The following is a 54671-nucleotide window of genomic DNA, read 5'->3' as shown; positions in this document are numbered from 1 at the left end:
GTCGCAGGTCTCGCCGAAGCCCGGTGACTGGAACAGGTCGCGCAGGTAAGGAAACAGCGCCGGATACTCCGCGATCTGCCGCAGGTTGCATTTGAAGTGGCCGTGATACACCGCATCGAAGCGCACGAGCGTCGTGAAGAGCCGGATATCCGCCTCGGTCAGCCGCTCCCCCATCAGGTAGCGCTGGGAGGACAAGCGCGCGTCCAGGCGGTCCAGCGTCTCGAACAGCGGGCGCACGGCGTCCTCGTAGGCCTCCTGCGCCGTCGCGAAGCCGGCCTTGTACACGCCATTGTTCAGGGTGTCGTAGATCGTGGCGTTCAGTTCATCGATCCCGGCGCGCAGTGCCTCCGGATAATGGTCGCCGGGTCCTTCGAAGGCGTGGTCCAGCATCCGGATGATCTCGGCGGATTCGTTGTTCACGATCCGGCCGCGCCGCTTGTCCCACAGCACGGGCACCGTCACCCGCCCCGTGTAGCGCGGCTCGGCGGCGGTGTAGACCTGATGCAGGAACTCCGCGCCGTTGACGCTGTCCGGGATGACGCCCGGCCCCTCCTCGAAGGTCCAGCCCTTGTCGCCCATGTGCCAGTGGACCACCGACAGTCCGATCGCGTCCTGCAATCCCTTGCGCGCGCGCATGATCAGCGCGCGGTGCGCCCAGGGGCAGGCGAGCGAGACATAAAGGTGGTAGCGGCCCGGCTCCGCCGCGAAGCCACCCTCGCCGGTCGGGCCAGGGCTGCCATCCGGCGTCACCCAGTTGCGGAAGGCGCTGTCCTTGCGGACAAAGCGACCGCCGCTGGCCTTGGTGTCGTACCAGCGGTCCTGCCACTGGCCGTCCACGAGCAATCCCATCGGGCGCGTCCTTTCCTCAGCCGGCGCGGTAGGCGGCCAGGATCGCCCGTCCTTCCTCCCCCGCGCGGGCGGACCAATCCGCCAGCACCGGCGCGGCGGCGGCCGTCAGCGCGGCACGCAGCGGCGCACCGCTGGCCAGGATAACGCCGTTGGCGCGCATCCGTGCCTCGTTCTCCGCCAGGCGCGTGGCGATGGCCTGGAACTGGCGCGCCTCCGTATCCCGCCCCGCACGTGCCACGGCCTCCCGCACCGCCTCCGGCAGGGACCGAAGGGCGGCCGTGTTGCAGAAGGCAAGGCTCAGGGGCGAGGCGTAGTCGAGCGCCGTGAAGTGGGGCAGCACCTCCCACAACCGCGCTCCGGCCCCTCCATCCCCGGAGGACAGCACGGCGTCCAGCTCCCCCGACCGAAGCCGCGGCATGGCGTCGGCGAAGGAAATCTGGGCGGGCGCCGCCCCGGCCTCGCGCATCACCGCGGTGCTCGCCGCATCATAGGTGCGTATCTTCAGGCCACGCAGCCCCTCAGGCCCCGGAACGGGATTGCGGGACCAAAGGCCGGTGGCCGGCCAGGGCGTGGCGTAGAGCAGCGTCACGCCGCGCGCCTCCAGGGCGGCAGCATAGGCGGGGCGCGCGGCGCGCAGCAGGCGCGCGGTGTCCTCGCCCGAGGCGGTGAGAAAGGGCAGCGCGGAAAGCTGGAAGATCGCGCCCTCCGCGGCCAGTGCCCCCGTGAAGGCGTCCGAGGCCTCCACCCGGCCATCCCTGGCGGCGCGGATCATGGCGGCGGAGCGCAGGCCGTCCGGCGCGTCGAAGGCCGGCGAGACCACCAGCCCGCCGGCCGCGAGGCGCGTCGCGCCCGCGGCGAAATGGGCGATGCCCTCACCGGGCATGGCGCTGGCCGGGTATTCGGTGGCGATGCGCCATTCAACCGCGGCGCGGACCGTGCGGGCCGTGAGCACGGCCAGGGACAGGGCGAGAAGGGAGCGGCGCGGAGGCATCGGCGGGTTCCCCGAAGAAGGCGGCCGCAGTATCCGGCCGCTCCGGCCCCTGCCGCAACCCGGGGCCGGCCGTGCTAACCCTGCGCGGCAAGGAGAGAGGCCCGAGGGATGGTGACGCCGGACTGGGTGACGCTGCGCATCCTGCTGGCCGCCGCCGAGCTTGGCTCCATCACCCGCGCCGCCGCCCGCTGCGGCATCGCCACCTCGGCCGCCGCCAAGCGGCTCCAGGCGCTGGAGGCCGAGTGCGGCCTGCCGTTGATCGAGCGCGGCCCGCGCGGCGTTCGCCTGACCGAGGCCGGGGAGCTTTTGGCCCGGCACGGCCACGCGGCCTTCGGCTCGCTGGCGCGGCTGACCGACGACCTGCGGGCCCTGGCGGCGGGGGGGCTCGGCCGGGTGCGTCTGCACGCCACCGCCTCCTGCATCGCCGGCCACCCCCTGCCGGAAGCCCTGGCGGAGTTCGCGCGCGCCAGGCCCGGCATCCGGGTGGAGCTGGGCGAGGAAACCAGCCTCCGCATCCTCCAGGACCTGATGCAAGGCCGGGCCGACCTCGGCATCGTCACCAGCGAGGGCCCGTTGCCCGCGGGGCTGGAAGGGCATCCCTGGCGCCACGACCGCCTGCTGGTGGTGCTGCCCGCCGGGCATCCGCTGGCCGGTGCGGCCCCGCTGCGCTTCGACGCGGTGCTGGACCACCCCATGATCGGCGCGGTGGAGAGCGGCGCCCTGGCCCTGCTCCTGGAGGAGCAGGCGCAGCGGCGTGGCCGCCCCCTGCCCTACCGCTTCCGCGTCGCAGGCACGGATACCAGCCGGCGCCTGGTGGCCGCCGGACACGGCCTGGCCATCATGCCCGAGGGTGTGGCGCGGCCCTACGAGACGGCACTCGGCCTGTTCTGCGTTCCCCTGGCGGAATCCTGGGCCCGGCGCCGCCTGCGGCTGGTGGCCCGCCCGGCCGGGCTCCTCCCCGCCCCCGCCCGGCTTCTCGCCGCCCACCTGCTGCACGACACGGAAAAGGAGCGTTCGCCGCATACGGACGCTGCCCGCGCGGAATAGCGATTCTCCCGCCGTTCCGGCGAACGCTAGAGACGTGCCAGGGAAGCGTCACAGGATCAGCTCATGCTCACCGTGCGAGAGGTGGGCCCGCGCGACGGGCTCCAGATGGCCAGGGCCGTCATGCCGACGGCGGCCAAGCTCCGATGGATCGCCGCCATGGTGGCGGCGGGCGTGCGGGAGATGGAGGTGGCGAGCTTCGTGCCGCCCGCCGCCATGCCCCAGATGGCCGATGCGGCGGAGGTGGTGCGGGCGGTGCGCGCCGCCCATCCCGCGCTGCGCGTGGTGGCGCTGGCCCCCAACCTCCGGGGGGCGCAGAACGCCGCCGCGGCCGGGGCGCAGTCCATCGTCATCCCCGTCTCCGCCTCCGAGGCGCATAGCCGCGCCAATGTCCGCCGCGCCCGCGCCGAGCAGGTCGCCGAGGTGGCGCGCGCGGTGGAATGGGCCCGCGGCCTCGGCGGCGCGCGCCCCCGCATCGAGGCGGGCATCTCCACCGCCTTCGGCTGCTCCCTCCAGGGCGAGGTGCCGGAAGGCGAGGTGGTGGCGCTGGCCGCGGCGCTGGCAAGGGCGGGGGCGGATTCGGTGGCCCTGGCGGATACGCTGGGCTACGCCACCCCGTCCCAGGTCCGGCGCCTCGTGCGCGCGGTGCGGGCGGAGGTGGGGGCGGAGCGCTTCGGCAACCTGCACCTGCACGACACCCTCGGCACGGCGCTGGCCAACGCGCTCGCCGCGCTGGAGGACGGGGTGCGCGGCTTCGACGCGGCGCTGGGCGGCCTCGGCGGCTGCCCCTTCGCGCCGGGCTCGGTGGGCAATGCCTGCACCGAGGACCTCGTCCACATGCTGGAATCCGAGGGGCACGACACCGGCATCGACCTGCCCGCCCTGATCGCGGCGCGCGCGGCCCTGCGGGAAGGTCTGCCGGACGAGCCGCTCCACGGGCGCATCGCCGCCGCGGGGGTGCCGCGCACCTTCCGCCCGGCCAGGGCGGCGAAACCCGCCGCCACCACCACCCCGCACCCGCTGCCGCTCGCGGGTCTGCGGGTGATCGAGTTCAGCCACATGGTCATGGGCCCGACCGCCGGCATGGTGCTGGCCGATCTCGGCGCCGACGTGATCAAGATCGAGCCCGCCCCCGGCGGCGACAACACGCGCCGCCTGACCGGCGCCGCCATCGGCTTCTTTCCCACCTTCAACCGCAACAAGCGCTCCCTCTGCCTGGACCTGAAGAAGCCCGCGGGCCTGGCGCTGGTGAAGCGCCTGGCTGCCGGGGCAGACGTGGTGCTGGAGAACTTCCGCCCGGGCGCCATGGACAAGCTCGGCCTGGGTTACGAGGCGCTGTCCGCGGGCAACCCGCGCCTTGTCCATCTTTCCTGCAAGGGCTTCCTGCCCGGCCCCTACGAGAACCGCGCGGCGCTGGACGAGGTCGTGCAGATGATGGGGGGGCTGGCCTACATGACGGGCCCGCCCGGCCAGCCGCTGCGCGCGGGCACCTCGATCAACGACATCCTGGGCGGCGTCTTTGGCGCCGTCGCCGTGCTGGCCGCCCTGCGGGAGCGCGAGGCCACCGGGCGCGGCGGCCCCGTGCAGTCCGGCCTGTTCGAGACGAACATGATGCTGGTGGCCCAGCACATGGCCGGCGCCGCCATCACCGGGCGCGACCCCGTCCCGTTCGGCGACAAGTCGATGCCCAAGCCCTGGCCGCTCTACGACGTGTTCGACAGCGCCGAGCCCGGGCGGCAGGTCTTCGTCGGCGCGGTGACCACCACGCAGTGGCAGGGCTTCTGCCGGGAGTTCGGGCTGGACGACATGCTGGCCGATCCGGCCCTCGCCAGCATGACGGCGCTCGCCGCCGCGCGGCCGCGGATCGGCGCGCGGGTGGCCGCGGTTTTCCGCGCCATTCCCCCGGCCGAGCTGATGGCGCGCTGCGAGGCGCTGGGCCTTCCCTTCGCGCCCATCGCCAAGCCCGCCGACCTGTTCGAGGACCCGCACCTGCTGGCCTCGGGCGGGCTGATGCCGGTGGAGATGGCCGGCGCCGCGGCCGCGACCCCCGCCATGCCCGTGGCCGGCATCCCCGCCCTGCCCGTGCTGATGGGCGGCGCCCGCACCGCGCTGCGCCGCCAGCCGCCGCGCCCCGGCGAGCACGGGCTGGAGATCGCGCGCGAGGCGGGTCTGGGCGAGGCCGAGATCGCCGCGCTGCTGGCCGACGGCACGCTGCACGCCGAGGCCGCGCCAGCGATGGCCGCCGAGTGAGGCGGGCGAGAAGGAACCGGAGGAACCAAGAATGACCACCCTGTCCCGCCGCGCCGCGGCGAAGCTGATCCTGGCCATGGCGCCCTTCGCGGCATCCCGCGCGCGGGCGCAATCCTTTCCGTCCCGCCCCATCCGCATCATCGTGCCCTTCCCGCCGGGGCAGGCGAACGACATCTTCTGCCGCCTGCTGGCGGACCGGGTTTCCGAGGGGCGCTTCCGCGCCAACCGCGTGGTGACGGAGAACCGCGCCGGCGCCGGGGGCACCATCGGAATGCAGGCCGTCGCCCGCGCCGTGCCGGACGGCTACACGCTGGGCTTCGGCAGCCTGGCCACCCTGGCCATCAATCCGGCGATCATGCGGAACATGCCCTATGACGCCGAGCGCGACTTCCTGCCCGTCATCCGCATCTTCGAGGGGCCGCTGATGCTCGTCGTGCCGCCCGACGGCCCGCGCGACGTGGCGGCGCTGGTGCGCCGGCTGAAGGCCGGTGGCGTCAGCTTCGGCTCCAGCGGTCCCGGCTCCACCCAGCACATGGCGGCGGAACTGTTCCTGCAGGGCGTCGGCGCCACGGCGCAGCACGTTCCCTATCGCGGCGCGGGGCCGGCGCTGGCCGACCTGATGGGGGGCTCGCTGGGCTTCGTCATGGAAAGCTTCGCCTCCGCCCTGCCGCTGGTGCGGGACGGCAAGCTCCGCGTGCTGGCCGTCAGTTCCCCCGCGCGCTCGGCGCAGGTGCCGGATGCGCCCACCGTGGCCGAGGCGGCGGGGATCGCGGGCTACGCGGTTTTCGGCTCCGGCGGCATCCTGGCCCCCGCTGGAACGCCGGCGCCGATCGTGCAGGCGCTGCACGAGGGTTTCGCCGAGGGCATGGCGGACCCCGCCCTGCGCGCGCGCTTCTCGGACCAGGGCATGACGCCCGTCGCGGATGGACCGGAGGCCTTCGCCGCCTTCATCCGCGATGAGCAGGCGAAGTGGAAGCGCGTGGCCGAGCGCGCCAGCATCCTCATCGAGTGAACCGCTTTCGCGGGGTGGCAGGGTCCACCCCGCGAAAGGCCGCCGGCGCTACTCCGCCGCCTGCGCGCCCGAGAGCACGCCGCGCCGCACCTGGTCCTCCTCGATGCTCTCGAACAGGGCGCGGAAGTTGCCCTCGCCGAAGCCGTCGTCGCCCTTGCGCTCGATGAACTCGAAGAACACCGGGCCGATGACGTTGCCGGAGAAGATCTGCAGCAGCAGCCGCGCCTTGCGGTCCTCCACCACGCCCTCGCCATCCACCAGGATGCCGTTCCGCTTCAGGCGCACCAGGTCCTCGCCGTGGCCGGGCAGGCGGCTATCCACCTTCTCGTAATAGGTGGGGGGCGGCGCCGGCATGAAGGACAGCCCGGCCTCGCGCAGCCCTTCGATGGTGCCGTAGATGTCGTCGCAGCCGCAGGCGATGTGCTGGATGCCCTCGCCCTTGTAGGCGCGCAGGTATTCCTCGATCTGGCTCTCGTCGTCCGCGCTCTCGTTCAGCGGGATGCGGATGCGCCCGTCCGGGCTGGTCAGCGCGCGGGAGAACAGGCCCGTGTACTCGCCCTTGATGTCGAAGTAGCGGATCTGGCGGAAGTTGAAGATGCGCCCATAGAAGTCGTACCAGTGGTCCATGCGGCCGCGGAACACGTTGTGCGTCAGGTGGTCGATGTAATAGAGGCCCGCGCCCACCGGCCAGGGGTCGCGCGCGCCCAGCCACTCGAACTCGGCATCATAGGCCGAGCGCCCCTCGCCGTACTGGTCGATGAAGTAGAGCAAGCTGCCGCCGATGCCCTTGATGGCCGGGACGTCCAGGGTCCTGCCCGCCGTCGCCGGCTCCGCGCCCCGGGCGATCGCGTGCTCGTAGGCGTGCCGGGCATCCACCACGCGGAAGGCCATGGAGGGCACGCAGGGACCATGCTCGGCCGCGAAGGCCGCCGCGTGCGAGCCGGGCTCCTCGGTCAGCAGGTAGTTGATGTCGCCCTGGCGGTAGAGGGTGCTCTTCTTGCGGCGGTGCCGGGCCACGGCGGTGAAGCCCATCTGCCGGAACAGGGCATGGAGCTTCTCGGGCTCCGGATGGGCGTATTCGACAAAGCCGAAGCCGTCGGTGCCGGCCGGGTTGTGCTCGGTGATGGCGGCGCGGGGGGCGTCGTGCGGGAAGGGGCCCATGGAAGTCTCCTCGGTTCTTTGACTTGACGCCGATGCTAGTGCGCCTGCCGCGCGCGATGCGTGCGAAGGCGCGGCCTCTTCCCGGCTTTCCGCACGAAGCGTGCGTGCCATAGTGGTTTCATGCACGATGCGCTCGATCTCGATGCGACCGACCTCCGCCTCCTCGCCGCCTTGCAGGAGGATGGCCGCCTGACCAACCAGCAGATCGGGGAGCGGATCGGCCTTTCCCCCTCCCAGTGCTCGCGCCGGCGCCTGGCGCTGGAGGCGGCCGGTGCCATCCGGGGCTACCGCGCGGAGCTGGCGGCGGGACCGCTCGGGCTGCGGCTGCTGGTGTTCGTCACGGTCACGCTGTCCACCCACAGCCGCGACAACGCCCAGCGGTTCCGGGAACTGGTGAGCCGCATGGACGAGGTGCAGGAGGCCTATGCCCTGACCGGCGACGCCGACTACCTGCTCAAGGCCGTTGTGCCGGAGCTGAAGGACCTTTCGGCGCTGGTGAACGACGTGCTGCTGCCGCATGAAAGCGTGGCGCGCGTGCGGTCTGCCATCGTGCTGGACCGGCTTAAGGAGTCCGGGCGGCTGCCCTTGGCCGCCCTGCGGCGCGGCTGAATGGCGCGGGGCTTGCTGGGCGCCCGCCCCCTTCCCGTCAACAGCGCCAACCCCGCACCGGAGGCCCCATGAGCGGCACGGCAACCAGGATCCAGGCCCTTCCCACCCGCCCGGCGACGCCCGCCGCCATCGCCCCCTACGGCACGCTGATCGAGCCAGGCGAGGACGGCATGCCCTTCGGCGCGGCGGATGCCGTGCTGGACCTCGGGCGCGGCACGCCGCGGCTCTACATCATGCGCCTCGCCGCCCGGCCGATGCGCGTCGCCGCCATCACGCGCCACGCCGCCGTGACGCAGTGCCTGGCCTCCACCCGGGGAGAGGACTGGTTCATCGCCCTCGCCTCCCCCGGCGATGCCGGCGACGCGGCGGCGGTGCCCGACCCGGCGGGGATCGAGGCCTTCCGCATCCCCGGCGGCACGGCGCTGGCCCTGCACCGCGGCACCTGGCATGCGGGGCCCTTCTTCACCGCACCCTCCATGGATTTCCTGAACCTGGAGCTGGCGGACACCAACACCGCCGACCACCGCACCGTCCGGCTGGACCGGGCCTTCGCCCTCGCCTTCGACATCGTCCCCTGATGCCGCCGGCGGCCCGGGGCTGCCTCGCCCGCCCGGAGGGGGCAGGATGTGCCCCCGAATGGCAGGCCTCATCGCTGCCCATGCTCGTCCCATCCACAACACCGAGGAGCGCCCCCGCGTGACCGATGCCCTGAACGCCTTCACCCCCGGCCCGCAGCCCCGTGTCGAGGGAGCGCCGGGCGGGCCGCTCTCGGGCATCACCTTCGCCGCCAAGGACCTGTTCGACGTCGCGGGCTTCCCGACCGCCGCGGGCAACCCGGACTGGGCCCGCACCCACCCCGTGCCCACGCGCCACGCCGATGCCGTGGCCACGCTGCTGGCCGCCGGCGCCACGCTCTCGGGCAAGACGCACACGGACGAGCTGGCCTTCTCGCTCAACGGGGAGAACGCCCATTACGGCACGCCCGCCAATCCGCGCGCGCCCGGGCGCATCCCCGGCGGCTCCTCCTCCGGCTCGGCCTCGGCGGTCGCGGGCGGGGCGGTGGACACGGCCCTGGGCACCGATACCGGGGGCTCGGTGCGGGTCCCGGCTTCCTATTGCGGGCTCTTCGGCATCCGCACCACCCATGGCGCCGTGCCGGTCGGCGGGCTGGTGCCGCTGGCGCCGCGCTTCGACGTGGTCGGCTGGTTCGCGCGGGAGGCCGGGCTGCTCGCCCGGATCGGCCGCGCCCTGCTGCCGGCCGGGCAGGCCGCGCCGATCACCCGCCTGCTCCGGCTGGAGGACGCCTTCGCCCTGGCCGGCGAGGCGGTGACGCAGGCCCTGGCGCCGGCCGTCGCGCAGCTCGCCGGGCGCTTGCCGGTGGAATCCACCCGGCTGGCGCCGGAGCCGGAGGGACTGTCCGGCTGGTTCGGCCATTTCCGCGTCCTCCAGGGCCGCGACGCCTGGCGCACGCACGGCGAATGGGTGGCGGCGGTGGAGCCCGCCTTCGGCCCGGGCATCCGCGACCGCTTCGCCTGGGCCGCGAGCCTGACCGGGGAGATGGGAGAGGCCGCCGAGGCCGGGCGTCAGGCAGCGCTGCGGGCGCTGGACGCGGCCCTGACGCCCGGCACCGCGCTTCTCCTGCCCACCGCCCCCGGGATCGCCCCCCGCCTCGCCACCCCCGCGGCGGAGCTGGACGCCTTCCGCACGCGCGCGATGACGCTGACCTGCATCGCCGGGCTGGGCGGGCTGCCGCAGGTTTCCATGCCGGTGGGCCTGCTGGACGGGTGCCCGGTCGGCCTCTCGGTTATCGGCCCGCGCGGGGCGGACCTGGCGCTGATGGAGGCGGTGGAGGGCTGGGCGCTGCCGCTGGCCTAGGGCGCACCGTCCTCCGTCCGGGGAAGGCGCCTCCTCACCCGCCGCCCGCGGGCGGGGCGCGCCAGCCGCAGGCGCCCTCCTCGATCTTGCGCCGGGCGATCGGGCGCACCAGCGCCAGCAGCCCCTGCACCACCACAGCCGGCAGGGTGCGCCGCATCGCCAGCGCCAGCGTCCGGTGGATCGGCGGGGCCACGACGCGGCGGGCGCCCATCAGCCCGGCCGCGATCTCCTCCATGAACAGGCCGTAGGGCACCAGGGTGCAGTGGCCGCGGCGCATGATCAGGGCGCGCTTCACCTCGGCCGGCTCCACGTCCAGCCCCACGTCCAGCCGGGCACCGATGGAGCGGGCGGCCTCCTCGATGATGCGCCGGGCCCCGTGGGGGCGCTGCTCCAGCATCAGGGGCAGGCGCGCCACCTCCGCCAGCGGGATCGGGCCGAGGGCACGGTCCACCAGCCCGGGCGCGCCGACCAGAAACAGGTCCTCCTCATAGAGCGGGTGGATCAGCAGCGCCTCGTGCGGCTCGGGGTCGTAGCAGAAGGCGGCGTCGAGGTCGGAGGCGGCGAGCAGCCCGCGCCGGTGGTCGTCCGAAAGGCCCGCGCGAAGCTGGAGCCGCAATTCGGGCAGGCGCTGCGCGGCCTCCGTCAGCAGGTCCGGCACCAGGGTGCGGCCGGAGGTGGGGGTGAAGCCCAGCACAACGGGCATCTCCCTGCGGCCGGCGAAGGGCGCCACGGCGGCGCGCGCGCGTTCCACCGCGGCCAGCACGGCCTTCGCTTCCACCAGGAAGGCCCGCCCGGCCGGCGTCAGGGCGATGCCGCGCGAGTGCCGCTCCAGCAGCCGCACGCCCAGCGACGCCTCCAGATTCTTGGCCTGCGCGCCGAGGGCGGGCTGGGAGAGGTTCAGCGCCCGGGCCGCCGTGGTGAAGCTGCCGGCCTCGGTGACCGCGACGAAAAGGCGGATCTGCTGGAACAGCATGAGCGGCGGCGCAAGCCCTTCCCTGGCGGAGGCGGACGCTAGGCGGCCGGGGAACAGGGGGCAAGCGACCGTCTATCCCGGGCGATCCCGCCCTTTCGCCGCCCGGCCTGGCGCGTTACCCACCCTATGCCCGGGCGCCCTGGGCCGTGCGCCGCTCCACGCCCTTCGCGGTGGACCGGCGCTTCCGGGTGATGCAGCTCCTCTCCTCCTGCCTGTTCAGCCTGGGCCATGGCGGCAACGACGCGCAGAAGACCATGGGGCTGATCGCGGTGCTGCTTTACTCCCAGGGAATGCTGGGGGCGGAGTTCCACGTGCCCTTCTGGGTGGTGATCAGCTGCCACGCGGCCATGGCGCTGGGCACGCTGATGGGCGGCTGGCGCATCGTGCGCACCATGGGCTCGCGCATCACGGAACTGCGGCCGATCCAGGGCTTCTGCGCCGAATCCGGCGGCGCGCTGGCGCTGTTCGGGGCCACCTGGCTGGGCATCCCCGCGTCCACCACCCACACGATCACCGGCTCCATCGTGGGCGTGGGCGCGGCGCGGCGCGCCTCCGCCGTGCGCTGGGGCGTGGCGCGGCGGAGCGTCTGGGCCTGGGTGATCACCCTGCCCGCCGCGGCGGCGGTGGGGGCGGCGGGCTACTGGATGGCGCGGCTGCTCCTCGCCTGAGCGGTGGGCCTCAATCCACGATGAACAGCCGAACGCCGGTTTTCGTCGAGGACCGGTGCGCCGCGTCGCCGAAATCCGACACCTGGTAACTCATGCCCGGTTTCAGCGTGAAGCGCCGGCCATCCCGCAACTCGGTCTCCAACTCCCCTTCCAGCACCGTCAGCACGTGGCCGCGGTCGCACCAGTGGTCGGCCAGGTAGCCCGGCGTGTATTCCACCATCCGCACCCGCAGGTCGCCCACGGTGAAGCTTCGCCACAGCGCCTCGCCCGTTTCGCCGGCGTGCCGCGTCGCGGGCACGGCGGACCAGTCCGTGACGGTGAAGGCAAGGTCGGGAATCTTCACGGGGCGTTCTCCGGTCGGCAGGCGCGATCATGGCCCGGCCGGCGCCGCGCTCCTATCCCGCGATCCGCCCGAGGAGTTGCAGCGCATCGCCGGTGGCCTCTCCGAGGGCGGTGTTGTCGAAGATGCACCAGGCCTCACGCCCGCCTTCCTCCTCCATCTCCCGCGCCGTGGCCGCGATGAGGCCGGGGCCGTAGGCGGAGCGGTACATCTCGGGGGACCCGTGCAGGCGGCGATAGGACAGGCCCGTCCAGCCGCCCGGCGCCGCCGCCCGCGGCACCACCGCCGGATCGGCCGCCACCCGCGCGACCCGGAAGCTGGCGAGCCGCGCCTCCGCCGCGTCCGTGAACCAGCTCGGGTGGCGCGGCTCGCAGGCCAGGAGGCCGTCGAACCGGCCGCGCAGAAGCGACAGGAAACCCTCCACCAGCGCCGCGTCGTAGCGCAGGCTGGGCGGCAGCTGGATCAGCAAGGGCCCCAGCCGGTCCCCCAGCGACTCCACCTCGCCCAAAAAGCGCGCGAGCGGTTCGGCGGCCCCGTCCAGCCGCCGATCATGGGTGATCGCGCGCGGCAGCTTGGCCGCGAAGCGGAAGCTGGGCGGCACGCTGGCGGCCCAGCGCGCATAGGTCGAGGGGCGGTGCGGACGGTAGAAGGAGGAGTTGATCTCCACCGCGGGCAGCACGCGGGCGTAGCGCTCCAGGTGGCTTCCCCCGGCCGGAAAGGCGGCCGCGTGCTGGCCCGGGATGCTCCACCCGGCGGTTCCCACCCGGACATTTCCGGCCATGCTTTTCCCCTGCTTCCCCGGCCAGCGCCCGCGTCCCTGCCTCAGTCCGCCTTGATGCCGGCCTCCCGGATCACCTTGGCCCAGTGGCGGAGGTCGGACAGGATGCCCTGGCGGAAGAACTCCGGCGTGCCGCCATCGCCCACCAGGCCCTGGGCACGCAGCCGCTCCTTGGTTTCGGGCTGGGCCAGCCAGGCGTTCACCTCGGCGTTGATGCGGGCGACCAGGACGGGCGGCATGTTGGGCGGGCCGAACAGCCCGAACCAGAGGGTGGCATTGGTCATGGGGAAGCCCGCCTCGGCCATGGTGGGCACCTCCGGCGCCTCCGGCAGGCGGCGGTCGGCACCGAGCGCGAGGATGCGGACCTGCTCCTCCCGCGCCAGCGGCAGGGCGACATGGACAGGCAGCATCATGGCGTCGATCCGCTGCCCGATCAGGTCCTGCACGGCCTGGGAGGCGCCGCGATAGGGCACATGCGCGACGTCCAGGCCGTTGGTGACCTTGAACAGCTCCATGATCATGTGATGCGGCGTGCCGTTGCCGGGGGAGGCGTAGTTGAGCTGCCCCGGCCTGGCCCGCGCCATTTCCACGAACCCCCGCAGGTCCCGGATGGAGGAGTCGGTCTTGACCGCCAGCACCACGAAGGCGCTGGCCAGGCGGATCAGGAAGGTGAACCCGCTTTCGGGATCATAGGGCAGGTTCTTGGTCAGGCTGGGGCTGGTGACGAAGGGATCGCCCAGCACCAGCAGGGTCCGCCCGTCCGGCGCCGCGCGGCTCACGGCCTGGGCGGCGATGATGCCGCTGGCCCCCGTGCGGTTCTCCACCACGATGGGCTGGCCCAGGCGCTGCTGCAGGAAGGGCTGCATGAGGCGCGCGAGGATGTCGTTGCCGGTGCCGGGCGTGGAGCCGACGATGATGTTCACCGGCCCATCCGGCAGGCGTGTGGCCGGCGCCGCGCCCCCCTGGGCCACCCCTTGGGCCATCCCTTGGGCCATCCCTTGGGCCATCCCTTGGGCCATCCCTTGGGCCATGGCCGCACCGGGAGCCGCGAGCGCGGCAAGGCCGGCGGCCGCGGCCTGTCTGCGGGTGAGCATGCTGGACCTCCCTTGCTCTCGTGGCGCGCCGTTGAACCGGCGTCGCGTTCCTTGTTCCGCGCCGGGCGGCCGGGGCACCCCGCCCCGCTGCCCGGCCGTGCTCAGCGCGGGGCGAGGCCGAAGAAGGCCTCGGCGTTGCGGTGATTGATCTTCAGCCGCTGCTCCTCGGGCATGTCGATGCTTTCCAGCACCTTGATCGTCTCGCGGATGTAGCCGGGCCCGCGCTCGGGATCGAAGGGGCAGTCGGAGGCGAAGAGCACCTTGTCGGCACCGTAGAACTCCAGCCCGCAGACGGTGGCCGCGCGCGAGCCGAACACGGCGCTGTCGGCATACATGTCCTTGAAGTACTCCAGCGGCCGCCGCTTGAGCCCGGACAGCACGCCCGACAGGTCCTCGTCCGTGGTGCGCTTGCCCAGCTGGTCCCAGCCGGGCCCGACGCGCCCCTCGAAATAGGGCACCATGGCGCCGAGATGGTGGGCCAGGATCTTGAGCTCGGGCAGGCGGTCCATCACGCCGCCGAAGACCAGCCGCGCCATGGCGGCCGAGGTCTCGTAGGGCCAGCCGAAGGTCCACCAGATCTCGTACCTGGACTTCTCCTCGGTGACGTAGTCCGTCACCTCGTTGCCGCGCGAAGGATGAAGACAGACGGGCTTGCCGTGCTTCGCCGCCGTCTCGAAGATCGGAAAGAAGCGCTCCTCGTCGAGCGGCGCGCCGCCGACGTTGCTGTGGATCTGCACGGCATTGGCGCCGAGGTCGCGAAAGGCGCGCTCGGCCTCGCGGACGGCCGCGTCCGGGTCGTTCATGGGAAGGGCGGCGGCATAGCCCGCGAAGCGGTCGGGATGCTTCCGCACGAGCTCCGCAAGCCCGTCATTGGCGAGCTTCGCCAGATCCACCGAAACGGCGGGCGTGCCCAGCTTCTCCAGTGGCGGCATGCCCAGCGAGATCACCTGGCTGTAGTCGTGCTGGCTGAACTGATCCATCACCCGGAAGCGCTCCTCCAGGTCGTAGATCGCGGGAATGCCGCGCATGCGGGCCCCGATGCCGGCGCCGGCCCCCTCCAGCGTCAGGATCCGGTCCCACAGCGCCTTGGGAAAGAAGTGGCAGAAGGCATCCACGTAGCGCACGGCGTTTCCTTTCTTGCTTGGCGGCGGGAAGGATGGGCCGCGCCGGCGCCCGACGCCATTCCGCATGGCTTCGGTCAGCCATAGGCCCGGGCTATGGCGGGGTCAGGCCAGCACCACCAGCCCGTCCAGCGCCCGCACCCCCTGCCCTTCCGGCAGCACCACCAGCGGGTTGATCTCGGCCTCCAGCAGCCGCTCCCCCGTGGCCTCGGCCATGGCGGCGAAGGCAAGGATGGCGTCCACCAGGGCAGCCCGGTCGGCGGGCGGGGCGCCGCGGAAGCCGGTCAGCAGGGGCAGGGTCCGAAGCTCGGCGATCATGCCCTCCGCATCCCCGCGGGTGAGCGGGGGCAGACGGAGCACGGTGTCCTGCAGCAGTTCCGCCGTGATGCCGCCCATCCCCAGCAGGAAGACCGGGCCGATCTGCGGGTCGCGGTGGAAGCCGAGGATCATTTCCACCCCGCCGCCCACCATCTCCTGCACCAGGAAACCCTCGGGCGCCGGGGCGCCCGCGCGGGAGAGGGAGTCGAGCATGGCCTCCGCGGCCGCGGGCAGCGCCTCCGCGGCGAGCCCCACCTTCACCCCGCCCAGGTCGCTCTTGTGCAGGATCTCGCGGGACAGGACCTTGAGCACCACCCGCTCGCCCAGGCCATCCGCGGCGTTGAGGGTGCCGGCGGGGTCGGGGGCAACCACCTCCCGCGTCACGGGCATGCCGAAATGCGCGAAGAGCACCTTGCTCTGCGCCTCGTTCAGCGGGCCGGAAGGCATGGAGGCCAGGAGCCGGTGCGGAACGGCGGCAGGCGCGGGCGCCGCCAGGACCGGCACGGGGCGCGGCTGAAGGGCGGCGAGCACCGAGGCGCAGCTTTCCGGCGCCGTGAAGGCGGGAATGCCCTGGCCGTTCAGCAGCCGCGTGATGGCGGGCGCGTGGGGGCTGACATAGCAGAGCAGCGGCTTGGCGCTGCGCCCCTGGCATTCCACCACCGCATCCGCCACCAGGCTGGGCTGCGCCAGGGCCGAGGAGCCGACGATCACCACCGCCGCGTCGTAGGACGGGCTTTCCAGCAGGGCGTCGATGGCGCCGCGGAACAGGTCCGGGCGCAGCCCGGCCAGGGTCACGTCCACGGGGTTCCGCATGGCCGCGGGGTCGCCCTCCTGAAGCGCGGCGAGGCGCGCGGCGGTCGCGGCATCGGGCTCGGGCAGGTCGAAGCCGGCAACGCCCAGGCTGTCCGCCAACAGCGTCCCGGCCCCGCCGGAGGAGGTGAGCACGGCCACCCGCCGCCCCGCAGCCCGCCGCCCGGCCACCAGCGCGGCCGGGATGTCGATCAGGTCGCCGAAGGTCTCGGCCCGGATCACGCCGCACTGGCGGAACAGCGCGTCATAGACCCGGTCCGCACCGGCCAGCGCGCCCGTGTGGGAGCTGGCGGATCGCGCGCCGGATTCCGAGCGGCCGACCTTGAACACCACGATGGACTTGCCCGCGGCGGCGGCCCGCAGGGCCGCGGCGCGAAAGGCATCCGGCCGGCGCAGCCCTTCCATGTAGAGGACGATGACGGCGGTGGCCTCGTCCTCCACCAGGTGGTCCAGCAGGTCGGTGCTGTCGATGTCGGCCTCGTTCCCGGTGGAGGCCAGCTTGGCGAAGCCGATGCCGCGGTCCGCCGCGCGGGAAAGAAGCGAGCCCAGGATGCCCCCGCTCTGGGAAACGACCGAGATGCGCCCGGCCGGCAGCTGCCCCACCTCCAGCGCCCCCGAGGCCGAAAGGGTGATCCGGTCGGTCAGGTTCACCAGCCCGATCGTGTTGGGGCCAAGGAGCCGCATGGCGCCGGCCGCCTCCACCAGAGCCTGCTGCCGCCGGATGCCTCCCTCGCCGGTTTCGGCATAGCCGCCGGCGAACACCACGGCGGCGGCGGTGCCGCGCTCGGCGAGCGCGCGGATCGCGGGCTCCGCGCGCTCGGGGCCGAGCAGCACGATGGCGGCGTCGGGCGCTTCCGGCAGCGCTGCGACATCCGGGTAGCAGCGCAGCCCCGCGATCTCCGCCGCGCGCGGGTTCACGGGATAGATGGCGCCGGCGAAGCCGTGGCGGAGCAGGTAGTTCACCGGCCGCCCCGTCATCTTGGAGGCATCCGCCGAGGCGCCGACCACGGCGACGCTGCGCGGGCTGAGAAGGCGGGCGATGGCCGTCACGACGCGCCGCCCCTGCGGGCCGCGCTGCGGGCGAGGAAGGCCGCGACGGAATCCAGGTGGTCCTTGGACGAATAGCAGATCGCCTGCGCCTGGCTGCCGAGGGAGAAGACCTGCTCCGCCGTCAACTCGAAGCTCTGGTCCAGGATGGTCTTGCTCAGCGCGATGGCGCCCGGCGCGGCCAGGGAAAGCTCGGCCGCCCAGGCCCGCGCATCGGCCAGCAGCGTATCGGCCGGGGAAACGCGGTCGATCATCCCCAGGCGCAGCGCTTCGTCGGGCCGGACCGTGCGGCCGGAGAAGATCAGCTCCTTCGCCCGCGCCAGGCCGACGCGGCGCGGAAGGAAGTACATCCCACCCCCATCGGGCACCAGGCCGCGCAGGACGTAGCTCATGGCAAGCGTCGCCGTGTCCGCGGCCACGACGAAGTCGCAGCACAGGGCGAGGTCGCAGCCCAGCCCCGCCGCAGCGCCGTTCACGGCGGCGATGGTGGGCTTGGGCAGGGTGTGCAGCGCCGAGACCATGTGGTGCGTGCGGTGCTGCCGCCGCCAGCCGTTCATCGCGACCTCCCCGGGCGGGACGCTCAGCCGGGCCTGCATCCCCTTCACGTCGCCACCGGAGCAGAAGCCCTTGCCGGCGCCGGTGATCACCAGGGCGTGGATCGCGTCGTCGCGCGCGACCCGGTCCAGGGCGGACAGGATCTCGCCGCGCATCGCGTCGTCGATGGCGTTGCGGACCTCCGGGCGGTTGAGCGTCAGCGTCGCGACGGAACCATCCGTCGTCAGGGTGATGGCGTCGAAGGGAGCGTCTGGCTGCAAGGTCGGGTCCTTCACGGGGTTGCCAGGGGGCGCGGCAGGGAAACGCCCGCGTTCCAGGCACGCAGGGCTTCCACGGCGCCCTCGAAGTAAAGCCGGTGGTTCTCGGCCGTGGCATAGCCGAGATGCGGGGTGAGGATGGTGCGCGGGGCCGACAGAAGCGGATGGCCGGGCGGCATGGGCTCGGGGTCGTGCACGTCGATGGCGGCGCCGCCCAGATGGCCGGAGCGGAGGGCGGCCAGCAGCGCCTCCTGGTCCACCAGCCCGGCGCGGGCGGTGTTCACCAGCAGGGCGCCGGGCTTCATGGCGGCCAGCTCCGCCGCCCCCACCACGCCGCGGGAGCGCGGCCCGAGCACGAGGTGAAGCGTCACCACGTCGGCGGCGCGGAACAGCGCCTCCTTCTCCACGCGGCGCGCACCGGCCTCGGCCGCGCCCTCCGCCGTCAGGTTCGGGCTCCAGGCGATCACCTCCATGCCGAAGGCGCGGCCGAGTGCGGCGACCTGCCGGCCGAGCTTGCCCAGGCCCAGCACCCCCAGCACCGCGCCCGAGAGGCTGCGCCCGGTGCCCGTGTGCCACCGGCCCTCGCGCAGCGCCGCGTCCTCCCAGGGCACGCGGCGGGCGAGCGACAGGATCAGCGCCCAGGTCATCTCCACGGTCGGCGTCGGGAGGGAGGCCGTGCCCAGCACGGGGATGCCGCGCGCGGCGCAGGCCTCCATGTCCAGGGTGCGGTTGCTCATGCCGGTGGTCACCACCAGGCGCAGGGCCGGCAGGCGCTCGATCAGCCTGCGCGGCAGGGCCGTGCGCTCGCGGATCAGCACCAGCGCGTCGAACCCCGCCAGCCGTTCGGCCAGGGCGTCCTCGCCGGACAGGTGGTCGCGGAAGACCGTGACGGGCAGGCCGGACCAGTCCGCCGAGGCGCGGGCGGCAGCGGCGAAATCGTCCAGCACCGCGACGGCGGCGAGAGGCGGGCGCCCGGGCAAGCGGCGCGCCCTATTCGCTGCGCATGTTGGCGCGGCGCACGACCTCGGCCCAGCGCTCGCGGTCCTCGGCCAGGAAACGGCCATAGGCCTCGGGCGATTCGCTGGGCTCCACCTCCACGCCCTCGTCCAGCAGGCGCTTGCGGGTGGCTTCCTCCGCCAGCACGGCGTTCAGCGCGGCGTGCAGGGCCGCGACCCGGTCCGCCGGCAGCCCCTTGGGCCCGACCAGCCCGTACCAGGTCGAGGAAACGATGCCGGGATAGCCCTGCTCCGCCGTGGTGGGGATATCGGGCATGACGGCGGACCGCGCCGGGGCGGCAACGGCGATCGCGCGCAGCCCGCCGGATTCGATGTGCGGCTTCAGGGGCGCCAGGGCATTGGTGATCATGCTCAGCCGGCCCGCCAGCACGTCGGTCAGCGCGGGCCCGGTGCCGCGATAGGGCACGTGCTCCAGCTCCACCCCGAGCGTCAGCGCGATCATGGCGGGCAGGGCATGGCCCGTGGTGCCGACACCCGGGGAACCATAGGTGAGCGGCGGCTTGGCGCGCAGCGCCGCCTCGCGCAGCTCCGCCAGGGTGCGCGCGGGCACGGAAGGGTTCACCGTGATGACGTTGGGCGCCTGCCCGACGAAGCCCACCGGGGTGAAATCGGCCAGCACGTCATAGGGCACGCGCGGCTGGACCAGGCTGCTGATCAGGAAGCTGCCGCTGCCCGCCAGCAGCAGCGTGTAGGCATCCGGCCGCGACTTCGCGACAAGGTCGTTGCCGAGGATGCCGCCGGCGCCGCCGCGGTTCTCCACAACAACCGTCTGGCCGAGGCGGGCGCCCATGCCCTCCGCGATCAGGCGGCCCACCACGTCGTTGCTGCCGCCGGTGGCGAAGGGGATCACGAGGCGCAGCGCGCGGTCGGGAAAGCGCTCCTGCGCCAGGGCGGGCCGGGAAAGGACGGAACAGGCCAGGGCCGGCAGGGAAAGCGCGGAAAGACGGATCGCGGTACGGCGCTGCATGGCGGCATTCCTCCTCGCCCGGGCCTGATCGCCGCCACGGTGCGTCTCGATCCCCCCAGGATGCGCCGGGCGGCGCCCTCCGGCCAGGGGTAGGACCGGCAACGGGGTTTCAGCCGGTGCCGGTGCCCTCCGGCAGCCAGGCCCAGGGGCGGCGGGCCTGGTCCACCCTGGCGAAGCCCTCGATCGCGGCGGCGTGGCTCATCGTCAGGTCCACGTCGCTCCAGCCGTTCAGCAGCTTGGTCCGCCAGACCGGGTCCACCGCGAAAGGCCAGCGCTGCTCCCCGGCCGAAACGGTGCAGGCCTCCAGGTCCACCACCACCTCCAGCCCGCCCGCCTCCAGCCAGCCGAGCAGCGCCTCCGCCGCCGTCTCCTCCAGCCGCGCGGGCAGGAGGCCGTTGTTCACGGCGTTGCTGCTGAAGATGTCGCCGAAGCTGGGCGCCAGGACGCAGCGGAAACCCCCATCCACCAGCGCATAGGCCGCGGCCTCGCGGGACGACCCGCTGCCGAAGTTGCGGCGCGCGACCAGGATGCCCGCCCCCGCGCGCTCCGGCCGGTTCAGCGGGAAATCGGGCAGCGGCGCGCCGTCCGGCCCCGCGCGCAGGTCGTGCAGCAGGAAGTCGCCATAGCCCGCGCTGCGCGGCCGGCTCATGAAGCGGGCGGGAATGAGCTGGTCCGTGTCCACGTTCGCCATGGGCAGCGGGCAGGCGGTGGCGGCGAGAACGCGAAAGGGCTGCATCAGGCGCGCCCCTCCAGCAGTGGGCGCACATCCGTCAGGTGCCCGGTGACGGCGGCTGCGGCGACCATGGCGGGCGACATGAGGTGCGTGCGCGAGCCCTTGCCCTGCCGCCCCTTGAAGTTGCGGTTGGTTGTGGAGGCGCAGCGTTCCCCCGCGGCCAGCAGGTCGCCGTTCATGCCGACGCACATGGAGCAGCCGGATTCCACCCATTCCAGCCCGGCGTCGCGGAAGATGCGGTCCAGCCCCTCCTCCTCGGCCTGGCGCTTCACCGGGGTGGAGCCGGGGGAAACCAGGCCGGGCACGCGGGCGCGGCGCCCGGCGAGCACGGCCGCCGCCGCGCGCAGGTCCTCGATCCGGCTGTTGGTGCAGGAGCCGATGAAGACGCGGTCGATCGCGATGTCCGACACGCGCTGCCCGGCATGCAGGCCCATGTAGTCCAGCCCGTCGCGGATCTGCTCGGCGCGCGCGGGATCGGCGGCGCGGTCGGGGTCGGGCAAGGTCGCGTCCACCGGCAGCGCGTCCTCCGGCGTCACGCCCCAGGTGACGACCGGCACGATCTGCGAGGCGTCCAGCGCGACCTCCCGGTCGAAGGCGGCGCCGGGGTCGCTGGGCAGGGCCATCCAGGCCTCGGCCGCGCGTTCGAAATCCGCCGGGGCGAAGGGGCGGCCGCGCAGAAAGGCGAGGGTGGTGGCATCGGGCGCCACCATGCCGCAGCGCGCGCCGCACTCGATGGACAGGTTGCACAGGGTGAGCCGCCCTTCCATCGAAAGCCCCCGGATGGTGGATCCCGCATATTCCAGCGCATGCCCCTGCCCTCCATCCGCGCCCAGCCGGGCGATAACCGAGAGCGCGACGTCCTTGGCCCCGATGCCCGGGCCCAACTTCCCCTCCACCGTCACGCGCATCCGCTTCGGCCGGCGCTGCCACAGGGTTTGCGTCATCAGCACATGCGCGACCTCGGACGCCCCGATGCCAAAGGCGAGCGCCCCGAAAGCCCCGTGGGTGGAGGTGTGGCTGTCGCCGCAGACGATCGTCAGGCCAGGCAGGGTCAGCCCCTGCTCGGGCCCCACCACATGCACGATGCCCTGGCCGGGATTGTCCAGGCCAAACAGCCTGAGGCCGTGATGCGCCGCGTTGGCCGAAAGCTGCTCCACCATGTGGCGCACGCTGCTGTCGGCGATGAAACCGCCGCGGCCACGCGTGGGCACGTAATGGTCGGCCACCCCGATGTTCAGCGCCGGCCGTGCCACCTCCGCGCCGCGCGCCTTCAACTGGTTGAAGCCGTGATGCGAGCCTTCGTGAAAGAAGTGCCGGTCGATCCACAACAGCGCCTGCCCATCCTCGCGCGAAAGGATGGCATGGGCGTCCCAGACCTTGTCGAACAGCGTGCGCGGGGCGTGTTCCGCCATGCGTCGTTTCCCCGTTTTCTGCCGGGCGAGACTAAGCGCCGGAAAAGGCTTGATGCAATCCTCCTGTTCTGTAACCTAGACAGCCTGCGGTCTTGATTACAGGACAGGGAGGGAACAATCGGTTGAGCGCGGCGGTTGAACCCTTCAAGGCGCGCCGGATCTATCTGGTGCTGCGCGACCGGATCGCGAGCGGGCTGCTGCCCGCCGGCACGCGCCTCCCGGGCGAGCCCGACCTGGCCGCCGAGCACGGCGTCGCCCGCGTGACCATGCGCCGCGCGCTGGACCAGCTGGCGCGCGACGGGCTGGTGGAGCGCCGGCCGGGGGTCGGCACCTTCGTGCGCGGCGGCACGGCCATGCCCCCCACCGCGGTGGATTTCTCCGACGTCTTCTCGCACCTCAAGGAAATGGGGCGCCGCACCGAGGTTCGCCTTCTCTCCTTCGGCTACATCATGCCCCCGCCCGATGTCGCAACGGCGCTGGACCTTCCTCCGGGAGAGGCCGCGCAGCGCGCCGTCCGGGTGCGGCGCATGGCGGAGGGCCCCTTCTCCCACCTGACCACGCATGTCCCGGGGCGCATCGGCCGCACCTATTCCGAGGCGGAGCTGGGAAGCCAGCCGCTGCTGGCCCTGCTGGAGCGGTCCGGCACCGGCATCGGCCACGCGCGGCAGAGCATCGGCGCGACACTGGCCGGGCCGGAGGTGGCGGGCGCGCTGGAGGTCGAGATCGGCGCCCCGCTGATCGCCCTCACCCGCCTGGTGCAGGACGAGGAAGGGCGGCCCGTCGAGCACCTGCGGGCACTCTACCGTCCCGATCGCTTCTCCTTCGAAATGCAGCTCCAGCGCACGGGGGCGGAGGGCGCCCGCCGTTGGAGCCCGGTGGCCCCGCCCACCACCCAGGACCCGGACGACACTCCCACAAGCGGGCACCCGGCCCGCGGCACCGCGAGAGGATAGCGCCACCATGACGAATCCCCACCTCCCCCGCCGCGCGCTGCTCGGCGCCGGCGCCGGCCTGCTGGCCATGCCGGCGGTGCTGCGCGCCCAACCCGCCGCCGTGAGGATCGGCGTCCTCCAGCCCCTGACCGGCGCCCTGGCCCAGGATGGCGAACTCGGCCGCTTCGGCGCGGAACAGGCGGCGGCCTTCATCAACGCCAATGGCGGCCTGTCCGCGCTGGGCGGCGCCAAGGTCGAGCTGGTGGTGGCCGATGCCCGCTCCAACCCCGAGGCCGGCGCGCAGGAGGTGGAGAAGCTGCAGGGCGAGGGCGTGGTCGCCATCGTCGGCGGCTTCGCGAGCCCCATCTGCCTCGCGGCCAGCCAGGCCGCCGCCCGCTACGACCTGCCCTATGTCGTCGATGTCGGCGTCGCCGACCAGATCACCGCCCGGGGCCTTGCCAACACCTTCCGCTTCGCGCCGGGCTTCGCCGCCGTCACCTCGGCGGCGGTGGAAAACCTGGTCCGCCTGAACGACGGCGCCGGCAAGCCCTGCAAGACGGTGGTGCTGGTGCACGAGGACGGCCTCTTCGGCTCGGGCCTCGCCCGCCTCATGGCCACCGAGCTGCCGAGGCACGGCTTCGAGGTGCTGGAGACCATCCCGCACCCCACCCCCGCGCGCGACATGAACAACATCGCGCTCCGCCTCCGCTCGCTCCGCCCCGACCTGCTGATCCCGTCGAGCTACTACGGCGAGTTCGTGCTGCTGGCCCGCACCATGCGCCAGCAGCGCATCCGGCCGAAGGGCATCTACGCCGTCCTCAACGGCGCCGCCTCGAACTACCGCTTCGTCAAGGAATTCCCGGACGCGGCGCTGGGCGTGATGGACTGCAACCACTGGCAGGACCCGAAGAACGCGGAGGCGATCGCGCTGAAGGCGGCGGCCGACACCGCCGGCAAGTTCTGGGGCTACAACATCCCGCTGAACTATTCCTGCGTGAAGCTGGTGGCCGATGCCGTGAACCGCGCCGGTGCCGCCGACCGTGGCCGCGTGACGCAGGCGCTCGCCGCCTCCGACTATTCCGGCCACATCATGCCCTATGGCCCCACCCGCTTCGTCAACGGCCAGAACCAGGGCGCACGCCCCGTCAACACCCAGGTGCAGGACGGAGACATCAAGGTGATCTTCCCCGCCGAGGTCGCGAACGCCCGACCCGTTTTCCCGATCCAGGGCTGATGTTCCCGCCCGCCCTGATCGCGGAAGCGGCGGTCAACGGCCTGCTGGCGGGCGCGGCCTACGCGCTGGTCGCGCTCGGCCTCACCCTCGTCTACGGCGTGCTGCACATCGTGAACTTCGCGCACGGCGCCCTGCTGACCTGCGCGATGTTCGCGGCCTGGGGGCTGCACGCCGCCTTCGGCCTCGACCCCTACCTCTCCATCCCGCCGCTCGCCCTGGCCTTCTTCGCCTTCGGCTACGCGTTGCAGCGCTGGGTGATCGGCCCCTCCAGCCATGGCGACGACGGCAACACGCTGCTGGTCACGCTCGGCCTCTCCATCGTGCTGGAGAACGCCCTGCTCGCCCTCTTCCGCTCCGACACCCGAACGCTCGGCGGCGATGCCGGCTTCGACGTGGTGGAGGTCGGCCCCATGCTGCTCTCCCGCCCGCGCCTGATCGGCTTCGGCGTCGCGCTGCTGACGGCCGCCCTGCTCTGGGCGCTTCTCTCGGCCACCGACACCGGCCGCGCCATCCGCGCGGTGGCGAAGGAGAAGCTCGGCGCGCAGCTCGTCGGCATCGATCCGCGCCACGTTTATGCCGTCACCTTCGGCCTCGGCTGCGCCTGCCTGGCCGTCGCCGCCTGCCTCCTGTTGCCGACCTTCTACGTGAACCCGCGCGTCGGCAACGCCTTCGTGCTGGTGGCCTTCACCATCGTCGTGCTGGGCGGCATGGGCTCCATCCCCGGAGCGCTGCTGGGCGGCCTCTTCGTCGGGCTGGTGGAGAGCCTGGGCGGCCTCTTCCTCGGCGACAGCCTCGGGCAGCTCGGCATCTTCGTTATCTTCATCCTGGTGCTGCTGTTCCGCCCGACCGGGCTGTTCGGAGCAAAGGCATGAAGGCCCGCGACATCCTCCCTGGCCTGCTCGTGCTGGCCCTGCTGGCCCTCGCACCGCTCGTCGCGTCCAACGCGGCGCTGAACTTCCTTCTCTCGTCCCTCATCGTGGCCCTCGCCGCGCAGGGCTGGAACCTGCTCGGCGGCTATGCCGGGCAGCTCTCCTTCGGCCACGCGGCCTTCTTCGGCACGGGGGCCTACGCCACGGCCATCCTGCAGCTTCGCTACGGGGTGAATGCCTGGGCGGGGCTGGCCATCGGCGTCGCGCTCGGGGCGCTGGTGGGCTGGATGATCGGCTTCCTTTCCTTCCGCGCGCGGCTGCGCGGCTCCTATTTCGCGCTGGTCACCCTCGCCTTCGCGGAGGTGCTGCGCATCCTCGCCAACGCCTTCGACCTCACGGGCGGCGCGGCGGGCCTGCTGATCCGCATGGCGCCCGGCGCCGCCAACCTGCAGTTCCCCTCCCGCGCCACCTTCCTCTGGCTGGTGCTCGCCATCGTCGCCGCCGTGCTGCTGCTGACTGCATGGATCGCCGGTGGCCGCATGGGCGCCCGCCTCGTCGCCGTCCGGGAGAACGAGGATGCCGCCCGGGCGCTCGGCGTCGATGCGCTGCGCGTGAAGCTCGGCGCCATCGCCCTGTCCGGCGGCATCACCGCCGCGGCGGGATGCCTCTATGCCCAGAACTTCCTCTACCTCGACGCCAACATCGCCTATGGCACCTGGATCTCGGTGGAGGTGCTGATCGCCTGCATCCTCGGCGGCAGCGGCACCGTGCTCGGTCCCGTCATCGGCGCCCTCGCCCTCCACGGCGCGGGAGAAGCCGCGAAGATCGCGCTGAACGGCATCGCGGGACCGGTGCCCGGCATCGACCTGATGCTCTTCGGCGCGCTCCTGATCCTGGCGGTGGCCTTCCTGCCGCAGGGCGTCATGGGCGGGCTGCGCCGGGCAGCACGGGGGTTGGCACGATGAGCCTTCTGGTGGCCGAGGGCCTCTCCCGCCGCTTCGGCGGGCTGCTGGCCGTGGACAACGCCTCCCTGACCGTGCCCGAGGGTGGGCTGGTCGGGCTGATCGGCCCCAACGGCGCGGGCAAGACCACGCTGTTCTCCCTTCTCTCCGGCTTCCTTCCCCCGAGCGCCGGCCGCGTCACCTTCGCCGGCACGGACGTGACAGCCGAAGTCCCGCACCGCCGTGCGGCGCTCGGCATGGCCCGCACCTTCCAGATCGTGCAGCCCTTCGCCGGCCTCACCGTGCGCGAGAACATCGCCGTCGGCGCCTATCTCCGCCACGCCGCCCGCAGCGAGGCCACCCGCCTCGCCGAGGCCGTGGCGGCCGAGGTCGGCCTCGCCCCCATGCTGGATGCCCAGGCCTCCTCCCTGACCGTCGCCGGCCGCAAGCGCCTCGAACTCGCCCGCGCGCTCGCCACCGAACCCCGCCTGCTGCTGCTGGACGAGGTGCTGGCCGGCCTCAACCCGTCGGAGGTGCGCGACATCATCCCGGTGATCCGCGCCATCCGTGGCCGCGGCGTCGCCATCCTGATGATCGAGCACGTCATGCAGGCCGTGATGAACCTCTGCGACCACGTCCACGTGCTGGCAGGCGGCCGCATGATCGCCGCGGGACCACCACGCGAGGTCTGCGCCGACCCGATGGTCGTCGAGGCTTACCTGGGCCACGGCGCTGCGGCCCGCATCGCCGCGGGCGGCACCCATGCTTGAGGTGAAGGGCCTCAGAGCGGGCTACGGCGCCGTGGAGGTCCTGCGCGGCCTCGACATGGCCGTGTCGGACGGCGAGATCGTCGCCGTCCTCGGCGCCAACGGCGTGGGCAAGACGACGCTGAACAAGGTTCTCTCCGGCGTGCTGCCCGCGCGGCAGGGCGAGATCCGTTTCGGCGGCATGCGCCTGGATGGAGCCACCCCCGCCGCGATCGTGGAAGCCGGGCTGATCCACGTGCCCGAGGGCCGCCGCATCTTCCCGAACATGAACGTGCGCGAGAACCTGGAGCTCGGCTCCTACCGCCGCGGCCGCCCGCAGCGCGCCGCCAACCTCGAGCGCGTCTTCGAGACCTTCCCCCGCCTCCGCGAGCGCGCGCGCCAGTTCGCCGGCACCCTCTCGGGCGGGGAGCAGCAGATGCTCGCCATCGGCCGCGGCATGATGGCCGAACCCCGGCTGCTGATCCTCGACGAACCCTCCCTCGGCCTCTCTCCCCTCCTGGTGGAGGAGATGTTCACCCTGATCCGCCGCCTCAACGCCGACGGCCTGCCCATCCTTCTGGTGGAACAGAACGTCGTCCAATCCCTCGAGATCGCGACGCGCGGCTTCATCCTGGAGAACGGCACCTTCGCCATGAGCGGCCCCGCCGCCACCCTCCGCGACGATCCCGAGCTGCGCCGCATCTACCTTGGCCTGTGAGTTGAAGATGACCCCCACCTCCCTACGCCAGCGCCTCGCCGAACCGCGCCCCGTCACGGCCCCCGGCATCTACGACGCGCTCACCGCCTGCATCGCCGCCGCGGCCGGGTTCGAGGCGCTCTACGTCTCCGGCGCCGCCATCGCCTACACGCGCCTGGGCCGCCCCGACATCGGCCTCGTCTCCATGACCGAGGTGGCGGAAACCATCGCCCTCATCCGCGACCGCGTGGACCTGCCGCTGGTGGTGGATGCCGACAACGGCCATGGCAACGCGCTGAACGTCCAGCGCACCGTCCGCATGTACGAGCGCGCCGGCGCCAACGCGCTGCAGATCGAGGACCAGACGCTTCCCAAGCGCTGCGGCCACCTGCAGGGCAAGTCGCTGATCCCGGCGAACGAGATGGCCGGCAAGATCCGCGCCGCGGTGGACGCGCGCGCCAGCGAGGAAACGCTCATCATCGCGCGCACCGACGCCATCGCGACCGACGGCCTCGACGCCGCGCTCGACCGCGCCGCCCTCTACGCCGAATCCGGCGCCGACATCCTCTTCGTCGAGGCACCGCGCGACCGCGGGCAGATGGCCGCGGTCGTGCAGCGGCTCGGCGCCACCCGCCCGCTGATGGCGAACATGGTGGAAGGCGGCGACACCCCCATCTCCACCGCCGCCGAACTCGGCGAGGCCGGCTTCCGCCTCGTCATCTTCCCCGGCGGCATCGTGCGCGCCCTGGCCCGCACCGCGCAGGACTACTACGGGTCCCTCGCCGCGAACGGATCCAACCGGCCGTTCGCCAGCCGCATGCACGACTTCGGCGGCCTCAACGCCCTGATCGGCACGCCGGAAATGCTGGAACTCGGCCGCCGCTACGAGGAACCCTCGGCATGACCCCCGATCCCGTCACCCTGGCGATCCTGAAGGGCCGGCTCGAAGGCATCGCCGACGAGATGGACGCGACCCTCTTCCGCTCCGCCTTCAACCCGATCATCGCCGAGGCCAAGGACGCCTGCCACGGCCTCTACCATGCCGAGACCGGCGAAACCCTGGTTCAGGGCACCAGCGGCCTGCCGATCTTCGTCGGCGCCATGGCCTTCGCCGTGAAGGCCGTGATCGACAAGGTCGCCCGCGACGGCGACCTGCGCCCGGGCGATACCTTCCTGTTCAACGACCCCTACCAGGGCGGCACCCACCTCAACGACTTCCGCCTGGTGCGCCCGATCCACCGCCAGGGCAGGCTCTTCTGCTGGATGGCCTCGGTCGGCCACTGGCTCGACGTCGGCGGCAACGTCCCCGGCGGCTACAACCCCAAGGCCATCGAAAGCTTCCAGGAAGGCTTCCGCATTCCCCCGGTGCGCCTGATCCGCGACGGCGTGATGAACCAGGACCTCGTCGACATCCTCGCCGCCAATTCCCGCGTCCCCACCTCCAACTGGGGCGACCTCAACGGCCAGCTCAACGCCCTCGACCTCGGGGAGCGCCGCCTCGCCGCCCTGATCGACGAGCACGGCGAGGAACTGGTGCAGGGCGCCTTCGCCGCCTTCTCCGCCCGCGCGGAAGCCCTGATGCGCGGCGCCATCGCCGGCCTGCCCGACGGCACCTACGCCTTCGAGGACGTGCTCGACAACGACGGCATCACCGACGAAACCCTCACCATCGCCCTCGACCTGACGATCGCGGGGGAGGAGATGGTGCTCGACTTCTCCCGCTCCTCCCCGCCCGCCCAGGGCCCGGTCAGCATCAGCCGCGCCACCACCATCGCCGGCTGCTACGTGGCGCTGAAGCACGTCTTCACGGAGGTGCCGGCCAATGCCGGTTGCCTCCGACCCATCCGCTTCGTCGTGCCCGATGCCACGCTGCTCGGCGCGGGCGCGCCCCACCCCATGGCCGGCTACACCGAAACCGTGCTGCGCCTCGTCGGCGTCATCTTCGGGGCGCTGGCCAAGGCCGATCCCGCCCGTGCCACGGCAGCGCCCTTCGGCACCATCAACGCCCTCTCCATGGCCGGCCACCGGGCGGACGGCTCGCGCTGGGTGATGTTCTCCTTCTTCGGCGGCGGCCTCGGCGGCAACCCGGAATCGGATGGGCTGAACCACGCCAACAACCCGATCTCCACCGCCACCATCCCGCCGGTGGAGATCCTGGAGGCCGCCTATCCCGTGATGTTCACCCAATGGGCGCTCCGCCCCGATTCCGCCGGCCCCGGCGCGCATCGCGGCGGCCTCGGCGCCGTCTACGAGATCGAGGCCCTGGTCCCCGCCAGCGTCTCCCTCCTCGGCGAACGCGGCAAGGTCGCGCCCTTCGGGGTCGGCGGCGGCGGCCCCGCCGCGCGCAACCGCTTTTCCTGGGAAACGTCCGAAGGCCGCCAGTCGCCGCCCATGGTCTCCAAGGTCACCGACATCCGCCTCGAAGTCGGCAGGCGCCTCCGCCTCGAAACCCCCGGGGGAGGCGGCTGGGGCGACCCCGCTGCGCGCGACCCGGCCGCCGCCGCGCGCGACGCGCGCCTCGGCTACGTCACGGGCGCCTCGGCCGGATGAGCGCCGCCACAAAGGTCGTCGGCGTCGATGTCGGCGGCACCTTCACCGACCTCTTCCTGTTCGACGAGGGCACGCGGACCTTCCGCACGGCCAAGGTCCCCTCCAACCGCGGCGACGAGGCGGTGGGCTTCCTCAACGGCCTGCGCCAGCTCGGCGCCGTCGCCGACCTCGCCTCCGTCGTCCACGGCACCACCGTCGGCACCAACGCGCTGCTGGAACGCAAGGGCGCCCGCGTCGGCCTCATCACCACCCAGGGCTTCCGCGACGTCATCGAGATGCGCCGCCGCGACCGCCTCCGCACCTGGGGCCTTTGGGGCGACTTCATCCCCGTGGTGGACCGCGACATGCGCCTCGAAGTGGCGGAACGCACCCTCGCCGACGGCACCATCCGCCAGCCCGTTGATCTCGATGCGGTGCGCGCCGCCGTGCGCCAGCTCATCGCCCAGGGCGCGGAGGCGCTCGCCATCGTCTTCATCAACGCCTACGCCAACCCCGCCAACGAGGAGGCCGCGCTGGCCGCGGCGCGCGAGGTCTGGCCTGCCGACACGATCTCCCTTTCCTCCCGCATCCTGCCGGAGATCCGCGAGTTCGAGCGCAGCTCCACGACCGCGCTCAACGCTTACCTCCAGCCCGTGGTCGGCTCCTACCTCGGCAAGCTCGACGCCGCGCTGGAAAGCGACGGCTTCACCGGCCGCTTCCACATCGTGCAATCCAACGGCGGCGTCATGTCCACCGAGTCCGCCCGCCGGCTGCCGGTGCGGACCGCCCTCTCCGGCCCCGCCGCCGGCGTCATCGCCGCCGCCGCCATCGCGCGCGAGGCCGGCTTCCCCGATGTCGTCACCGGCGACCTCGGCGGCACCTCCTTCGACGTCTCCCTCGTCGTCTCCGGCGAAACTGCGCTCGCCGCCCAGACCACCATCGACTTCGGCCTCGTCATCCGCACGCCGATGATCGAGATCACCACCATCGGCGCCGGCGGCGGCTCGATCGCGCGCGTCGATGCCGGCGGCCTGCTGCAGGTGGGGCCGGAAAGCGCCGGCTCCCGCCCCGGCCCCGTCTGCTACGCCGGCGGCAACACCCGCCCGACGCTGACCGACGCCAACGTGGTGCTCGGCCGCATCAACGCCGAACGCCCGATCGGCGGCGGCCTCGCACGCCTCGACGTGGAGGCGGCCCGCGCCGCCATCCTGGAGCATGTCGGCCAACCCCTCGGGCTCGACGCCATGGCGGCGGCCGAAGCCATCCTCCGCGTGGCCAACGGTCACATGGCCCGCGCCATCCGCCTCGTCTCGATCGAGCGCGGGCACGATCCCGCCCGCTTCGCCGCCGTGCCCTTCGGCGGCGGCGGCGCCCTGCATGCGGGAGCGCTGATCCGCGAGGTCGGCCTGAAGGCCGCACTGGTGCCGCGCTTCCCCGGCATCAACTCGGCGCTGGGCTGCGTCATCGCCGATATCCGCCACGATCAGGTCCGCACGGTGAACCTTCCGCTGGACGGCATCGACGGCCCGGCGCTCGACCGGCTGATGGTTTCGGACGCCTCGGCCGTGCGGGCGGTGGTCGCCGATGCCGGCCTGCCGGTGGAACGGATCGACACGCTCTTCGCGCTCGACATGCACTATGCCGGCCAGACCCACACGGTTTCCGTGCCGCTGCCGGTGGAGGTGCGGGACAAAACCACCGGCATCACCGCCGCCATTATCCGACAGGCCTTCGAGGCCGCCTATCAGGCGAGCTTCAGCCGGTTGCTGGACGGCGTGCCGGCGCGGATCGTCAACCTCCGCACCGCCGCCATCGGCCGCCGCCCGCGCTTCGACCTCTCCACCCTCGCGCCCGAACCCGGTGCGAGGCTGGAGGGCGCCCGTCGCGGCACGCGCCCCGTCTGGTTCGGCGGCGCCTGGCACGAGACGGCGATCCTCTCTCGCCTGGACCTGCCCGTGGGCGCGGTGATCCCCGGCCCCGCCATCCTGGAACAGCCCGACGCCACCACCGTCGTCGATCCCGGCCTTTCCGCGCGCGTGGACCGCCTGGGCAACGTCGTGATCGAGAGCGCGCCATGAGCCAGACCGCCATCCCCGCCGCAAAGACCGCCCTGCTGATCTTCGATCTGCAGAACGACTTCATCCACCCGGATGGCGCCTATGCCCGCGGCGGCCAGGGAGACCCGGAGATCGCGGCGCTTCCCGCCCGCCTCGCCCCCCTCGCGGCGGCGATGCGCGCCGCCGGCGGCTGGATCGCCTCCACGCACTTCACCCTCGTGCCGGGCAAGGGCGGCGAGCCGATCATCTCGCCGCACCTGAAGGCGCTGCGCCCCTTCCTGCGCCGCGGCGACTTCGCGCCGGGATCCTGGGGCCACCAGCTCGTGGATGCGCTGCAGCCGAGCGACCTGATGATCGAGAAGGTCGCCTATTCCGCCTTCTACATGACCCGTTTCGAGTGGCTGCTCCGCAAGTGCGGGATCGAGCGACTGATCGTCGGGGGCATCGTCACCAACGGCGGCGTGGCCACCACCGTGCGCGATGCCCATGTGCGGGACATCGACGTCACCGTCCTGTCCGACGGCTGCGCCGCCTTCGGGCGGGACACGCACGCAACGGCCATCGCCGCGCTGCGGCCCGTCGCCCGCATCGCGACGGTGGCGGAGGCGATGGCCGAACTGGGCGCCGCCGCGTGACCATCCTGCCCGCCCAGGAATCCTACGAGGTCACCATTCCCGTCGTGGTCGTCGGTGCCGGTGCCGCCGGCCTCTGCGCCGCCCTGGCCGCGCAGGAGGCGGGGGCGGAGGTGCTCGTGCTCGAGCGCGATCCCGTGCCGCGCGGATCCACCGCCCTGTCCGCCGGGCTGGTGCCCGCGGCGGGCACGCGCTGGCAACGCGAGGCCGGGATCGAGGACAGTCCCGAGGCCTTCGCCGCCGACATCATGGCCAAGGCGGAGGGCGAGCCCGACCCCGCCGGGGTGGCCCGTGTCACCCGCAGCATCGGCCCGGCGCTGGAATGGCTGGCCGACGCGCACGGCCTCCGCTTCTCCGTGATCACGGATTTCCGCTATCCCGGCCATTCCGCCAACCGCATGCACGGCCTGCCCAGCCGCGCCGGGGAGGAACTGGTGGACCGCCTGCGCGAGGCCGCCGAGACCGCCGGCATCGACATCCTCTGCGATGCCCGGGTCACCGCCCTGCACGCCTCCCCGGATGGCCGCATCGCCGGCCTGACCCTCCGCCGGCCGGACGGCACCGAGGACAGGCTCGGCTGCGGCGCCCTCGTGCTCGCCTGCAACGGCTATGGCGGCAACAAGAGCCTCGTGCGCCGCCATGTGCCGGCCCTGGCCGACGCTCTCTACTTCGGCCATCCCGGCAACCAGGGCGAGGCCGTCCTCTGGGGAGAGGCGCTGGGCGCCGCCACGCGCCACCTGTCCGGGCACCAGGGGCACGGCTCGGTGGCGCACCCGGCCGGCATCCTCATCACCTGGGCCACCATCGCCGAGGGCGGCGTGCAGGTGAACCTGGAGGGCCGCCGCTTCTCCGACGAGAGCCACGGCTATTCCGAGCAGGCCGCGCGCGTGCTGGAACAGCCCGAGGGCATCGCCTGGACGGTCTTCGACGCCCGCATCGCCGGCATCGCCCGCCAGTTCGAGGATTTCCGCCAGGCCGAGGCTGCCGGCGCGATCCTGGAGGCGGACACCATCCCGGCGCTCGCCGCCGCCACCCGCCTGCCCGAAGCGGCCCTCGCGGCCACGCTGGAGGAGGCCGCGCGCCTCAAGGAGGAGGGCGCGGCGGATGCCCATGGCCGCAGCTTCGCGGGCGTGCCCCAGCTCGTTCCGCCCTTCCGCGCGGTGCGCGTCACCGGCGCGCTGTTCCACACCCAGGGCGGCCTGGTGGTGGACGACGCGGCGCGGGTGCTGCGCGCGGATGGCAGCGCCATGCCCAACCTTTTCGCGGCCGGGGGCGCGGCCTGCGGCGTCTCGGGCGCGCGGGCCTCGGGCTATCTGTCGGGCAACGGCCTGCTCACGGCGGTGGCGCTGGGCCGCATCGCCGGCAAGGCCGCCGCCACGGCATCCTGACGCCGCTCAAAGCCGCAGCAGGCGCTCCGCATTGCCCTGCATCACGGCGTGGCGCTGCGCCGGGGTGAGATCCAGCCCTTCCAGCGCCTTCAAGGTCTCGGCGATCGGGCCAAGCGGCGCGTCCGTCGAGAAGACGAGGTGCTCGGCGCCGAAGAAGGCGAGCGAGGCGGGCAGCCCCGTGCCGCTGCCGAACATGGCCGTGTCCGCGTAGAAGTCGCGGAAGTAATCAAGGTGGGGGCGCCTGAGGGCGGGCAGGATGCCCGAAAGGTCCTCGTCCGTCGTGCGGCTGCCGAGCACGGCCATGCCCGGGCCGACGCGCCCGTCGAAGGTCGGGATCATGCCGCCGCCGTGGTGGGTGATGATCTTGAGGGCGGGGTGGCGGTCGAAGAGGCCGGAGAAAACCAGCCGCGCCATGGCCACCGAGGTCTCGTAGGGCCAGCCGAAGCACCACCACATCTCGAACCGGCTTTTCGCCTCGCTCGCGTAGTCGGCCATGTCGGCGGTGCGGGCGGGATGGAGCCAGACCGGCAGGTCGTGCCCGGCCATGGCGGCGAAGAGCGGCGCGTATTCGGGCCGGTCCAGCGGCCTGCCCGCGACATTGGTGAACACCTGCACGCCGCGCGCGCCGAGCGTCGTGATCGCGCGCTCCGCCTCCCGCACCGCCTCCTCGGGGTCGAGCATGGAGAGGGTGGCGACGAAGGCGGGGAAGCGGTCGGGGTGGCGGGCGCAGAGTTCGGCCATGGCGTCGTTGGCGATGCGCGCGAGGTCGGCCGCCTGCACGGCGGAGACGATGTCCTCCAGCGGCGGATTGGGCAGGGAGATCACCTGGGCATAGCCGGGCACCGCGTCCATGGCGCGGAACCGCGCCTCCAGGTCGTGCAGCGGCCGCACGCCGCGCAGCCGCGCCGCGATGTTGCCGAGCTTGGGCGAAACCTTCCCCAGCGCCTCCGAGAAGGGCTGCGGCAGGATATGCGTGTAGATGTCGATCATGCGGGGTCCTGTCATGCGGCGGTGCGCAGGGCCTGCCAGATGCGCTCGGGCGTCGCGGGCAGGACAAGGCGTGACGCGGCTCCGGGCGGCAAGGCCTCGGCGATGGCGCCGAGGATCGCGGGCGGGGCGGCGGTCGTCCCTGCCTCCCCCGTGCCCTTCACGCCCAGCGGGTTGGTGGTGGCGGGCAGCCCGCGGATCTCCGGCACGTCCTCCGCCCGCGGCAGGGCGTGATCCATGAAGGAGCCGGAAACGGGTTGCCCGTCCGCGTCCATCGCGACGCGCTCGGTGAGCACCTGCCCCAGCCCCTGGGCGACCCCGCCCATGATCTGGCCTTCCACCACCATGGCGTTCAGCACCCGCCCGCAATCATCCACCGCGAGATCGGCGACGACCCGCGCCGTGCCCGCTTCCGGGTCGATCTCCACCTCGGCCACATGGCATCCGTTGGGGAAGGTGGCGGGGGCCGTCACCTTGCCGGTGGCGTCCAGCGGCGTTCCGAGCCCGGCCGCGCGCGCCACGACCTCCATCAGCCCCACGCCGCCGGCGCCCCCCGCGCTGAAGCGGCCCCCTGCCAGCACCAGCTCTTCCTCCCGCGCCTGGAGCAGCAGCGCCGCGGCGGGGCGGGCCTTGCGCAGCACCTCGTCGGCGGTGTTGGCGATGGCCCCGCCCACCGTCATGGCGGAGCGCGAGGCAACGGCGCCGAAGCCCGGCACGTCGCGGTCGCTGTCACCCCGGGTGACGCGCACCACCGCGCGCGGCACGCCGAGGCGCTCTGCCGCAAGATCGCCGAACACCGTCTCGTGCCCCTGCCCGCCGGAAACGGAGTTGATGCTGACGCTCACCGTGCCATCGGCGGCAAAGGCGATGCGCGCGGGTTCCTCCGGCATCACGCCGGCATTCTCGAGGAAGCAGGCCATCCCGACCCCGCGCAGCCGCCCGCGTGCCGCCTCCTCCACCACATCATCACCAGCCCCGTCGGCACGAAGGCGGCGGCCTGGGTGAGATAGGCGCCGAGATCGGCCAGCCCCTTCACCCGCAGCGCGAGGAAACGGGCCTGGGCCTCCAGGGCCAGCTCCGCCGTCCGGTCGCTGCCACGCCCCTGATTGTCCGTCAGAAAGGCCTCGGAGCGCGTGGAAACCCAGCGCACCGGCCGCCCCAGCCGCTCCGCCGCGCGCAGCAGGGCCAGGTATTCCGGGTAGTTGCCCGACTTCATGCCGAAGGCCCGCCCAGGTCGTGGCTCACCAAGCGCAGGGCCGCCTCCGGAACGCCCATGGAGGACGCGCCCCCCTGACGCATTCCCGCCGCCCCCTGCGAGCCCGTGACAAGCGTGTGGCGCCCCGTGCCGGGATCAAAGAAGGCCGTCGCCGCCCGCGGCTCCAGCGAAGCGACCACCAGCCGGCCGATCGGCACGGCCCCGCGCGCGACCAGCGCCGCGCGTGCAAAGGCCACTTCCACGGCGGCGGACCCCGCGCCATCCGGGTCGGGCGGTCCCACCCAGTCCAGCGCGAGGTTCCCCGGCGCCTCGTCCGGCCACAACACGGGTGCGCCCGGCGCCAGCGCGGCCGACGCATCGGTTACGGCGGGCGGGGGCTCGTAGTCCACCAACACCGCCTCGGCCGCGTCCTGCGCCTGGGCGGCGGTCTCGGCCACAACCAGCGCCACGGGCTCGCCCAGGTGCGGCACGCGGCCGCTGGCCAGGGCGGGGCGGTGCACGGGCCGGACCGGCGAGCCGTCGCGCCCGCGGATGGGCATGGGGCTGGTCACGCTGCCAGGCCGGCGAGGTCCGCGCCCGTCAGCACCGCCACCACGCCCGGCATCGTGCGCGCGGCCTCCGCATCGATGCCGCTGATCGCGGCATGGGCATGGGGAGAGCGGAGAAACACCGCAGAAGCCGCGCCCCCCGCCCGTTCATCGTCCGAATACCGGCCGAGCCCGCGCAGCAGCGCGTCGTCCTCGGCCCGCCGGCCGGTCCCCCAGTGCCCCACGGCGCTTCCTTTCGCGCTACAGCCCGAGCAGGCGCTTCGCGTTCCCGCTCGCGATCCCCTCGCGCACCGCCTCGCTCACGGGCACCTCGTCGAGGAACCGGCCGGCAATCTCCGCCGCCTCGAAGGGATAGTCCACCGCGAACATGACCCGCTCCTCGCCGAGCGAGGCAAGGGTGCAGAGCAGCGGCTCCGCCGCGCACTGGCCGGAGGTGGTGACGAGGATATTCTCCCGGATATAGGCGGAGGGCTCCTTCTTCAACGGCCGCTCCGCCTTGTAGAGCTTGGCGCGGCTGTCGAGCCGCCACAACAGGAAGGGCAGCGTCTCGCCCATGTGGCCGAGGATGACGCGCGCCTCCGGGTGCCGGTCGAAGGTGCCGCCGAACACGAGGCGCAGCGCGTGCGTCGCCGTTTCCACCGTCCAGCCCCAGGTGGCGCGGGAAAGCACCTTCACGTCCGCCCAGCCGCCATAAGGCGCGGGCGGGTCGTTGGGGTGGATATAGACCGGCACGCCCAGCGCCGCCGCGCGCTCCCAGAAGACCTCGTACTTGTCGTGGTCGAGATAGGTCGCGTCCGTCTGGCCGTTCACCATGCCGCCGACGAGGCCGAGCTGGCGCACGGCGCGCTCCAGCTCATCCGCCGCCGCGCGCCCGTCCTGCATCGGCAGGTGGGCGAAGCCGGAATAGCGGTCGGGCCGTCCGGCGATCACCTCCGCCAGCGCGTCGTTCGCCTCCTTCGCGCGCACAACCGCCGTGGCCGTGTCGGGCTCCGCCTGCACCCCGGGCCCTGCGAGGGACAGCACGGCGCGCGCGATTCCGGCCGCGTCCATCGCGGCGAGCCGGCCTTCCCCGAAATCGGACAACCGCCCATGGATGTCCCTGTAGAGCGCGGGCGGAAGGTCCTCCACCGTCGCCTGCCAGTAGCCCTCCATGCCGGGGGTCATGAAGTGTTCCTCGAGCGCGATCTTGCTGATCAAGCGACAGCCTCCGTGGCGGCGGGATGGAAAACTGGGGCTCAGCGCACTTCGATGCCCGCCGCGCGCACGATGGAGACGCCGCGCGTGCGCTCCTGCTCGATGATCGCGGCGAACTCGGCAGGCGTGTTGCCCACGGCCTCGTAGGCCTGAGGCTCCAGGAGGCGGGTGCGAAGGTTGCTGTCCTGCAGCGCCGCGCGCGTCGCGACCGCGATGCGCTCCATCACCGGAGCGGGCGTGCCGGCCGGCGCGGCGAAGCCCCACCAGGGGCCGTCATAGGGGAACTCGTAGCCGAGCTCGCCGAGCGAGGGCACCTCGGGCAGGCGCGGCGAGCGCGTGCCGCCGAGCACCGCCAGTGGCTTCACGCGCCCTGTCGCGATCGGCTCCAGCGCGAAGCCGAGCGCGATATAGGAAACCTGCACGCGCCCGGCCGCCATCTCGTTGAAGGCCTCGACGATGCCGCGATAGGGAACCTGCTCGATCCGCAGCCTGTCATGCTGCTTGATGTACTCCCACAGCAGGTTCGGCGTGGAGCCGGCGCCGGAGGAGGAGTAGTTCAGGTTGGACTGGGTGCGCGCCCAGGCGACGAACTCCCGCAGGTCCTTGGCCGGGACGGCGGGATTGGCCAGCAGCACGCCCGCATTCCGCGCGATCAGCGTGACCGGGACGATCGAGCTGTACCGCGCGTAGAGCGTGGGCTCCACGAGCGGATAGGTGGAGAGAACCTCGGCCGAGACGGCGCAGAGCGTGTAGCCATCCGGCGCCGCCTGGGCGCAGGCCTCCAGGCCCACCACGTTGTTCCCGCCGGGGCGGTTGTCCACCACGATCGGATGGCCGAACTGCTGGCGCAACGGCTCGGCCATGGCGCGGATCAGGATGTCCAGCACGCCGCCGGGCGGCTGGGGGATGATCACGCGCAGCGGGCGATTGGGCCAGGCGGGCACCGTCTGCGCCATCGCGTCCCGTGCCGAACCCAGGCCGGCGATCAGGCCAGCGGCCAGAAGCAGCAGCGTGCGGCGAAGCGACGTGGACGAAGTCATGGCGGGCTTCTCCCTGGCGTGGCCGCTTGCGGGCCATTGCGCTCTCTTGAACCACGATACGGTATGCCTGACCCGCATTCCGGTCAACGGCGATCATGCCCACTCAGTTCGCCGGGCGGTACTCCGCGCGCGGCTGGCTGGAGAGGCGGATCAGCGCCTCGGCACCGGTGCGGTCTTCCGCCATGAAGGCCTTGAACTCCTCCGGCGTGCCCGCCTGGGGCTGCACGCCCTGGCGCCCCAGAAGGGCGGCGAAGCCCGGTTCGCCGAAGAGGTCCACCACCTCCGCGTTCATGCGCGACACCGCCTCCGGCGGCGTGCCGGCCGGGGCGACGAGCCCCCACCAGCCGCGGGAGGGAAAGCCGCCCAACCCGGCCTCCGCGAAGGTCGGCACGTCCGGCAACAGGGGCGAGCGGCGCGTGGTGGTCACCGCCAGCGGCCGCACCGTGCCGGCCGCGATCTGCCCGAGGAAGTTGCCCACCCCCATGTTGCCGAGCTGGATCTCGTTCGCGGACACCGCGAGCGCGATCGGCCCTCCCCCGCGATAGGGCACACCCGTGATGCCGACGGACCACTGCGTGTTCAGCCACTGCACCAGCAGTTCCTGCAGCGACCCGCCGCCCAGCGTTCCGAAGGCGAGCGGATGCGAGGCCGCATAGCCCCGCAACTCCTCCACCGAGCGCACGGGCAGGACGGCGGAAGCGACCAGCACCTCGGTCAGCAGAAACAGGTTGGTGACCGGCACGAAGTCGGCGGGGTTGTAGGGCAGGCGTTCGAATTGCAGCGGGTTGAAGGACATGGTCGCGTGATAAACGGCGCAGAAGGTGTAGCCGTCCGGCGCCGCCTGCGCGCAGGCCTGAGCGCCGACGATGCCGTTGGCGCCCGCCCGGTTCTCCACCACCACCGGCTGGCCCAGGCGCCGGGACAGTTCCGGAGACGCCGCGCGCAGGATCACATCCGTCACGCTTCCCGGGGCGATGGGCACGATCAGGCGAATGGGGCGCGACGGATAACCCTGCGCCTGGGCTCCCCAGGCCCAGAGCGCCGTCAGCAGGCCCGGCAGGACCCGTCCGAGAAACCGCCGCATCGCTTTTCTCCTCCCTGATCCGCCGGGTTCGACGGGCCGTCATTCCCGTGCCGCGAAACTCTCCGCCAGGAAGTCCGCGATCAGGCGGTAGCTCGCCCGCGCCGCGGCCTCGTCGTATTCGGCAATGCCGGGCACCGCCGCGTCCTCCTCGCAGAAGGAATGGACGAGGCCGCCGAAGGTCATCATGCGCCAGCGGGCCCCGGCCGCTTCCATCTCCGCCTCGAAGGCGTCGCGCTGCGCCTTGGGCGCGACGGGATCGCGCGCTCCGTGCAGCACCAGCAGCGCCGCGCGCACCGCGCCGGCCTGGGCAGGCAACGGGCTGACGAGGTCGCCGTGCAGCGATATGGCGGCCTGGATCGCGGCACCGGTCCGCGCAAGCTCCAGCACGCTGCCTCCGCCGAAGCAGAAGCCGATGGCAGCGCGCTTCGAGGGATCGCCGATGCCGCGGCGCGCCGCCTCGGCCGTCAGGGCGTCCAGCGCGGCGGCGATGCGCCGGCGCCGTTCCGCCGGATCGGCTCGCAGCGCCTCGGCAAGCGGCGCCGCCTCCTCCGGTCCCGACACGCCGAGGCCGCCGCCATACATGTCCACCACCAGCGCGATCCCGCGCTCCCCCGCGATGCGCGCGGCACGCTCGGCGGCCTCGGGCGTCACGCCCAGCCAGTTCGGCGCAACCAGCAGCAGCGGGCCGGATGCATCGGCCCCGGGCCCGATCACAAGCGTCCCCGCCAGCGCAAGCCCGCCGCTCGCGTAGCGCAGCGTTTCCATGGTGCCGCTCATGCGCCGCGCCCCTTCACGATCTCGCCGATGGTGCCGGTATCATGGCAGGTGAAGACGATGCGGCCGTCCGCCATGGTGGCGATGCAGCGCGCACCGCTGCCGGATGTCGGGATGGGATAGCTTCCCAGCATGCTGCCGTCCGGCGCCATGCGGCCGATCCGGTTCGCCGCGTTCGCCGTGAACCAGAGTTCCCCATCCAGGGCCACCGTCACGCCGCGGAGCGAGGCCCCGGGGATCGGCACGGGATGCTCGGTGATGCGGCCCCCGGCGTCGATCCGTCCCAGGGCATTGGCGCTGGTTTCCACGAACCAGATGCTCCCATCCGGATGCACGGCCATCGCGCGCGGCTGGCTGTCGGGGCTGGGAATCGGGAACTCCGTCACGTCCCCGTCCGGCGTGACCCGCGCCACCTGGCTCGCCTGCGCCTCGCTGAACCATACCGCTCCGTCGCGCGAGACGGGGGAGAGCGGCCGGCAACCCGGCGTGAAGCCGCGCGCGAACTCCGTCACCCCTCCATCCGGCGTGACCCGCGCCACCTGCCCCGCATCGGTCTGCGAGAACCAAATGTTGCCGTCCGGCCCCAGGACGATCCCGTTGGGCCCCGAAGCCGGAGTATGCACCGCGAACTCGGTGATGTGCCCATCCGTGGTGATGCGCCCGACCTTGTTGGCGGTGTTCTCCGTGAACCAGAGCGCCCCGTCGGCCCCGGCGATGATGCCGATGGGCGTGCTGTCCGGCGTGGGCAGGGCGAATTCCCGGAAAACGCCGCTGTCCAGGTCCAGGCAGCCGATCTTCGCGGCTCCGCTCTCGCAGAACCACAGGCGCCCGTCCGGGCCGGGGCAGCAGATATAGGGGCGGCTGTCCGGCGTGGGGATCCGGTGCTCCCGGATCGCGATGCGCGCCGCCGTGTCAGAAGCCGACAAGGTCGGCACCCTTCAGTGCCAGCGCCTGGCGCGCCTCGTCGGGGGTCGCGACCTCCAGGCCGAGTTCCTCGATGATGCGCCGGATCTTGCTCACCTGCTCCGCGTTGGAGGATGCGAGCTTGCCGCGCCCGATATAGAGGCTGTCCTCCAGCCCGACCCGGACATTGCCGCCCATCATCGCGGCCTGGGTGCAGATCGGCATCTGCTGCCGCCCCGCCGCCAGCACGGACCAGACATAATCCTCCCCGAACAGCCGGTCCGCCGTGCGCTTCATGAACAGCACGTTGTCCCAGTCGCTGCCGATGCCGCCCAGGATGCCGAAGATGGTCTGCACGAAAAAGGGCGGCTCGATCAGCTTGCGGTCGACGAAGTGGGCGAGGTTGTAGAGATGCCCCACATCGTAGCACTCGTGCTCGAAGCGCGTGCCGTGGTCCTTGCCGAGCATCTGCAGGATGCGCGCGATATCGCGGAAGGTGTTGCGGAAGATGAAGTCGTCGGTGCCCCGCAGATAGGGCTCCTCCCAGTCGTGCTTCCATTCCTTGTAGCGGTCCGCCAGCCCGAAGATGCCGAAGTTCATGGAACCCATGTTGAGCGAGCACATCTCGGGCTTCGCGCGCAGCGGCGCGGCCAGGCGGTCCTCCACCGTCATGTTCAGCCCTCCGCCGGTGGTGACGTTCAGCACCGCGCCCGTGGCCTGCTTGATGCGCGGCAGGAACTGCATGAACACCTCGGGGTCCGGCGTGGGCTTGCCGGTCTCCGGGTCGCGCGCGTGCAGGTGCAGGATGGAGGCACCCGCCTCCGCGGCCGCCACCGCCTGCTCCGCGATCTCGCTGGGCGTGACGGGCAGGGCATCGGACATGGTCGGCGTGTGGATGCCGCCCGTGACCGCGCAGGTGATGATGACCTTGTTGCGAAGGCTGCTCATGGCTGATCTTTCCGGGAGGGGAGGAAGGTCACTCGGGCGTGATGCCGGCGTCGCGCACCACGCCGGCCCAGCGGGCGAGGTCGGCGGCGACGTCCTGGCGCAGCCGGTCCGGCGGGCCGCCGACGGCCGCCATGCCCTGGGCCGTGAGCGCGGCAGCGGCCTCGGGCGCGGCCAGGATCCCGCCGGCCGTCGCGTTCAGCCTGGACACGATCTCGGCCGGCGTGCCGGCCGGAGCGAACAGCCCGTACCAGTCGCGCATCTCCATCGCGGGCAGCCCGGCCTCGGCCAGGGTGGGCACATCCGGTGCGGCGGCCAGGCGCTGGGCACTGGCCACGGCGACCAGGCCCAGGCGGTTGTCCCTGGCCAGCTCCCGCGCGCTGCCGATGGGCACGAACATCGCCGCCACCTGCCCGGCCAGCAGGTCGGCCACAGCACCGGCGACGGCGCGATACGGCACATGCGCCACGTCGATGCCGGCGCGCTGGCGGAACAGCTCCATGGCCAGGTGGTGCGGCGTGCCGACGCCGGGGGAGCCGTAGTTGATCGCGCCCGGCCGCGCCTTGGCGCGGGCGACGAACTCCGCGGCGCTCGCGCCGCCGGATGGATGCAGCAGCAGGCCGAACCCCACCGTCGCCAGCCCCGCCACGGGCGCGAAGCTGCCCACGGGCTCATAGGGAAGCTGTCGGAACAGGCTGGCATTCATCACCAGCGTGCTGGCGGTCACCATCAGCGTGTGGCCGTCCGGCGCCGCCCGGGCCGCAGCCTGGGCGCCGATGTTGCCGCTGGCCCACGTGCGGTTGTCAACCACGAAGGGCTGGTTCCAGCGGCGCGCGAAGCCCTCGGCCACAAGCCGCGCCACCACGTCGGGCGGGCTGCCGGCGCTGAAGGGCACGATCACCGTGACCGGCCGGGTGGAAAGGCCATGCGCCACGGCAGGGGCGGCGAGCGCGGCACCGAACGCCGAGCCGAGCGCCAAGCGGCGCGAGATGTGCTGCGTCATGACGTGCGGTCCGCGCTTGTTTTGCCTGACCTGTTCCGCATCACGGCGCACGGCGCTCCTGCAGCACGGCCGGTGGCGCCGGGCGCGGCTCCAGCCTTCGCGCCAGCGGAAACACCTGCCACCCCAGCCGCTCCGCCAGCACGCCCCAAAGGCCGCGCGGCGCGTAGAGCATCACCGCGATGGCCACGGCGCCGAGCACCATGAGATAGAGGCTGCCGAGCTGGGAAAGCGTCTCGCGCAGAAGAAAGAAGAGGGCTGTGCCGATCAGCGGCCCTTCCACGCGCCCGATGCCGCCGATCACCGCGATGAAGATCACCAGCGCCGTCCAGTCGTTCACGCTGAAGGCCGCATCCGGCGAGATGCGCAGCTTCTGGAGAAAGATCAGCGCCCCCGCCATGGCCGCCCCCGCGGAGGCCACGACGAAGACCGCGAGGCGCGTACGGTCCACCTCCACTCCGCAGGACCGCGCGGCCACCTCGTTGTCCCGGATGGCGGCCAGCGCCAGCCCGTGGCGCGAGCGCAGCAGCAGCAGGATCGCGAGCAGGACCAGAACGGCCAGCCCCAGCGCCAGCCAGTAGAGCAACTGTTCCCGCGCTGCGCGCCCGCTGGCGATGGTGGCCACCACCGATGCCGGCAGGCTGGTGCCGGAACCGCCGCCCAGCGCGGTGAACTGCGCGGCGAAAAGGCGGAACACCTCCGCCACCACCCAGGTGCCGATGGCGAAATAGGCGCCGCGCAGCCGAAAGGTCAGCGCCGCCACCGGCACCGCCGCCAGGGCGCCGAGCAACCCCGCGGCCGGAATGCCCCAGAGCGGGTTCACGCCGAACAGCAAGGCCAGCGAGAACAGCACATAGGCGCCCAGCCCCACGAAGGCCTGCTGCCCCACCGTCACCAGCCCGGCATAGCCCGCCAGCAGGTTCCAAAGGCTTGCCAGCGCGGCATAGGCGTAGACCTCGCCCATCAGCCGCAGGCCCTGCCGGTCCGCCCACCAGGGCGCCGCCGCGAGCACAAGCAGCAGCGCGACAAACAGCGGCAGCCCGATGCGGCTGGCGCGGGTGCCATGGGCAACGCGCGCGGCGCTCATCCGCGCAGCCTCGGGAACAGCCCCTCGGGCCGCACCGCCAGCACCAGCAGGAACAGCAGGTGCCCCGCCAGGATCTGCCACCCGGGATCGACCTGCGCGCCGATGGATTGCGCGACACCCAGCAGCACACCTCCCGCCAGCGTGCCCCAGAGGCTGCCCAGGCCGCCGATGATCACCGCCTCGAAGCCGAAGATCAGGCGCGCCGGGCCGATCGCCGGGTCGAAGTTGGTGCGCACCGCCAGGAACACCCCGGCCAGCGCCACCACCGCGAGCGACAGGGCCATGGCCAGCGCAAAGACATGGCGGTTGTCCAGCCCCATCAGCCGCGCCACCTCCGGGTCGTCCGCCGTTGCGCGAAAGGCGCGGCCCAGCGGCGTGCGCCAGGACAGAAGCTGCAGCCCGGCGATCGCCGCCACCGCCACGCCGAACTGCAGCAGGGGCAGCACGCCAACGGCGAGCCCGCCGCCGAGCGGCAGCGCCGCGACTTCGATCGCACCGGCCTGCAAGCGCTGGCTGTCGGCGGAAAACACCTCCAGCAGCCCGTTCTGGATGATGACCGAAAGCCCGAAGGTGACCAGCAGCGGCGGCAGCAGGTCGTCGCCCAGCGCCCGGTTCAGCAGCAGGCGCTGCAGCCCGTAGCCGATGCCCGCCATCAGCGGCACAACCAGCAGCAGCGACGGCAGCGGCCCGATCCCCAGCGCCTGCGTCACCACCAGCGCCAGGTAGGCCGCCAGCACGATCAGGTCGCCATGCGCGATGTTCACCAGCCGCATCACGCCGAAGATCAGCGAGAGCCCGGCGGCGAAAAGGCCGTAGAGCCCCCCCAGCAGCACGCCCTGGATGATGGCGTTGATCCATTCCATGGCCGCTCAGACCCCGAAATAGGCGGAGGCGACGGCCTCGCGCGTCAGCGCGCGCGCGGCGTCCTCCAGCACCACGCGCCCCTCGCGCAGGCAGAAGACGCGGTCGGCGGCGGCCAGCGCCTGGGACACGTCCTGCTCCACGATCACCATGGCCGTGCCCTGCGCCGCCAGCGCCGGAAGGCGGGCATAGATGTCGCGCACCACCACCGGCGCCAGGCCCAGGCTGACCTCGTCGCAGAGCAGCAGGCGCGGGTTGGACATCAGCGCGCGCCCGATCGCCGCCATCTGCTGCTGCCCGCCCGAGAGCGAGGTGGCCGGCGCGCGCCGCCGCGCCGCCAGCGCGGGAAAGAAGCCGTACACCGCATCGAGCGACCAGGGGCCGGGCCGCCGGGTGCGCCCGCCGATCAGAAGGTTCTCCTCCACGCTGAGGGAGGGAAACAGCCGCCGCCCCTCCGGCACCAGCGCGATGCCGCGCCCGACGGTGCCGTGCGCGGCCAGCCCGCCGATGGGTTCCCCGTCGAACAGCACCGCATCCCGCCGCGGCGCGGCGATCAGCCCGGCGATGGTCCTGAGCAGCGTGCTCTTGCCCGCGCCGTTGGCACCGATCACGGCCACGACCTGCCCGGCGCGCACGGCCATGGACACGCCGAACAGCGCCTGGAAGTCGCCGTAGAAGGCGTCCAGCGCGCGAAGCTCCAGCAGGGGCGCGGCCTCAGGCATCGAGGGGGATGCCCATGTAGACCTCGGCCACGGCGGGGATGCGCACCACCTCGTCCGCCCGGCCCTCCGCGATCAGCCGGCCGCCGTGCAGCACCACGACGCGGTCGGCCACCGCCACCAGCGCGTGCAGCACGTGCTCGATCCACACCACCGTCACGCCGCCCGCGCGCACCTCCCGCACCAGTTCCACCAGCGTGGCGCATTCATGCTCGGTCAGCCCACCCGCCACCTCGTCCAGCAGAAGCAGCTTGGGGCGGGTGGCCAGCGCGCGGGCCAGTTCCAGCCGCTTGCGGTCCAGCAGGCGCAGCCCGCCCGCGCGGTGGTTCGCCTGGGGCATCAGCCCGCAGCGCTCCAGAATGGCGGCGCAGCGGTCATAGGTGGCGCGCTCCCCCTCCCCCGCGCCAAAGGAGGCGGCGGTGACCAGGTTCTCGAACACCGTCAGCCCCGCGAAGGGCTGCGGCACCTGGAAGGAGCGCGCCATGCCCTGCCGGCAGCGCCGCGCGGGGGAAAGGGCGGTGACGTCGCGTCCCTCGAACAGCACGCGCCCGGCATCGGGCCGCACGGTGCCCGTGACCATGCCGAACAGCGTGGTCTTGCCGGCGCCATTCGGCCCGAGGATGCCCAGCGCCTCCCCGGTGCGGACCGACAGGTCGATGCCGTCGGCCACCACCACCGCGCCGAAGCGCTTGCGGATGCCCTCCAGCGCCAGGATGGGCGGATGCTCAGCCGAGGGGTTCAAGGCTGCCGCCGACCGGGATCTCGGCGGCCCCCGGATTGGCCAGCACCACCAGGTCCCAGGCCCCGCCCGCGACGCGCCGCCACTGCCCTGCGACCAGCGGCGTCTTGGCCACGTTCTTCACCGGCCCCGATCCCCACTTCACCGGACCCGCCACGGTGCGCAGGTCGGTCGCGCGGATGGCCCGCACGATGGCTTCGGGCTCCAGCGCCGTCGCCCGCTTCAGCACGTCCGCCGCCACCTCGAACAGCGCATGCTGGTAGCCGATCGGCTGCGTCCAGAGCTTGCCGGTGGCCTGGGTATAAGCCGCGCCGATCTCCGCCGCGCTCTGGTTGGTGAGCGATGAGCGGAAGGGGTGGTGCGGCGACCACCAGATCTCCGTGGTCAGCCCCTGCCCGCGATCCCCCAGCGAGGCGACCGCGGACGGAAAGAGAAGCGCCTTGCCGATGGTCGCGATCCTCGGGCGGAAGTCCTGCTGCCCCGCCTGGGTCCAGAAGGTCGCGAAGTCCGGCGGCGTCATCACCCCCGTCACGATCTGCGCCCCCGCAGCCTTGAAGGCCGCGATCTGCGCGGAGAAGTCGTTGGAGCCGGGCTGGTAGCGCCCGGTGTCGATCAGCCGGTAGCCCTTTTGCGCGAGCGCGGGCGGCAGGCCCAGCCGCGCGTCGCCCCATGCATTGCCGTCGGCGTCGTTGGGGAACAGCGCGCCCACGACCTTGTTGGTCTCCGTCTTGGACCAAAGGTCGGTGAAGGCCGCGATCACGTCCTCCAGGCCCCAGAAGAAATGGTAGGTCCAGTCGAAGCCCTTGGCCGGGTCGCCGCGGCGGCCGAAGAAATAGGGCTGCCAGGGACAGTTGGTGGTGAGGCAGGGAACCTCGTTCACCTCGGCCTGGTCGGCCACCGGGTTCACCGTCTCGGGCGCGCTCGTGGCGGTGAGGATGTCCACCTTGTCGCGCAGGATCAGTTCCGAGGCGACCTCGGCCGCGCGGCTCGGGCTCGACTGGCTGTCGCGCGCGAGGATCTGCACGGGGTGGTTGCGGCCGGCGATGCGGATGCCGCCCGAGAAGGCCCGGGCCAGCCCCTCCTGCACAAAGGCGTCCGCCTCCCCGAAGGCCGCGAGCGGCCCCGTGCGCGGGTTCACGAAGCCGATCTTGATCGGCCGCCCCGCACCCTGCGCGTGCAGCACCGAAGGCGCCGCCAGCACGCCGATGGCCGCTGCCGCGGCGGCGCGGCGCGTCAGTCTGGCGTCAGCCGCCCGCTGGCCCGTCTCCATGGTCGTCATTCCCGTCCGTTCCCTTGGCACGCAGGGCGTCGTTGCTTCGCGCCCGCTTCAGTTCGGTGACGATATCACGGCGCAGCGCCGCCTGCTGCTCCGGAGTCCAGCGGCGGAAGCCCTCGCCGCTCTTCATGCCCAGACGCCCCTCGGCCACCAGCCCTTCCAGATAGGGGGAAGGCGCCGGGCGGCTGTCCACGGCACCCAGCACCGTCTGGTGGATCGCCAGCGTCAGGTCCGTGCCCACCAGATCGGCGTTCTCGATCGGACCGAGCACGCCGAGCCGGCGCCCGAAGCTGTTCTTCACCACCAGGTCCACCGTCTCGGCGTCGCAGATGTCCTGCTCCACCAGCGAGATGGCCTCGCGCCAAAGCGCGTGCTGCAACCGGTTCCCCACGAAGCCCGGCACGTCCCGCTTCACGTGCACGGGCACCTTGCCCAGTGCCTTGTGCAGCGCGATCGTGCGCGCGACGGCCTCGGGCGAGGTCCACTCCGTGCCGATCACCTCCACCAGCGGCACGAGGAAGGGCGGGTTCCACCAATGCGTGCCCAGCGCCCGCGCGCGGTCGCGCAGCCCGCCCATGATCTGCGTGATCGGGATGACGGAGGTGTTGCTCGCCAGGACCGCGCCCGACGGGCAGGCCGCCTCGATGGCCGCGAACAGCGCCTGCTTCACCGCCAGGTTCTCGATCGCCGCCTCCACCACGAAGTCCGCCTCGCGCACGGCCTCGGCCAACTCGGCACAAGGCAGCACGCGGTCGGCCGCGTCCTCGTCCTCCCCAAGGTCGCGCAGGTTGCCGCGGATGCGGTCGCGCAGCGCCGCGAGGGCGGCCGGCGCCGGATCATACACCGAGACATCCAGCCCGCCCGAGGCAAACACCTGCGCGATGCCGTGGCCCATCAGCCCGGCCCCGATCACCGCGACGCGCCCGAAGCCCTCGATCATCCCGCGGTGTACCCGCCATCGGCGTAGAGCACGTGCCCGGTGTAGAAGTCCGAGGCGCGGGAAGCGAGGAACAGCAGCGGCCCCGCGAGGTCCGCGGGCTCCCCGAGCCTTCCCTTCGGCACGCGCGAAAGGAAGCCGGCCCGCACCGCCTCCGCGCGCTCCGTGTCCTCGAACATCCAGGCGGTCAGGGGGGAACGGAACACGGTGGGCGCGATGGCGTTCACCGTGATCCCCGCCTCGCCCCACTCGCAACCCAGCGCGCGCGTCAGACCATCGACCGCGGACTTGGAGGCACAGTAGGCGGAATAACCGGCGGGATGCCCGAGCTTGCCGCGGGCGGAGGACATGAGCACGACCTTGCCGCCCTCTCCCTGCTCCAGCATCCGCTTTCCGGCCGCGCGCGCCATCAGCCAGGACTGGGTGACGTTGGCGTCCATGACATCGAGGAAGCGCTCCGGCGCCATCTCCGTGATCTTGGCCACGTCGTTCTTGCCCGACGCCACCACGAGAATATCGACGCGCCCGTAGTGCCGCACGGCCTCCGCCACGATGGCGTCACACTCGGCCTCTGAATCCGGGCGCCGGTTCACGCCCTCCGCCTCGGCGCCCAGCCCGCGGCACTCGGCCACCACCTCGTCGAGCGGCCCCTTGCTGCCGGCGACGGCGATGACCTTGGCCCCCGCGCCCGCCAGCACCTTCGCCGCCAGCGCCCCGAAGGCACCGGAAGCACCGGTGACGATGGCCACCTTTCCCTTCACGCCGAAAAGCGACATGGGGTCCGAAAGGAAGTCGCTCATGCGGGCTTCTCCGGATAGGGCATGATGACGATCATGCTGGCCACGGTGTTGGAGGCGTTCACCACCTCCCGCACCACGTTCCCGCCGATGCACACGCTGTCGAGCGGCCCGAGCACGACCTCCTCGCCCTGGGCCCGCACCGTCACCTCGCCGGCGACAACCACATAGACCTTCTCCAGCGGCGAGCTGTCCGGCCCTGCTCCGCCGCCCGGCAGGAAGTGGGACAGGCCGGTCCAGAACGTCTCCGGGCCACCCTCCTCGAAACCCTGGAGGCGCAACCCCTTCATGTCGAAGTGGTTCGGCGCCTCGTAGGGCTTCGCGTCCTGGAAGCGCCTGACTTTCATCAGACCGGCGCGCATCAGAAGCTGTCGCCCTTCTCGATCCGGTAGCCCTGCGTCGGGTCGGTGATGGCGACCAGGCGGATGATGCAGCCGTCGCCGCGGTCCCAGTTCCAGGGAAAGAAGGCGAAGGTCACGCGCTTGCCCGTCACGGCGTCGAGGTCCCCGCCGACGTTCTCGATGCCGAGGATGCCGTTGGTGAAGAGCTTGCGGTGCACCGGCTCCCATTCCGGATGGTCCTGGTCCCAGGAACGGCCGCCGGACCACTCCAGGTATTCCTTGGCCAGGTGCGGCAGCAGCGGGCCGTTGCGGTGCGGGCCGATGGCGGTGGCCAGCGGGTGGTCGTTGGCCTGCGTGTCGTGGCCGACCACCTTCACCTTCTTCTCGACGAACCAATCGCCGGCCGAGGGCACGAAGCCCGGGCAATAGGCGAAGTACTCGTCATTGTCGTCGTACTTGTGGTGCCAGCCGGTGTTGACGATCACCACGTCCCCGGGACGCACGACCGAGCCCGCCGCCTTCTCCAGGTCGTCATAGGTGATCATCTCCCAGCGCTTCTTGGGGATGGAGACCACGATCCCCGTGCCGAAGAAGTGCGGCAGCGGCACCTCGTCGATGAACGGCGTGCCGGAGACCACATGCGCGGGCGCGTCGATATGCGTGCCGTTGTGCATGGTGGTGGTGATGCGCTGGCTCAGCACGCCGGACTTCGCCATGTAGTGGATGCGCTCGATCTGCACGTCCTGGAAATACGGCCAGTTCGGCGACTGGAATCCGAACCGGTGCGAGAGGTTGTGGAAGTGCAACCCCATCGTGTTGTCGAGATTCGCCTCGAACTGGATGCCCTTGACGGTCACCGGCATGCGCGTTCCCCCTGCACCGGATGGGGCCGCCCGGCCCCTCCCCCGCGTGCTTTGTATTGCTTCGTGGGCTGACCGTATTGGGATACGGTCAGCCTCCGCAAGAGGAATTTGCGGCGCCGCCGCCCTCAGGCAGTCTCCGCCGCGAAGCGCTGGTCCAGCGCCTTCTTGGTCTCCAGCAGCCGCCCGGCGATGTCCTCCTCCCGCCCCAGGAAGCGCTGCGTGGGCACGGGCACGGAGATGGCGACGGGGTTGCCCAGCATGTCCCGCAGGGCCACGCCGACGGCGGAGATGCCCAGCACGTGCTCCTCCCGGTCGAGGGCGAAGCCGGCCTGGCGCACCACCTGGATCTCGGCCAGCAGCGGCTCGATGGCCGTCAGCGTGTTGGGCGTGCGGCGCTGGTAGCGCCGGCCGATCAGCGCCTCGATCTCGGCATCCGACAGGCTGGCGAGATAGGCCTTGCCGTTGGCCGTGCAGTAGAGCGGGAAGGTCTCTCCCACGGCCGAAACCGCCTGCAACCTCTGCATTCCCACCACCTGGTCCACGAAGATCAGGTGGTCGCGCCGAACCGCCGCGAAATCGACGGTCTCGCCCAGCGAGGCCGAGAGTTCGGCGATGAACGGGTGGGCGAGCGCCGCGACATTGGTCTCGACGGAGGCCGCGAGGCGCAGCAGCGCCGGCCCGAGCCGCACGCGCCCGCCCGGGGTTGCCGCCACCACCAGCTTCTCGCTTTCCAGCGCCGCCACGATCCGCTGCACGGTGGAGCGCGCCAGTTCCACCTTGGCGGCGATCTGGCCCAGGCTCAGGCCGTGCGGCTGGTTCTCCAGGCTGCGCAGCACCGCGGCGGCGCGGCCGATGACCTGGATCTGGTTCTTCTCGGGGGGCAATCCATTCTCCTGGGGCCGTTTCGCAGGCCTGGGGCACGCGGCAGGGAATGCCATCCGCGCCGCGGGATGCAAGATGCCCGCGGCGCGCGGCCGCCCGTTCCTGTTGACAGGATGGGGTGATCGAACCGTATCGTAGGTCCCGCGTACTGCAATGCGGTTCAAGCTTGCCATGCCAGGCGGCGCCGGGCCGCCAGATCAGCACGAAGGAACAATCGCGCCGCAAGCAAGGCCGCGAGCAGGGGGAAACCATCGATGGCGACCAGACGCGCCCTCATGGCCGATATCGGGGCGGGTGCCGGAGCCAGCGCCCTCGCGCTGGCCTTCCCGGCCCTCGCGCAGAACCGCGCGGCACAGGCCTATCCCGACCGCCCCGTCCGCATCGTTGTTCCCTATGCCGCGGGCGGCGGCAACGACCTCCTCGCCCGCATCTACGGCCAGAAGCTGTCGGAAGCGCTGGGCCAACCCTTCGTGGTGGACAACCGCCCCGGGGCCAGCGCCGTGATCGGCACGGAATCGGTGATCCGCGCCCGCCCGGACGGGCTCACCCTCCTGGTCCATGCCAGCGGCCCCGTGCTGTTCGAGAAGGGCGCGGGCAAGCCGGCCTACGACCTGCAAGCCGACCTCGTGCCGATCGCTATTCTCGGCGCCTTTCCCGGCATACTGCTGGTGCGCGGCGACAGCCCGCACCGGAGCGTGGCGGAGCTCGTCGCCTGGCTGAAGGCAAAGCCCGGGCGGGCGAATTACGGCACGGGCGGCACCGGCTTCCAGCTTCTCGGTGCCTATTTCGCCCAGCGGGCGGGGCTCGCGCTGGAGAACATCGTCTACCGCAGCAGCACGGAGGGCGTGACGGCCCTTTCCGCCGGCGACGTGGCGCTGGCGCTCAGCGATCCCGGGCCGGCACGGGCCGCGGTCGAGGGCGGCAGGGTGCGGCCGCTCGCCGTCACCTCCGCGCGGCGCATGGCCGCCTATCCCGACGTGCCGACCATGGTGGAGGCGGGCTTCCCGGACTTCGTGGTGGATTACTGGATCGGCCTCTTCGCGCCGGCCGGCCTGCCCGAGGAGATCCTGCTGCGGCTGCACGACCAGGTCCGGCGCGCGGCCGCCATGCCCGACGTGCAGCAGCGGCTCGCCCTCAACTCCGTGGAACCGGCCGACAAGGACCCGGAAGCCTTCCGCCGCTCGGTCAAGGCCAATGCCGAGTTCTGGATCAACGTCGCGCGGCAGGCCGGAATTTCGCTCGAACGATGACGGCACGGGCGACCGCGCCGAGACAAGTGCACGAAAGGGTGACGATGTCCGACCAGGACCAGAGAATCCAGCGGCCCATCTCCACGGCCGAGCTCGAGCGCCGCTGGGCCGCCGTGCGCGCCGCCATGGAGGCGGCAGGCATCGATGTCCTGCTGATGCAGAACAACAGCGACCACATGGGCGGCTACGTGAAGTACTTCACGGACCTGCCGGCCACCAACGGCTATCCCGTCACCCTGGTCTTCCCGCGCGACGACCTGATGACGGTGGTCCGCCAGGGCCCCTTCGGCGCCACGGAGGAACCAGCGGGCGGGAACAACGGCGTGCTGCGCGGCGTGAAGCGGGCGCTGACGACGCCGAGCTATTCGTCATGCTTCTACACCGCCCCCTATGACGCGGAGCTCGCCGCCACCGGCCTTGCCCCCTACGCGCGCGCCACCATCGGCCTCGTCGGCACCTACCAGATGTCGGCGGCCGTCGCGGACCACATCCGCGCCACCTGCCCGCAGGCCCGCTTCGTCGACGCCTCCGACCTCGTGGACCGCGTCAAGGTCATCAAGAGCGACGAGGAAAAGGAGCTGATCCGCGACGCGGCCCGCATGCAGGACGGCGCCATGCGCGCCGCCTTCGCCGCCATCAGGCCGGGAATGCGCGACCGCGAGGTGGCGGCCGTCGCCCAGCAGTACAGCCACGCCTATGGCAGCGAGCAGGGCATCTATCTCTGCGCCTCCGCCCCCGCCGGCACGCCCTTCCACTTCGGGCAGTGGCACTTCGGCAACCGGATGCTGCGCGAAGGCGACCAGTTCGTCCTGCTGGTGGAGAACAGCGGACCGGGAGGCATGTACACCGAGCTCGGCCGCAGCTGCGTGCTCGGCCGCGCCTCCCAGCAGATGAAGGACGAGTTCGCCTTCACGCTCGAGGCCCGCCGGTTCACGCTCGATCGCCTGACGCCGGGCATGCCGAGCGCCCGGATCTGGGAGGAGTTCAACGCCTTCATGGTGAAGAACGGCCGCCCGCCCGAAAGCCGCCTCTACTGCCACGGCCAGGGCTACGACATGGTGGAGCGCCCGCTCATCCGCCACGACGAGCCTCTCCCGATCCAGGCGGACACCAACATCGTCGTCCACCCCACCTACAACCACCAGGGCATCATGTCCTGGGTCTGCGACAACTACCTCATCGGCCCGGACGGACCGGGGCCGCGCCTTCACGAATTCCCCGAGATCATCACCGAGATCGGCTGAGGCATGACCGCCACCGATGTCCTCCTTTTCGGCAAGGACGCCGAATACTACCGGGAACACCTGGGCGCGGAGTTCCCGG

General features: G+C 72.3%; 55 protein-coding genes and 1 pseudogene (2 of these 56 cut by a window edge). 21 read left to right on the top strand and 35 right to left on the bottom strand.

Annotation, left to right across the window (positions count from 1 at the left end):
* Both ACFFIC_RS15770 and dctP read right to left on the bottom strand, forming a co-directional pair.
* Positions 1–849: the 5' portion of a glutathione S-transferase family protein gene (locus ACFFIC_RS15770; protein WP_377052003.1), read on the bottom strand. 114 nt of this gene lie to the left of the window's left edge; the window shows 849 of its 963 coding nt (coding positions 1–849); its start codon is at positions 847–849; its stop codon lies beyond the left edge, outside the window.
* Between the two features lie 16 nt (positions 850–865).
* A complete protein-coding gene (gene dctP / locus ACFFIC_RS15765; protein WP_377052001.1) occupies positions 866–1840 on the bottom strand; it encodes a TRAP transporter substrate-binding protein DctP in 975 nt (324 codons plus the stop codon).
* A 108-nt stretch (positions 1841–1948) separates the two neighbouring features.
* On the opposite strand from dctP, the gene ACFFIC_RS15760 reads away from it, so the two are divergent.
* The 3 genes from ACFFIC_RS15760 (at position 1949) to ACFFIC_RS15750 (ending at position 6146) form a co-directional block, all read left to right on the top strand.
* Entirely contained in the window at positions 1949–2887 is a 939-nt protein-coding gene (locus ACFFIC_RS15760) for a LysR family transcriptional regulator (protein WP_377051999.1), read from the top strand.
* 63 nt (positions 2888–2950) lie between these two features.
* A complete protein-coding gene (locus tag ACFFIC_RS15755; protein ID WP_377051997.1) occupies positions 2951–5134 on the top strand; it encodes a hydroxymethylglutaryl-CoA lyase in 2184 nt (727 codons plus the stop codon).
* 31 nt (positions 5135–5165) lie between these two features.
* On the top strand, positions 5166–6146 hold the full coding sequence (locus ACFFIC_RS15750; protein WP_377051995.1) for a Bug family tripartite tricarboxylate transporter substrate binding protein: 981 nt from the start codon (positions 5166–5168) through the stop codon (positions 6144–6146).
* Positions 6147–6194: 48 nt separating this feature from the next.
* On the opposite strand, the gene hppD is transcribed toward ACFFIC_RS15750, so the two are convergent.
* A complete protein-coding gene (gene hppD / locus ACFFIC_RS15745) occupies positions 6195–7307 on the bottom strand; it encodes a 4-hydroxyphenylpyruvate dioxygenase (protein WP_377051993.1) in 1113 nt (370 codons plus the stop codon).
* Between the two features lie 120 nt (positions 7308–7427).
* Between hppD and ACFFIC_RS15740 the strand changes: the two genes are divergently transcribed.
* The 3 genes from ACFFIC_RS15740 to ACFFIC_RS15730 all read left to right on the top strand — a co-directional run bounded on the left by ACFFIC_RS15740 (position 7428) and on the right by ACFFIC_RS15730 (position 9791).
* Positions 7428–7916: an Lrp/AsnC family transcriptional regulator gene (locus ACFFIC_RS15740; protein WP_377051991.1), complete on the top strand. Its 489-nt coding sequence runs from the start codon at positions 7428–7430 to the stop codon at positions 7914–7916.
* A 68-nt stretch (positions 7917–7984) separates the two neighbouring features.
* Complete coding sequence (locus ACFFIC_RS15735) at positions 7985–8494, top strand: ureidoglycolate lyase (RefSeq protein WP_377051989.1); 510 nt, start codon at positions 7985–7987, stop codon at positions 8492–8494.
* 58 nt (positions 8495–8552) lie between these two features.
* On the top strand, positions 8553–9791 hold the full coding sequence (locus tag ACFFIC_RS15730; RefSeq protein WP_377051987.1) for an amidase: 1239 nt from the start codon (positions 8553–8555) through the stop codon (positions 9789–9791).
* 34 nt (positions 9792–9825) lie between these two features.
* On the opposite strand, the gene ACFFIC_RS15725 is transcribed toward ACFFIC_RS15730, so the two are convergent.
* Entirely contained in the window at positions 9826–10764 is a 939-nt protein-coding gene (locus ACFFIC_RS15725) for a LysR family transcriptional regulator (protein ID WP_377051985.1), read from the bottom strand.
* Between the two features lie 146 nt (positions 10765–10910).
* On the opposite strand from ACFFIC_RS15725, the gene ACFFIC_RS15720 reads away from it, so the two are divergent.
* Positions 10911–11432: an inorganic phosphate transporter gene (locus tag ACFFIC_RS15720; RefSeq protein ID WP_377051983.1), complete on the top strand. Its 522-nt coding sequence runs from the start codon at positions 10911–10913 to the stop codon at positions 11430–11432.
* Positions 11433–11442: 10 nt separating this feature from the next.
* On the opposite strand, the gene ACFFIC_RS15715 is transcribed toward ACFFIC_RS15720, so the two are convergent.
* The 10 genes from ACFFIC_RS15715 to leuC form a co-directional block, all read right to left on the bottom strand.
* Positions 11443–11775 carry a DHCW motif cupin fold protein gene (locus ACFFIC_RS15715; protein ID WP_377051981.1) on the bottom strand — a complete coding sequence of 111 codons (333 nt, stop codon included), beginning with the start codon at positions 11773–11775 and terminating at the stop codon, positions 11443–11445.
* A gap of 52 nt (positions 11776–11827) precedes the next feature.
* Positions 11828–12553, bottom strand: coding sequence for a DUF72 domain-containing protein (locus ACFFIC_RS15710; protein WP_377051979.1), 726 nt, complete (start codon positions 12551–12553; stop codon positions 11828–11830).
* A gap of 41 nt (positions 12554–12594) precedes the next feature.
* Positions 12595–13533: a Bug family tripartite tricarboxylate transporter substrate binding protein gene (locus ACFFIC_RS15705; RefSeq protein ID WP_377051977.1), complete on the bottom strand. Its 939-nt coding sequence runs from the start codon at positions 13531–13533 to the stop codon at positions 12595–12597.
* Positions 13534–13745: 212 nt separating this feature from the next.
* The gene (locus ACFFIC_RS15700; RefSeq protein ID WP_377051975.1) at positions 13746–14768 is read right to left on the bottom strand and encodes an amidohydrolase family protein; all 1023 of its coding nucleotides are present in this window, start codon (positions 14766–14768) and stop codon (positions 13746–13748) included.
* 102 nt (positions 14769–14870) lie between these two features.
* Positions 14871–16943 carry an acetate--CoA ligase family protein gene (locus tag ACFFIC_RS15695; RefSeq protein ID WP_377051973.1) on the bottom strand — a complete coding sequence of 691 codons (2073 nt, stop codon included), beginning with the start codon at positions 16941–16943 and terminating at the stop codon, positions 14871–14873.
* Positions 16940–17755, bottom strand: a complete 816-nt coding sequence (locus tag ACFFIC_RS15690; RefSeq protein ID WP_377051971.1) for an enoyl-CoA hydratase/isomerase family protein — start codon at positions 17753–17755, stop codon at positions 16940–16942. The genes ACFFIC_RS15695 and ACFFIC_RS15690 overlap by 4 nt, the downstream gene beginning before the upstream one ends.
* Before the next feature lie 11 nt (positions 17756–17766).
* The gene (locus ACFFIC_RS15685; RefSeq protein WP_377051969.1) at positions 17767–18732 is read right to left on the bottom strand and encodes a D-2-hydroxyacid dehydrogenase family protein; all 966 of its coding nucleotides are present in this window, start codon (positions 18730–18732) and stop codon (positions 17767–17769) included.
* A gap of 10 nt (positions 18733–18742) precedes the next feature.
* A complete protein-coding gene (locus ACFFIC_RS15680; RefSeq protein WP_377051967.1) occupies positions 18743–19735 on the bottom strand; it encodes a Bug family tripartite tricarboxylate transporter substrate binding protein in 993 nt (330 codons plus the stop codon).
* Positions 19736–19844: 109 nt separating this feature from the next.
* The gene (gene leuD, locus ACFFIC_RS15675; RefSeq protein WP_377051965.1) at positions 19845–20471 is read right to left on the bottom strand and encodes a 3-isopropylmalate dehydratase small subunit; all 627 of its coding nucleotides are present in this window, start codon (positions 20469–20471) and stop codon (positions 19845–19847) included.
* Positions 20471–21880 carry a 3-isopropylmalate dehydratase large subunit gene (leuC, locus tag ACFFIC_RS15670; protein ID WP_377051963.1) on the bottom strand — a complete coding sequence of 470 codons (1410 nt, stop codon included), beginning with the start codon at positions 21878–21880 and terminating at the stop codon, positions 20471–20473. The genes leuD and leuC overlap by 1 nt, the downstream gene beginning before the upstream one ends.
* Positions 21881–22002: 122 nt before the next feature.
* Here leuC and ACFFIC_RS15665 point away from each other — a divergent pair, with 122 nt between their 5' ends.
* Genes ACFFIC_RS15665 through ACFFIC_RS15615 form a run of 11 tightly spaced genes read left to right on the top strand, consistent with a single transcriptional unit; the run spans position 22003 to position 33905 of the window.
* Positions 22003–22833 carry a GntR family transcriptional regulator gene (locus ACFFIC_RS15665; RefSeq protein WP_377051961.1) on the top strand — a complete coding sequence of 277 codons (831 nt, stop codon included), beginning with the start codon at positions 22003–22005 and terminating at the stop codon, positions 22831–22833.
* Between the two features lie 7 nt (positions 22834–22840).
* A complete protein-coding gene (locus ACFFIC_RS15660) occupies positions 22841–24046 on the top strand; it encodes an ABC transporter substrate-binding protein (RefSeq protein WP_377051959.1) in 1206 nt (401 codons plus the stop codon).
* Entirely contained in the window at positions 24046–24918 is an 873-nt protein-coding gene (locus ACFFIC_RS15655; protein WP_377051957.1) for a branched-chain amino acid ABC transporter permease, read from the top strand. Before ACFFIC_RS15660 ends, ACFFIC_RS15655 begins: the two co-directional genes overlap by 1 nt.
* Positions 24915–25880 (top strand): branched-chain amino acid ABC transporter permease, encoded by a 966-nt coding sequence (locus ACFFIC_RS15650; RefSeq protein ID WP_377051955.1) that lies wholly within the window; start codon positions 24915–24917, stop codon positions 25878–25880. The genes ACFFIC_RS15655 and ACFFIC_RS15650 overlap by 4 nt, the downstream gene beginning before the upstream one ends.
* Positions 25877–26626: an ABC transporter ATP-binding protein gene (locus ACFFIC_RS15645; RefSeq protein WP_377051953.1), complete on the top strand. Its 750-nt coding sequence runs from the start codon at positions 25877–25879 to the stop codon at positions 26624–26626. The genes ACFFIC_RS15650 and ACFFIC_RS15645 overlap by 4 nt, the downstream gene beginning before the upstream one ends.
* Complete coding sequence (locus ACFFIC_RS15640; protein ID WP_377051951.1) at positions 26619–27320, top strand: ABC transporter ATP-binding protein; 702 nt, start codon at positions 26619–26621, stop codon at positions 27318–27320. The genes ACFFIC_RS15645 and ACFFIC_RS15640 overlap by 8 nt, the downstream gene beginning before the upstream one ends.
* Positions 27321–27327: 7 nt before the next feature.
* Positions 27328–28203 (top strand): isocitrate lyase/PEP mutase family protein, encoded by an 876-nt coding sequence (locus ACFFIC_RS15635; protein WP_377051949.1) that lies wholly within the window; start codon positions 27328–27330, stop codon positions 28201–28203.
* A complete protein-coding gene (locus ACFFIC_RS15630; RefSeq protein WP_377051947.1) occupies positions 28200–29849 on the top strand; it encodes a hydantoinase B/oxoprolinase family protein in 1650 nt (549 codons plus the stop codon). Before ACFFIC_RS15635 ends, ACFFIC_RS15630 begins: the two co-directional genes overlap by 4 nt.
* Complete coding sequence (locus ACFFIC_RS15625) at positions 29846–31906, top strand: hydantoinase/oxoprolinase family protein (protein WP_377051945.1); 2061 nt, start codon at positions 29846–29848, stop codon at positions 31904–31906. Before ACFFIC_RS15630 ends, ACFFIC_RS15625 begins: the two co-directional genes overlap by 4 nt.
* Positions 31903–32520 carry a cysteine hydrolase gene (locus ACFFIC_RS15620; protein WP_377051943.1) on the top strand — a complete coding sequence of 206 codons (618 nt, stop codon included), beginning with the start codon at positions 31903–31905 and terminating at the stop codon, positions 32518–32520. The genes ACFFIC_RS15625 and ACFFIC_RS15620 overlap by 4 nt, the downstream gene beginning before the upstream one ends.
* A complete protein-coding gene (locus tag ACFFIC_RS15615) occupies positions 32517–33905 on the top strand; it encodes an FAD-dependent oxidoreductase (RefSeq protein WP_377051941.1) in 1389 nt (462 codons plus the stop codon). Before ACFFIC_RS15620 ends, ACFFIC_RS15615 begins: the two co-directional genes overlap by 4 nt.
* Positions 33906–33911: 6 nt before the next feature.
* Here the strand turns inward: ACFFIC_RS15615 and ACFFIC_RS15610 are convergent, their stop codons facing one another.
* The 21 genes and pseudogenes from ACFFIC_RS15610 to ACFFIC_RS15510 all read right to left on the bottom strand — a co-directional run bounded on the left by ACFFIC_RS15610 (position 33912) and on the right by ACFFIC_RS15510 (position 52100).
* Positions 33912–34895 (bottom strand): amidohydrolase family protein, encoded by a 984-nt coding sequence (locus tag ACFFIC_RS15610; protein WP_377051940.1) that lies wholly within the window; start codon positions 34893–34895, stop codon positions 33912–33914.
* Positions 34896–34906: 11 nt separating this feature from the next.
* Positions 34907–35812 (bottom strand): xanthine dehydrogenase family protein molybdopterin-binding subunit, encoded by a 906-nt coding sequence (locus tag ACFFIC_RS15605; RefSeq protein ID WP_377052190.1) that lies wholly within the window; start codon positions 35810–35812, stop codon positions 34907–34909.
* Positions 35782–36647: pseudogene (locus tag ACFFIC_RS15600) on the bottom strand (molybdopterin cofactor-binding domain-containing protein). Before ACFFIC_RS15600 ends, ACFFIC_RS15605 begins: the two are co-directional and overlap by 31 nt.
* A gap of 8 nt (positions 36648–36655) precedes the next feature.
* Complete coding sequence (locus tag ACFFIC_RS15595; RefSeq protein ID WP_377051939.1) at positions 36656–36880, bottom strand: hypothetical protein; 225 nt, start codon at positions 36878–36880, stop codon at positions 36656–36658.
* Between the two features lie 16 nt (positions 36881–36896).
* A complete protein-coding gene (locus tag ACFFIC_RS15590) occupies positions 36897–37853 on the bottom strand; it encodes an amidohydrolase family protein (RefSeq protein WP_377051937.1) in 957 nt (318 codons plus the stop codon).
* A gap of 38 nt (positions 37854–37891) precedes the next feature.
* Entirely contained in the window at positions 37892–38890 is a 999-nt protein-coding gene (locus ACFFIC_RS15585) for a Bug family tripartite tricarboxylate transporter substrate binding protein (RefSeq protein ID WP_377051935.1), read from the bottom strand.
* Positions 38891–38993: 103 nt separating this feature from the next.
* Complete coding sequence (locus ACFFIC_RS15580; protein ID WP_377051933.1) at positions 38994–39974, bottom strand: Bug family tripartite tricarboxylate transporter substrate binding protein; 981 nt, start codon at positions 39972–39974, stop codon at positions 38994–38996.
* Positions 39975–40013: 39 nt separating this feature from the next.
* Entirely contained in the window at positions 40014–40751 is a 738-nt protein-coding gene (locus ACFFIC_RS15575; RefSeq protein WP_377051931.1) for a dienelactone hydrolase family protein, read from the bottom strand.
* Complete coding sequence (locus tag ACFFIC_RS15570) at positions 40748–41674, bottom strand: Vgb family protein (protein WP_377051929.1); 927 nt, start codon at positions 41672–41674, stop codon at positions 40748–40750. The genes ACFFIC_RS15575 and ACFFIC_RS15570 overlap by 4 nt, the downstream gene beginning before the upstream one ends.
* Positions 41661–42599, bottom strand: a complete 939-nt coding sequence (locus tag ACFFIC_RS15565; RefSeq protein WP_377051927.1) for a BKACE family enzyme — start codon at positions 42597–42599, stop codon at positions 41661–41663. Before ACFFIC_RS15565 ends, ACFFIC_RS15570 begins: the two co-directional genes overlap by 14 nt.
* Positions 42600–42627: 28 nt before the next feature.
* The gene (locus ACFFIC_RS15560) at positions 42628–43599 is read right to left on the bottom strand and encodes a tripartite tricarboxylate transporter substrate-binding protein (protein WP_377051925.1); all 972 of its coding nucleotides are present in this window, start codon (positions 43597–43599) and stop codon (positions 42628–42630) included.
* Positions 43600–43639: 40 nt separating this feature from the next.
* A complete protein-coding gene (locus ACFFIC_RS15555) occupies positions 43640–44683 on the bottom strand; it encodes a branched-chain amino acid ABC transporter permease (protein ID WP_377051923.1) in 1044 nt (347 codons plus the stop codon).
* Positions 44680–45546 carry a branched-chain amino acid ABC transporter permease gene (locus tag ACFFIC_RS15550; RefSeq protein ID WP_377051921.1) on the bottom strand — a complete coding sequence of 289 codons (867 nt, stop codon included), beginning with the start codon at positions 45544–45546 and terminating at the stop codon, positions 44680–44682. The genes ACFFIC_RS15555 and ACFFIC_RS15550 overlap by 4 nt, the downstream gene beginning before the upstream one ends.
* Positions 45547–45552: 6 nt before the next feature.
* Positions 45553–46266, bottom strand: a complete 714-nt coding sequence (locus tag ACFFIC_RS15545; RefSeq protein ID WP_377051919.1) for an ABC transporter ATP-binding protein — start codon at positions 46264–46266, stop codon at positions 45553–45555.
* Positions 46259–47005 carry an ABC transporter ATP-binding protein gene (locus tag ACFFIC_RS15540; protein WP_377051917.1) on the bottom strand — a complete coding sequence of 249 codons (747 nt, stop codon included), beginning with the start codon at positions 47003–47005 and terminating at the stop codon, positions 46259–46261. The genes ACFFIC_RS15545 and ACFFIC_RS15540 overlap by 8 nt, the downstream gene beginning before the upstream one ends.
* Positions 46989–48281, bottom strand: coding sequence for an ABC transporter substrate-binding protein (locus ACFFIC_RS15535; RefSeq protein WP_377051915.1), 1293 nt, complete (start codon positions 48279–48281; stop codon positions 46989–46991). The genes ACFFIC_RS15540 and ACFFIC_RS15535 overlap by 17 nt, the downstream gene beginning before the upstream one ends.
* Complete coding sequence (locus tag ACFFIC_RS15530; protein WP_377051913.1) at positions 48247–49218, bottom strand: 3-hydroxyacyl-CoA dehydrogenase family protein; 972 nt, start codon at positions 49216–49218, stop codon at positions 48247–48249. Before ACFFIC_RS15530 ends, ACFFIC_RS15535 begins: the two co-directional genes overlap by 35 nt.
* The gene (locus ACFFIC_RS15525; RefSeq protein ID WP_377051911.1) at positions 49215–50015 is read right to left on the bottom strand and encodes an SDR family NAD(P)-dependent oxidoreductase; all 801 of its coding nucleotides are present in this window, start codon (positions 50013–50015) and stop codon (positions 49215–49217) included. Before ACFFIC_RS15525 ends, ACFFIC_RS15530 begins: the two co-directional genes overlap by 4 nt.
* Positions 50012–50374, bottom strand: a complete 363-nt coding sequence (locus ACFFIC_RS15520; protein ID WP_377051909.1) for a cupin domain-containing protein — start codon at positions 50372–50374, stop codon at positions 50012–50014. The genes ACFFIC_RS15525 and ACFFIC_RS15520 overlap by 4 nt, the downstream gene beginning before the upstream one ends.
* On the bottom strand, positions 50374–51216 hold the full coding sequence (locus ACFFIC_RS15515) for a cyclase family protein (RefSeq protein WP_377051907.1): 843 nt from the start codon (positions 51214–51216) through the stop codon (positions 50374–50376). Before ACFFIC_RS15515 ends, ACFFIC_RS15520 begins: the two co-directional genes overlap by 1 nt.
* Before the next feature lie 125 nt (positions 51217–51341).
* Positions 51342–52100 (bottom strand): IclR family transcriptional regulator, encoded by a 759-nt coding sequence (locus ACFFIC_RS15510; RefSeq protein WP_377051905.1) that lies wholly within the window; start codon positions 52098–52100, stop codon positions 51342–51344.
* Positions 52101–52352: 252 nt separating this feature from the next.
* Between ACFFIC_RS15510 and ACFFIC_RS15505 the strand changes: the two genes are divergently transcribed.
* The 3 genes in view from ACFFIC_RS15505 to ACFFIC_RS15495 are tightly spaced (at most 44 nt apart) and all read left to right on the top strand, a layout consistent with a single transcriptional unit that may run on beyond the window.
* A complete protein-coding gene (locus ACFFIC_RS15505; protein ID WP_377051903.1) occupies positions 52353–53348 on the top strand; it encodes a Bug family tripartite tricarboxylate transporter substrate binding protein in 996 nt (331 codons plus the stop codon).
* 44 nt (positions 53349–53392) lie between these two features.
* Positions 53393–54592, top strand: coding sequence for a M24 family metallopeptidase (locus tag ACFFIC_RS15500; protein WP_377051901.1), 1200 nt, complete (start codon positions 53393–53395; stop codon positions 54590–54592).
* Between the two features lie 3 nt (positions 54593–54595).
* A protein-coding gene (locus ACFFIC_RS15495; RefSeq protein WP_377051899.1) for a D-2-hydroxyacid dehydrogenase crosses the window boundary here: on the top strand, positions 54596–54671 show its beginning. 893 nt of this gene lie beyond the right edge of the window; 76 of the gene's 969 nt are visible here — the first part of the coding sequence; it begins with the start codon at positions 54596–54598; its stop codon lies beyond the right edge, outside the window.

This window comes from Muricoccus vinaceus (assembly GCF_042433125.1).
Lineage (GTDB): Bacteria > Pseudomonadota > Alphaproteobacteria > Acetobacterales > Acetobacteraceae > Roseomonas > Roseomonas vinacea.
This window is presented reverse-complemented; position numbering and strand designations above follow the sequence as displayed.

Bases quoted from the DNA above. Each gene is read 5' to 3' on its own strand.
- ACFFIC_RS15575 (WP_377051931.1), bottom strand. From the start codon at position 40,751: ATGAGCGGCACCATGGAAACGCTGCGCTACGCGAGCGGCGGGCTTGCG.
- ACFFIC_RS15730 (WP_377051987.1), top strand. From the start codon at position 8,553: ATGGCAGGCCTCATCGCTGCCCATGCTCGTCCCATCCACAACACCGAG.
- ACFFIC_RS15610 (WP_377051940.1), bottom strand. From the start codon at position 34,895: ATGATCGACATCTACACGCATATCCTGCCGCAGCCCTTCTCGGAGGCG.
- ACFFIC_RS15535 (WP_377051915.1), bottom strand. From the start codon at position 48,281: ATGACGACCATGGAGACGGGCCAGCGGGCGGCTGACGCCAGACTGACG.
- ACFFIC_RS15520 (WP_377051909.1), bottom strand. From the start codon at position 50,374: ATGCGCGCCGGTCTGATGAAAGTCAGGCGCTTCCAGGACGCGAAGCCC.
- ACFFIC_RS15500 (WP_377051901.1), top strand. From the start codon at position 53,393: ATGTCCGACCAGGACCAGAGAATCCAGCGGCCCATCTCCACGGCCGAG.
- ACFFIC_RS15625 (WP_377051945.1), top strand. From the start codon at position 29,846: ATGAGCGCCGCCACAAAGGTCGTCGGCGTCGATGTCGGCGGCACCTTC.
- ACFFIC_RS15555 (WP_377051923.1), bottom strand. From the start codon at position 44,683: ATGAGCGCCGCGCGCGTTGCCCATGGCACCCGCGCCAGCCGCATCGGG.
- ACFFIC_RS15640 (WP_377051951.1), top strand. From the start codon at position 26,619: ATGCTTGAGGTGAAGGGCCTCAGAGCGGGCTACGGCGCCGTGGAGGTC.
- ACFFIC_RS15710 (WP_377051979.1), bottom strand. From the start codon at position 12,553: ATGGCCGGAAATGTCCGGGTGGGAACCGCCGGGTGGAGCATCCCGGGC.
- ACFFIC_RS15655 (WP_377051957.1), top strand. From the start codon at position 24,046: ATGTTCCCGCCCGCCCTGATCGCGGAAGCGGCGGTCAACGGCCTGCTG.
- ACFFIC_RS15755 (WP_377051997.1), top strand. From the start codon at position 2,951: ATGCTCACCGTGCGAGAGGTGGGCCCGCGCGACGGGCTCCAGATGGCC.
- hppD (WP_377051993.1), bottom strand. From the start codon at position 7,307: ATGGGCCCCTTCCCGCACGACGCCCCCCGCGCCGCCATCACCGAGCAC.
- leuC (WP_377051963.1), bottom strand. From the start codon at position 21,880: ATGGCGGAACACGCCCCGCGCACGCTGTTCGACAAGGTCTGGGACGCC.
- ACFFIC_RS15735 (WP_377051989.1), top strand. From the start codon at position 7,985: ATGAGCGGCACGGCAACCAGGATCCAGGCCCTTCCCACCCGCCCGGCG.
- leuD (WP_377051965.1), bottom strand. From the start codon at position 20,471: ATGCAGCCCTTTCGCGTTCTCGCCGCCACCGCCTGCCCGCTGCCCATG.
- ACFFIC_RS15530 (WP_377051913.1), bottom strand. From the start codon at position 49,218: ATGATCGAGGGCTTCGGGCGCGTCGCGGTGATCGGGGCCGGGCTGATG.
- ACFFIC_RS15650 (WP_377051955.1), top strand. From the start codon at position 24,915: ATGAAGGCCCGCGACATCCTCCCTGGCCTGCTCGTGCTGGCCCTGCTG.
- dctP (WP_377052001.1), bottom strand. From the start codon at position 1,840: ATGCCTCCGCGCCGCTCCCTTCTCGCCCTGTCCCTGGCCGTGCTCACG.
- ACFFIC_RS15585 (WP_377051935.1), bottom strand. From the start codon at position 38,890: ATGACTTCGTCCACGTCGCTTCGCCGCACGCTGCTGCTTCTGGCCGCT.
- ACFFIC_RS15565 (WP_377051927.1), bottom strand. From the start codon at position 42,599: ATGAGCAGCCTTCGCAACAAGGTCATCATCACCTGCGCGGTCACGGGC.
- ACFFIC_RS15630 (WP_377051947.1), top strand. From the start codon at position 28,200: ATGACCCCCGATCCCGTCACCCTGGCGATCCTGAAGGGCCGGCTCGAA.
- ACFFIC_RS15545 (WP_377051919.1), bottom strand. From the start codon at position 46,266: ATGCCTGAGGCCGCGCCCCTGCTGGAGCTTCGCGCGCTGGACGCCTTC.
- ACFFIC_RS15750 (WP_377051995.1), top strand. From the start codon at position 5,166: ATGACCACCCTGTCCCGCCGCGCCGCGGCGAAGCTGATCCTGGCCATG.
- ACFFIC_RS15760 (WP_377051999.1), top strand. From the start codon at position 1,949: ATGGTGACGCCGGACTGGGTGACGCTGCGCATCCTGCTGGCCGCCGCC.
- ACFFIC_RS15660 (WP_377051959.1), top strand. From the start codon at position 22,841: ATGACGAATCCCCACCTCCCCCGCCGCGCGCTGCTCGGCGCCGGCGCC.
- ACFFIC_RS15645 (WP_377051953.1), top strand. From the start codon at position 25,877: ATGAGCCTTCTGGTGGCCGAGGGCCTCTCCCGCCGCTTCGGCGGGCTG.
- ACFFIC_RS15505 (WP_377051903.1), top strand. From the start codon at position 52,353: ATGGCGACCAGACGCGCCCTCATGGCCGATATCGGGGCGGGTGCCGGA.
- ACFFIC_RS15515 (WP_377051907.1), bottom strand. From the start codon at position 51,216: ATGCCGGTGACCGTCAAGGGCATCCAGTTCGAGGCGAATCTCGACAAC.
- ACFFIC_RS15620 (WP_377051943.1), top strand. From the start codon at position 31,903: ATGAGCCAGACCGCCATCCCCGCCGCAAAGACCGCCCTGCTGATCTTC.
- ACFFIC_RS15550 (WP_377051921.1), bottom strand. From the start codon at position 45,546: ATGGAATGGATCAACGCCATCATCCAGGGCGTGCTGCTGGGGGGGCTC.
- ACFFIC_RS15705 (WP_377051977.1), bottom strand. From the start codon at position 13,533: ATGGCCCAAGGGGTGGCCCAGGGGGGCGCGGCGCCGGCCACACGCCTG.
- ACFFIC_RS15560 (WP_377051925.1), bottom strand. From the start codon at position 43,599: ATGACGCAGCACATCTCGCGCCGCTTGGCGCTCGGCTCGGCGTTCGGT.
- ACFFIC_RS15525 (WP_377051911.1), bottom strand. From the start codon at position 50,015: ATGAGCGACTTCCTTTCGGACCCCATGTCGCTTTTCGGCGTGAAGGGA.
- ACFFIC_RS15740 (WP_377051991.1), top strand. From the start codon at position 7,428: ATGCACGATGCGCTCGATCTCGATGCGACCGACCTCCGCCTCCTCGCC.
- ACFFIC_RS15680 (WP_377051967.1), bottom strand. From the start codon at position 19,735: ATGCAGCGCCGTACCGCGATCCGTCTTTCCGCGCTTTCCCTGCCGGCC.
- ACFFIC_RS15635 (WP_377051949.1), top strand. From the start codon at position 27,328: ATGACCCCCACCTCCCTACGCCAGCGCCTCGCCGAACCGCGCCCCGTC.
- ACFFIC_RS15605 (WP_377052190.1), bottom strand. From the start codon at position 35,812: ATGGCCTGCTTCCTCGAGAATGCCGGCGTGATGCCGGAGGAACCCGCG.
- ACFFIC_RS15580 (WP_377051933.1), bottom strand. From the start codon at position 39,974: ATGCGGCGGTTTCTCGGACGGGTCCTGCCGGGCCTGCTGACGGCGCTC.
- ACFFIC_RS15725 (WP_377051985.1), bottom strand. From the start codon at position 10,764: ATGCTGTTCCAGCAGATCCGCCTTTTCGTCGCGGTCACCGAGGCCGGC.